This window comes from Photorhabdus sp. RM71S (assembly GCF_042879355.1).
Classification (GTDB): Bacteria; Pseudomonadota; Gammaproteobacteria; order Enterobacterales; family Enterobacteriaceae; genus Photorhabdus; species Photorhabdus kayaii.
On the sequence record NZ_JBHFKV010000010.1, the window covers coordinates 56948 to 111692 of the forward strand.

The 54745-nt window shown below is 44.4% G+C and carries 44 protein-coding genes, 1 tRNA gene and 3 pseudogenes (1 of these 48 only partly in view); 22 read left to right on the forward strand and 26 right to left on the reverse strand.

Features of this window, described 5'->3' with window-relative positions:
• A protein-coding gene (gene livH, locus ACGF5R_RS08110; protein ID WP_112878271.1) for a high-affinity branched-chain amino acid ABC transporter permease LivH crosses the window boundary here: on the reverse strand, window positions 1-572 show its 5' portion. Its footprint begins 355 nt before the window's first position; 572 of the gene's 927 nt are visible here — the first part of the coding sequence; it begins with the start codon at window positions 570-572; the stop codon falls past the left edge of the window.
• Between the two features lie 61 nt (window positions 573-633).
• On the reverse strand, window positions 634-1746 hold the full coding sequence (locus ACGF5R_RS08115; protein ID WP_112878270.1) for a branched-chain amino acid ABC transporter substrate-binding protein: 1113 nt from the start codon (window positions 1744-1746) through the stop codon (window positions 634-636).
• A 515-nt stretch (window positions 1747-2261) separates the two neighbouring features.
• Between ACGF5R_RS08115 and panM the strand changes: the two genes are divergently transcribed.
• Entirely contained in the window at window positions 2262-2660 is a 399-nt protein-coding gene (panM, locus tag ACGF5R_RS08120) for an aspartate 1-decarboxylase autocleavage activator PanM (RefSeq protein WP_387690413.1), read from the forward strand.
• Here panM and ACGF5R_RS08125 read toward each other — a convergent pair.
• From ACGF5R_RS08125 to ftsY, 5 genes are all read right to left on the reverse strand, one after another.
• Window positions 2648-3787: a glycerate kinase gene (locus ACGF5R_RS08125; RefSeq protein WP_387690415.1), complete on the reverse strand. Its 1140-nt coding sequence runs from the start codon at window positions 3785-3787 to the stop codon at window positions 2648-2650. The two genes, panM and ACGF5R_RS08125, sit on opposite strands and share 13 nt — an antisense overlap.
• Before the next feature lie 96 nt (window positions 3788-3883).
• Window positions 3884-4741 (reverse strand): RNA polymerase sigma factor RpoH, encoded by an 858-nt coding sequence (rpoH, locus tag ACGF5R_RS08130; protein WP_112878268.1) that lies wholly within the window; start codon window positions 4739-4741, stop codon window positions 3884-3886.
• Window positions 4742-5178: 437 nt separating this feature from the next.
• The gene (ftsX, locus tag ACGF5R_RS08135) at window positions 5179-6153 is read right to left on the reverse strand and encodes a permease-like cell division protein FtsX (RefSeq protein ID WP_112878267.1); all 975 of its coding nucleotides are present in this window, start codon (window positions 6151-6153) and stop codon (window positions 5179-5181) included.
• Window positions 6146-6811: a cell division ATP-binding protein FtsE gene (gene ftsE, locus ACGF5R_RS08140; RefSeq protein ID WP_036776029.1), complete on the reverse strand. Its 666-nt coding sequence runs from the start codon at window positions 6809-6811 to the stop codon at window positions 6146-6148. Before ftsE ends, ftsX begins: the two co-directional genes overlap by 8 nt.
• A gap of 6 nt (window positions 6812-6817) precedes the next feature.
• Window positions 6818-8092, reverse strand: a complete 1275-nt coding sequence (ftsY, locus tag ACGF5R_RS08145; protein ID WP_387690418.1) for a signal recognition particle-docking protein FtsY — start codon at window positions 8090-8092, stop codon at window positions 6818-6820.
• Window positions 8093-8250: 158 nt separating this feature from the next.
• Between ftsY and rsmD the strand changes: the two genes are divergently transcribed.
• The 4 genes from rsmD (at window position 8251) to ACGF5R_RS08165 (ending at window position 12579) form a co-directional block, all read left to right on the forward strand.
• Window positions 8251-8835 carry a 16S rRNA (guanine(966)-N(2))-methyltransferase gene (rsmD, locus tag ACGF5R_RS08150; RefSeq protein ID WP_262980432.1) on the forward strand — a complete coding sequence of 195 codons (585 nt, stop codon included), beginning with the start codon at window positions 8251-8253 and terminating at the stop codon, window positions 8833-8835.
• A 23-nt stretch (window positions 8836-8858) separates the two neighbouring features.
• Window positions 8859-9140 carry a DUF1145 family protein gene (locus tag ACGF5R_RS08155; RefSeq protein ID WP_112878263.1) on the forward strand — a complete coding sequence of 94 codons (282 nt, stop codon included), beginning with the start codon at window positions 8859-8861 and terminating at the stop codon, window positions 9138-9140.
• Between the two features lie 388 nt (window positions 9141-9528).
• Window positions 9529-10155, forward strand: coding sequence for a lysoplasmalogenase (locus ACGF5R_RS08160; RefSeq protein WP_262980433.1), 627 nt, complete (start codon window positions 9529-9531; stop codon window positions 10153-10155).
• A 144-nt stretch (window positions 10156-10299) separates the two neighbouring features.
• Window positions 10300-12579, forward strand: a complete 2280-nt coding sequence (locus ACGF5R_RS08165; protein ID WP_387690420.1) for a zinc/cadmium/mercury/lead-transporting ATPase — start codon at window positions 10300-10302, stop codon at window positions 12577-12579.
• A 274-nt stretch (window positions 12580-12853) separates the two neighbouring features.
• On the opposite strand, the gene tusA is transcribed toward ACGF5R_RS08165, so the two are convergent.
• A complete protein-coding gene (gene tusA, locus ACGF5R_RS08170) occupies window positions 12854-13108 on the reverse strand; it encodes a sulfurtransferase TusA (RefSeq protein WP_011148230.1) in 255 nt (84 codons plus the stop codon).
• A gap of 182 nt (window positions 13109-13290) precedes the next feature.
• On the opposite strand from tusA, the gene ACGF5R_RS08175 reads away from it, so the two are divergent.
• A complete protein-coding gene (locus ACGF5R_RS08175; RefSeq protein ID WP_387690422.1) occupies window positions 13291-13965 on the forward strand; it encodes a 7-cyano-7-deazaguanine/7-aminomethyl-7-deazaguanine transporter in 675 nt (224 codons plus the stop codon).
• Between the two features lie 123 nt (window positions 13966-14088).
• On the opposite strand, the pseudogene ACGF5R_RS08180 reads toward ACGF5R_RS08175, so the two are convergent.
• Window positions 14089-14444 (reverse strand): annotated as a pseudogene (locus ACGF5R_RS08180) (transcriptional regulator); the annotation flags it as partial.
• Here ACGF5R_RS08180 and ACGF5R_RS08185 point away from each other — a divergent pair.
• Window positions 14419-15081 (forward strand): annotated as a pseudogene (locus ACGF5R_RS08185) (L-fuculose-phosphate aldolase); the annotation flags it as partial. The pseudogenes ACGF5R_RS08180 and ACGF5R_RS08185 sit on opposite strands and share 26 nt — an antisense overlap.
• 460 nt (window positions 15082-15541) lie before the next feature.
• A complete protein-coding gene (locus tag ACGF5R_RS08190; protein ID WP_112878258.1) occupies window positions 15542-16642 on the forward strand; it encodes a glycerol dehydrogenase in 1101 nt (366 codons plus the stop codon).
• A gap of 198 nt (window positions 16643-16840) precedes the next feature.
• Here ACGF5R_RS08190 and ACGF5R_RS08195 read toward each other — a convergent pair whose 3' ends face one another.
• The 3 genes from ACGF5R_RS08195 to ACGF5R_RS08205 all read right to left on the reverse strand — a co-directional run bounded on the left by ACGF5R_RS08195 (window position 16841) and on the right by ACGF5R_RS08205 (window position 19428).
• On the reverse strand, window positions 16841-17341 hold the full coding sequence (locus ACGF5R_RS08195) for a tetratricopeptide repeat protein (RefSeq protein ID WP_387690424.1): 501 nt from the start codon (window positions 17339-17341) through the stop codon (window positions 16841-16843).
• A 77-nt stretch (window positions 17342-17418) separates the two neighbouring features.
• Window positions 17419-18546, reverse strand: coding sequence for a hypothetical protein (locus ACGF5R_RS08200; RefSeq protein ID WP_240000801.1), 1128 nt, complete (start codon window positions 18544-18546; stop codon window positions 17419-17421).
• Window positions 18547-18996: 450 nt separating this feature from the next.
• The gene (locus ACGF5R_RS08205) at window positions 18997-19428 is read right to left on the reverse strand and encodes a DUF29 domain-containing protein (RefSeq protein ID WP_387690427.1); all 432 of its coding nucleotides are present in this window, start codon (window positions 19426-19428) and stop codon (window positions 18997-18999) included.
• Window positions 19429-19933: 505 nt separating this feature from the next.
• Between ACGF5R_RS08205 and glpT the strand changes: the two genes are divergently transcribed.
• Window positions 19934-21286, forward strand: a complete 1353-nt coding sequence (gene glpT, locus ACGF5R_RS08210; RefSeq protein ID WP_112878254.1) for a glycerol-3-phosphate transporter — start codon at window positions 19934-19936, stop codon at window positions 21284-21286.
• Between the two features lie 179 nt (window positions 21287-21465).
• Window positions 21466-22542 (forward strand): glycerophosphodiester phosphodiesterase, encoded by a 1077-nt coding sequence (glpQ, locus tag ACGF5R_RS08215; protein ID WP_118985633.1) that lies wholly within the window; start codon window positions 21466-21468, stop codon window positions 22540-22542.
• Window positions 22543-22594: 52 nt separating this feature from the next.
• On the opposite strand, the gene epmA is transcribed toward glpQ, so the two are convergent.
• From epmA to ACGF5R_RS08230, 3 genes are all read right to left on the reverse strand, one after another.
• Window positions 22595-23572, reverse strand: a complete 978-nt coding sequence (gene epmA, locus ACGF5R_RS08220) for an elongation factor P--(R)-beta-lysine ligase (RefSeq protein WP_118985634.1) — start codon at window positions 23570-23572, stop codon at window positions 22595-22597.
• A 140-nt stretch (window positions 23573-23712) separates the two neighbouring features.
• On the reverse strand, window positions 23713-24126 hold the full coding sequence (locus tag ACGF5R_RS08225) for a hypothetical protein (RefSeq protein ID WP_118985635.1): 414 nt from the start codon (window positions 24124-24126) through the stop codon (window positions 23713-23715).
• Between the two features lie 564 nt (window positions 24127-24690).
• Window positions 24691-25104, reverse strand: a complete 414-nt coding sequence (locus tag ACGF5R_RS08230; RefSeq protein ID WP_387690430.1) for a hypothetical protein — start codon at window positions 25102-25104, stop codon at window positions 24691-24693.
• Window positions 25105-25782: 678 nt separating this feature from the next.
• Here ACGF5R_RS08230 and frdA point away from each other — a divergent pair.
• From frdA to frdD, 4 genes are read left to right on the forward strand one after another with little or no spacing between them, the layout of a single operon-like run.
• Window positions 25783-27579, forward strand: a complete 1797-nt coding sequence (gene frdA / locus ACGF5R_RS08235) for a fumarate reductase (quinol) flavoprotein subunit (protein WP_387690432.1) — start codon at window positions 25783-25785, stop codon at window positions 27577-27579.
• Window positions 27572-28306, forward strand: a complete 735-nt coding sequence (locus tag ACGF5R_RS08240; RefSeq protein ID WP_387690434.1) for a succinate dehydrogenase/fumarate reductase iron-sulfur subunit — start codon at window positions 27572-27574, stop codon at window positions 28304-28306. The genes frdA and ACGF5R_RS08240 overlap by 8 nt, the downstream gene beginning before the upstream one ends.
• A 16-nt stretch (window positions 28307-28322) precedes the next feature.
• Window positions 28323-28715, forward strand: a complete 393-nt coding sequence (gene frdC, locus ACGF5R_RS08245; protein WP_387690436.1) for a fumarate reductase subunit FrdC — start codon at window positions 28323-28325, stop codon at window positions 28713-28715.
• 16 nt (window positions 28716-28731) lie between these two features.
• Complete coding sequence (gene frdD, locus ACGF5R_RS08250; protein WP_118985640.1) at window positions 28732-29085, forward strand: fumarate reductase subunit FrdD; 354 nt, start codon at window positions 28732-28734, stop codon at window positions 29083-29085.
• A gap of 120 nt (window positions 29086-29205) precedes the next feature.
• Here frdD and sugE read toward each other — a convergent pair whose 3' ends face one another.
• Together sugE and efp are read right to left on the reverse strand one after the other, a co-directional pair.
• Window positions 29206-29520 (reverse strand): quaternary ammonium compound efflux SMR transporter SugE, encoded by a 315-nt coding sequence (sugE, locus tag ACGF5R_RS08255; RefSeq protein WP_118985641.1) that lies wholly within the window; start codon window positions 29518-29520, stop codon window positions 29206-29208.
• Window positions 29521-29719: 199 nt separating this feature from the next.
• On the reverse strand, window positions 29720-30286 hold the full coding sequence (efp, locus tag ACGF5R_RS08260) for an elongation factor P (protein ID WP_387690439.1): 567 nt from the start codon (window positions 30284-30286) through the stop codon (window positions 29720-29722).
• A gap of 37 nt (window positions 30287-30323) precedes the next feature.
• On the opposite strand from efp, the gene epmB reads away from it, so the two are divergent.
• A complete protein-coding gene (epmB, locus tag ACGF5R_RS08265) occupies window positions 30324-31352 on the forward strand; it encodes an EF-P beta-lysylation protein EpmB (protein ID WP_387690441.1) in 1029 nt (342 codons plus the stop codon).
• A gap of 62 nt (window positions 31353-31414) precedes the next feature.
• Here the strand turns inward: epmB and ACGF5R_RS08270 are convergent, their stop codons facing one another.
• From ACGF5R_RS08270 to ACGF5R_RS08290, 5 genes are all read right to left on the reverse strand, one after another.
• The gene (locus ACGF5R_RS08270; protein WP_157975304.1) at window positions 31415-31756 is read right to left on the reverse strand and encodes a DUF4156 domain-containing protein; all 342 of its coding nucleotides are present in this window, start codon (window positions 31754-31756) and stop codon (window positions 31415-31417) included.
• A 1008-nt stretch (window positions 31757-32764) separates the two neighbouring features.
• Window positions 32765-33673 carry a LysR family transcriptional regulator gene (locus tag ACGF5R_RS08275; protein WP_112878244.1) on the reverse strand — a complete coding sequence of 303 codons (909 nt, stop codon included), beginning with the start codon at window positions 33671-33673 and terminating at the stop codon, window positions 32765-32767.
• Between the two features lie 626 nt (window positions 33674-34299).
• On the reverse strand, window positions 34300-35946 hold the full coding sequence (groL, locus tag ACGF5R_RS08280; protein WP_112878243.1) for a chaperonin GroEL: 1647 nt from the start codon (window positions 35944-35946) through the stop codon (window positions 34300-34302).
• A gap of 49 nt (window positions 35947-35995) precedes the next feature.
• Entirely contained in the window at window positions 35996-36289 is a 294-nt protein-coding gene (locus ACGF5R_RS08285; RefSeq protein ID WP_036809429.1) for a co-chaperone GroES, read from the reverse strand.
• A 197-nt stretch (window positions 36290-36486) separates the two neighbouring features.
• On the reverse strand, window positions 36487-36975 hold the full coding sequence (locus ACGF5R_RS08290; protein WP_011148252.1) for an FxsA family protein: 489 nt from the start codon (window positions 36973-36975) through the stop codon (window positions 36487-36489).
• Window positions 36976-37352: 377 nt separating this feature from the next.
• Here ACGF5R_RS08290 and aspA point away from each other — a divergent pair, with 377 nt between their 5' ends.
• The 5 genes from aspA to ACGF5R_RS08315 all read left to right on the forward strand — a co-directional run bounded on the left by aspA (window position 37353) and on the right by ACGF5R_RS08315 (window position 42930).
• Window positions 37353-38777, forward strand: coding sequence for an aspartate ammonia-lyase (gene aspA / locus ACGF5R_RS08295; RefSeq protein WP_387690443.1), 1425 nt, complete (start codon window positions 37353-37355; stop codon window positions 38775-38777).
• A 140-nt stretch (window positions 38778-38917) separates the two neighbouring features.
• On the forward strand, window positions 38918-40219 hold the full coding sequence (locus tag ACGF5R_RS08300; RefSeq protein ID WP_387690445.1) for an anaerobic C4-dicarboxylate transporter: 1302 nt from the start codon (window positions 38918-38920) through the stop codon (window positions 40217-40219).
• A gap of 189 nt (window positions 40220-40408) precedes the next feature.
• A complete protein-coding gene (locus tag ACGF5R_RS08305; RefSeq protein ID WP_112878240.1) occupies window positions 40409-42136 on the forward strand; it encodes a protein-disulfide reductase DsbD in 1728 nt (575 codons plus the stop codon).
• A 17-nt stretch (window positions 42137-42153) separates the two neighbouring features.
• Window positions 42154-42726, forward strand: coding sequence for a transcriptional regulator (locus ACGF5R_RS08310; RefSeq protein WP_112878239.1), 573 nt, complete (start codon window positions 42154-42156; stop codon window positions 42724-42726).
• Window positions 42727-42854: 128 nt separating this feature from the next.
• Window positions 42855-42930, forward strand: a tRNA-Phe gene (locus ACGF5R_RS08315).
• A 396-nt stretch (window positions 42931-43326) separates the two neighbouring features.
• On the opposite strand, the gene ACGF5R_RS08320 is transcribed toward ACGF5R_RS08315, so the two are convergent.
• The 3 genes and pseudogenes from ACGF5R_RS08320 to ACGF5R_RS08330 all read right to left on the reverse strand — a co-directional run.
• Window positions 43327-43476, reverse strand: a complete 150-nt coding sequence (locus tag ACGF5R_RS08320) for a hypothetical protein (protein ID WP_238399278.1) — start codon at window positions 43474-43476, stop codon at window positions 43327-43329.
• A 181-nt stretch (window positions 43477-43657) separates the two neighbouring features.
• On the reverse strand, window positions 43658-52651 hold the full coding sequence (gene mcf / locus ACGF5R_RS08325) for an insecticidal toxin MCF (RefSeq protein ID WP_387690447.1): 8994 nt from the start codon (window positions 52649-52651) through the stop codon (window positions 43658-43660).
• Between the two features lie 633 nt (window positions 52652-53284).
• Window positions 53285-53607: pseudogene (locus ACGF5R_RS08330) on the reverse strand (transposase); the annotation flags it as partial.
• Window positions 53608-53632: 25 nt separating this feature from the next.
• On the opposite strand from ACGF5R_RS08330, the gene ACGF5R_RS08335 reads away from it, so the two are divergent.
• Together ACGF5R_RS08335 and ACGF5R_RS08340 are read left to right on the forward strand one after the other, a co-directional pair.
• Window positions 53633-53932, forward strand: coding sequence for a helix-turn-helix transcriptional regulator (locus tag ACGF5R_RS08335; protein ID WP_112878237.1), 300 nt, complete (start codon window positions 53633-53635; stop codon window positions 53930-53932).
• Window positions 53933-54034: 102 nt separating this feature from the next.
• The gene (locus ACGF5R_RS08340) at window positions 54035-54277 is read left to right on the forward strand and encodes a SymE family type I addiction module toxin (protein WP_387690449.1); all 243 of its coding nucleotides are present in this window, start codon (window positions 54035-54037) and stop codon (window positions 54275-54277) included.
• 72 nt (window positions 54278-54349) lie between these two features.
• On the opposite strand, the gene ACGF5R_RS08345 is transcribed toward ACGF5R_RS08340, so the two are convergent.
• Window positions 54350-54745: IS630 family transposase (locus ACGF5R_RS08345; RefSeq protein WP_387690451.1), on the reverse strand; the 396-nt coding region annotated here is incomplete at its 5' end.

Consider the following 54745-nt stretch of genomic DNA (forward strand, 5'->3'; position numbering starts at 1 on the left):
AGATCTTCCGCACAAGCACGGCAGGCACGTCCCATACGGGAGTAGCGAATGAATATTGTCAATATCAGCATGGTAAGAAATGTCACTACCCAGATGGTCAGTTGCATTGCGCTAATACTGGCAGAAAATCCATCACTTTCGCCTAATACCCACTGCCCGGTAATCAGGCTAGGCAATGCCAGATCGCGAGAACTTTGTGACAGACTGACATAGTTTTGCAAGAAAATAGACATCCCAATCGCCGAAATCAGCGCAATCAGACGTTTGGAATGACGAACTGGCCTGTAAGCCACTCGCTCAATACTCCAACCATAAGCAGCAGCAATGACAATTGATGTTAAAAAAGCAGCAGTAATCAGCAACCAGCCCAAATCAACGCCCATCATGATCAGAGCCGCAATCACAATAAAGGAGACATAGCTACCAATCATGTAAACTTCACCGTGAGCGAAGTTAATCATCCCGATAATGCCATAAACCATCGTATAACCAATGGCAATCAATGCATAAGTACTACCCAGAGTCACTCCATTTAACATCTGTTGTAAAAAATAGAGAAATTGCTCTGACATACGTTGTACCTCTGGAATAACAGCTCCTGACAAACAGAAGCTGACGACTGTTCTGATGACTTTACTTCACAGAAGTAGAAGAACCATCTGCATGCCATTCAAAAATACCGAATTCGAACCCTTTTAGATCGCCAACGGCATTCCAGCTTAGTGTCCCCATTACGGTATCTACTGGATTCGCTTTCAGGTCTTTCACCAAATCAATCGGTTCCATACTACCGGTACGGTTCATTGCCGCAGCCAGAGATTGCAGAGCAGCATAGGTTGTCCAGACGAACGGACCTGTCGGATCACCTTTCTTACCTTTGATCGCCTCAACAATAGCTTTGTTCACCGGCACCTGATCGTAACGCTTAGGGAGGGTGACTAACATTCCTTCAGAAGCAACTCCAGCGATATTGGATAGCGAGGAGTTACCTACACCTTCCGGCCCCATAAAACGAATATTCAGACCAGACTGTTTAGCTTGACGCAGAATTTGCCCCATTTCAGGGTAGTAGCCACCAAAATAGACAAAATCCACATTCTCTTTTTTCAGGCGGGCAACCAGAGCCGAAAAGTCTTTATCACCAGCAGTAACGCCTTCAAACAAGACAATATTGGCTCCCGCTTTTTTCAATTTATCGAGAACAGATCGAGCCAACCCTTCACCGTATTGCTGTTTATCATGAACAATAGCTATACGCTGAGGTTTAATCTTTTCAGCAATATATTTCGCTGCCGTTGGTCCCTGATCAGAATCCAACCCGGTAGTACGCATAATCATTTGGTAGCCACGAGTTGTCAGATCGGCATTGGTTGCCGCTGGTGTAATCATAATGACACCTTCATCTTCGTAGATGTCAGATGCCGGTTGAGTAGAGGAAGAGCATAAATGGCCGATAACATAGCGAATGTTGTCATTAATCACTTTATTCGCGACAGCAACAGCCTGTTTCGGGTCACACGCATCATCATATTCAACCCCCACCAGCTTATTACCATTAATACCACCATTAGCATTGATATCTGCAATCGCCTGACGTGCGCCAGTAAATTCCATATCACCATATTGCGCAACTGGACCAGACATTGCTCCTACAATCGCCACTTTGGTCTCTTGTGCCCACAGTGAGTGACTCATCATCATGACAATACAGCCTGCTAATAGTGTTTTACCTGTTATGATTTTCATTTTATTTATCCCCGTGTTGTTATTGGTCTAATTTATTGTGTTTACCTTTTATACCCGTTATCTTTCAAGTTGCCTCTTTGTTGGCTGCACTCACTCACCCCGGTCACATAGTTACCTATGCTCCCGGGGATTCGCTCCCTTGCCGTCGCGATGCATCTTAAAATCCATAGGGTATAGATCTCCGATTATCTAATGGGATAACCGTGATTTTTTGTGATCTCTGATTAGATAAAGTAATTTTTATGAATAAGATTTTATTTTTCATGCTATTAAAATAGCATTTCATGCTTAAAATCAAATTAACAAGGTAGATAAAAGCATTAATTACAGAATAAAATACCGCCAAAGTTGATTGGAATTTAGACAAAACATAGTGTGATATTCTGGTTAAATATTAGTAAAGCAATCTTTAACTCGAAATATCGATCATGTTAAAAACATTTTTCCAGCAACGTATAAAAGCGGTTACGCGACACTCTATCGATCTATGCAACTAAAATTGATATGGAAAAACCATGAAGTTAACTATTGAACAACTTACTGTTTTATCAGCACAAGATATAATTGATCTAAAGAAAATCTGGCCTCAACAGGCTCCAGAGCAATGGCAAAGTTGGTTAAAAAATGAAAATAAACTGTTCGCTGCTCGTTTTAATGATAGATTACTGGCCGCAGTAAAAGTGACTTTCAGTGATCAATCCGGCCTGCTTAAAGATTTATGTGTCCGTGAAATAACACGCCGCCGGGGAGTGGGTTTATATTTGATAAATGAAATAAAAGCTCAACATCCCACTGCTAACCAGTGGAAATTAAGCCTTGAAGGGTTCTCAGATGCTAACGAACCAGCATTAAAAGGTTTTATGAGTGCCTGTGGTTTTTACTACGATGCCAAGTCAAATTCTTATTTTAGCTGACCCATTTTCCAGACCGCAGCCACATTGCGGGCAGTCACCCTCAAATTCTCATGCCCGCAAGCAAGAGCGTCAGAAAGAGAACAAACGCCGGGCATAATTGAGAAAACGGCATCCAATCCGTGCTCATGAACGATGCTATAGTTCTGACTTATACTGCCAACCAATGCAATGGTTGAAATAGCATACTTTTTGGCGATACGAGCAACACCAATCGGCGTTTTACCGTAAATAGTCTGGCTGTCCATTCGTCCTTCACCAGTAATAACCAGATCAGCGCCTTGTACTGCCTTTTCCAATTCCAGCGTGGAGATAACAATATCAATTCCCGGTTGCAATTTAGCGTCCAACCAACCAAGTAAAGGAACGCCCATTCCCCCTGCTGCTCCTGCACCGGGTACGTCAATGACCTTAATGCCCGTCAGTAATTCAATTTTCTCACCATAATGGCGCAGGGCTGCATCCAACTTTTTCACCATCTCTGGTGTCGCCCCTTTCTGTGGCCCGAAAATAGCAGATGCACCAAACTCACCACATAACGGGTTAGTCACATCACAGGCGACGATAATTTCAGTCCGACTCAAACGAACGTCCAAACCGGAAAGATCAATTTTAGCAAGCCGATTTAACGCAGCCCCGCCAGCCTCCAACGTTTTACCATCAGAATCAAGCAAACAAGCCCCCAACGCCTGCATCATACCGGCACCGCCATCATTAGTCGCGCTACCACCAATGCCTAAAATTATCTTTCTGACACCTTGATCCAAAGCAGCCAACATCAACTCACCGGTACCATAAGTCGTGGTTATCAGCGGATTACGCTTTTCCATCGGCACCAAATGTAAGCCAGAAGCCGCCGCCATTTCAATAACAGCGGTTTCTCCATCACCTAGCACGCCGAAAAAACTATCCACCGGCTGATTTAACGGACCGGTGACCGACAGACATATAATCTTTCCACCAGTAGCTGCTACCATTGATTCAACTATACCTTCCCCCCCATCTGCCATCGGCAATTTAATGTATTCAGCTTGTGGATAGATTTCACGAAATCCCTGTTCTATCGCTTCAACGGCCTGTAAGGCGCTGAGACTTTCTTTAAATGAATCAGGTGCAATAACAATTTTCATAGGATTAGATGACAACAATGAAAAATAAAACAAAAAAGGCGATAAACCATTATCGCCTTTTTAATTATGAATATGTTAACGCAAAATCACCCTAATTTATGCCTCAATGGCTACACGCAATTTTTTCATGGCATTTTTTTCAAGCTGACGTACACGCTCCGCAGAAACACCATACTTATCCGCCAGTTCTTGCAGGGTAGATTTATTATCATCATCTAACCAGCGGCAACGGATAATATCCTGACTGCGCTCATCTAAGCTTTCTATCGCTACCGATAATTTATCAGCCGCATGGTTTTCCCAATTGTCCTCTTCAATGCCGTCTGCAAAATCAGATGCTTTATCCTGAAGATACAGCACTGGCGCAACCGGTTGACCTTCCTGACTATCATCATCGACAGACATATCAAACGCCATATCCTGCGCTGACATACGAGATTCCATCTCACGCACATCTTTACTGGTCACGCCAAGTTCTTTGGCGACCATTTCTACTTCGTCCTGATTGAACCACCCCAAGCGCTGTTTAGTTTTACGCAAATTAAAAAACAGCTTACGCTGTGCTTTAGTTGTTGCAACTTTAACAATACGCCAGTTACGCAGTACATATTCATGGATTTCAGCTTTAATCCAGTGGACGGCAAAAGAAACCAGACGCACCCCTACTTCCGGGTTAAAACGACGTACTGCTTTCATCAGGCCAATATTCCCTTCCTGAATTAAATCCGCCTGAGGTAGCCCATAACCAGCATAGCTACGAGCGACATGAACAACGAAGCGCAGATGAGACAGAATCAGCTTCTTAGCTGCATCCAGATCTCCCTGGTAATGCAGCCTTTCAGCCAGTTCCTTCTCTTCCTCTGCTGTCAGCATTGGATAAGTATTAGAGGCGCGGATATAGCCCTCTAGACTTCCTTGAGGAACTAACGCTAAGGTTTGCATTTCTTTGGCCATTCAAATCCTCTCAAATAAGGCTCAAATCGTTAGTATGGATTAGATTACACCAGTGTATATGAGAACCAACGTTCAACATACAGCGGTACAGTCTATCACCAGAATGTGCATATTCAAGTCACAGATCCATGGAAGAGTAATAATTTCAGCACCGACCATCCCGATAATGGGTTCACAGAACAAAAAATAACAGATAGTTTTATATTTATGCAACTACCTTTATTTGTACTATCCCCGACAAATATTAATTCCATTTCACAAAAGCGCCCGCCAGGTTCACCGGGAGAGTACAAGCACCTTTTTAATTAATTCTACACAGAAGAAAATCATGATTTTAGATTTAAATCAATGAATAAGAAATTCTTACCCTAGGAAAAAGGAGATGATTATTGCGTTGTCAGGCTGATTTCGCTCAGCCTGTTGAGAAAATTACCGTTTTATTCTGGCGTAAAATGACGCAAATGCTGAGTTGTCGCTAACCAAGCAGCGACCCAACCAATCATTGCGGAGAGCAAAACTAGCAGCAGGGACTCATCCCATGAAAGCCCATGTAAATTAAATGTCGTGCCAAATACACTGGCAACCTGTGTGACAACATCAGAAAGTTTCCACACCAACAGTGCAGACAAAATTAACGATAAAATTGCCCCCAAAGCCCCTAACAAAGCACCACCATTGAGGAACGGGCGCAAAATAAAGCCATCCGTTGCACCAATAAGCTTCATCACGTTAATCGTATCACGATGACTGAAGATACTGAGACGCACACTATTACCGATGACCAAAAACAGCGCAACGATCATCAGAATACCGATTACTGTCACAATCTGACCGATAAGACCTGTCAGCGCTGCCAGACGAGCAAACCAGCTATCATCCATCCGAACTTCTTCAATACCTTTAACCTGAGAAACTCTATCACGCAGCGTGGTCAGCGTCTGTGAACTCTGAAAATCGATTTTCGGTGTGATAATAGCCACCGCGGGCAACGGATTCTCTTCCAGCATATCCAGCGCACTACCAAAGCCAGACCAGGCGCGGAATTCTGTCATTGCTTCCTGACGTGAGAGATAGTTGACATTATCCACACCATCAAGTGCTTTCAGCTCACTTATTAATTTCTGAGCACTGCTATCATCCAGTGATTTATCGAGATATACCGTCAGTTGAGGGGAGGGATACCATGTCTCTGCAGCCTGGCTGACATTCTTCCATACAATGTAACAAACACTTGGCAATGTCAGGGAGATAGCAATCACCATCACGGTCAACAAAGTTGCCAACGGCTGACGCGACATATCTGTCAACGTATTCATCCAAGCATAGCGCCACTGCTCACGCCATCCTCCTTGTAAAACTTTACTTTTCGATCTTGTTACTTTCCCCGCTGCCTTACGCACATTTTTAACCATGATGCTCTCCCGCCATACGGCCCTGGCTCAGAGTCAGAATACGATATTTCCGTCTTTCAATCAGTGCCATATCATGGGTCGCCATCAGCACTGTCACCCCAACCCGATTAAATTCTTCAAACAGTCGTAAAATACCCTCTGACAACTCACCATCCAGATTACCGGTAGGTTCATCCGCCAACAAAACAGTCGGCTTATTCACAACCGCACGAGCAATGCCAACGCGTTGTTGTTCTCCCCCTGAAAGCTGAATTGGGAAATTTTTCGCTTTGTCCAGCAGACCAACCTTATCCAGAGCAGCAGAAGTCCGACGACGGATATCTTCAGAACTTGCACCTGAAATAATCAGCGGCATTGCCACATTATCGTATACTGTCCGATCCAACAGCAGATGATGATCTTGGAAAATCATACCAATCTGACGACGTAGAAAAGGTACCTCACGGCTTTTTAACCGGCTGATATCATGACCGGCAAACCAGATATGTCCGGCACTAGGCCGCTCAATGCCACAGATCAGTTTCAGCAAGGTACTTTTACCTGCCCCTGAGTGACCGATTAGAAATGCCATTTCCGCAGGGCGCAAATGAAAATCCACCCCTTGCAGGGCTTGCCGTCCCCCCAGATAAGCTTTACTGACCTGTTCAAAGCGAATCATAGGTAATTAATCCTCTCGGGCAAAAAGTGCCTCTATAAAGTCGTCTGCCTTAAATGGCCGTAGATCTTCAATTCCTTCACCAACCCCAATATAACGAATAGGAATTTCAAACTGATCAGCAATGGCGAAAATTACTCCACCTTTGGCAGTACCATCCAGTTTTGTCAATGAGATGCCTGTCAACCCAACAGCTTCATGGAATAGTTTAGCCTGATTTATCGCATTCTGACCGGTACTGGCATCCAATGTCAGCATAATTTCATGTGGAGCATTTTCATCCAGTTTTTTCATCACTCGGACAATCTTCTTCAATTCTTCCATCAGATGAGATTTATTTTGCAAACGACCTGCGGTATCTGCAATCAGGACATCGACACCTTTGGCTTTAGCTGACTGAATAGCATCGAAAATCACGGAAGCAGGATCTGCGCCAGTATGTTGCGCCACTACCGGAATATGGTTACGTTCCCCCCACACCTGTAACTGTTCAACGGCGGCTGCACGGAAAGTATCTCCGGCTGCCAGCATGACAGATTTACCTTGTGCCTGAAATTGACGAGCCAATTTACCAATTGTCGTGGTTTTTCCCACACCATTAACACCAACCATCAGAATGACGTACGGCGTTTTTCCTTCAATGTCCAGGGGTTTATTCACTTTAGTCAGAATACCAGACATCTCTTCTTTCAGTTTGGCATACAACGCTTCTGCATCTTTTAGCTCTTTACGGCTGGCATGCGTTGTCAAACTGCTAATGATTTTACGGGTAGTATCGACACCAACATCAGCAATCAATAACTGCTCTTCCAATTCATCAAATAGGTCATCATCGATCTTTTTACCACTGAATAGACTAAGAAAACCGGACCCTAAATTCTGACGAGTTTTAACCAAACTGCGTTTCAAGCGAGAGAAAAAGCCCTCTTTAGTCGGACGCTCTTGCTCTTTTGATATAACTGGCTGTTCGGTTTGTACTTGTTCCGCCTGCTCCGCCGCTAACCTTGCGGCTTCCTCTACAAGACGTTGCTGTTCCGCCTGCTCTGCCGCTAACCTTGCGGCTTCCTCTGCAAGACGTTGCTGTTCCGCCTGCTCTGCCGCAAATCTCGCAACTTCCTCAGCAAGGCGTTGCTGTTCTGCCTGCTCTGCCGCTAACCTTGCGGCTTCCTCTGCAACACGCTGTTGTTCCGCCTGCTCTGCCGCCAATTGTTCTTCTTTTTGCTGCTCTTCCTGACGGCCACGCCCGAACCAGGAGAAAAAGCCTCTTTTTTTCTCTTTTGCCATTAGCTACTGCACTCCTCAAGGTTAAATCATGGCGTTACAACAAGGAATAATAACGAAATTAGAAACAGTCTAACATTTTCGTAATAGCTCAACACATATCAATCATGAATTTCATGGTAAATTAATGCCTGTAAGTCTTAACAACTGTTACGCAAATTATGGCAAAGAAATCACAACGGCAATCAATGGGACAAATCCGCATTATTGGCGGAAAATGGCGAGGCCGAAAATTACCTGTACCGGATAGCCCTGGATTACGTCCAACGACAGATCGCGTCAGAGAGACGCTATTTAACTGGCTATCCCCAGTTATTCAGGAAGCACACTGCTTGGATTGCTATGCAGGAAGCGGAGCGCTTGGATTAGAAGCGCTTTCTCGTTATGCAGCCCAAGTTACCCTAATTGAATATGAACGTAATATAGCCAAACAGCTTTCCGCGAATTTGGATCTGCTCAGTACCCAAAACGCCGAGGTCATTAACGACAGTGCATTAACCTATTTATCCCAATCAGGAAAACCCTACGATGTCGTTTTCCTTGATCCTCCTTTTCGTAAAGGAATGCTTAGCGAAACCATAAAATTGTTGGAAGAGCAAAATTGGCTGGCAGATGAAAGCTGGATTTATGTTGAGGCTGAATCTGAATCAACGGCGATTGATGTGCCTGTTAACTGGCAACTTCATCGTGAAAAAGTCGCCGGACAAGTCGCATACCGGCTCTATATCCGTTACTTACCTGCATAACGCTTACTTTGGAGTACACACTGATGTTTATTCAATTGGGCAAACTGTTAATGATCTGTGTTTGGGGATTTCTGATCTTTAACCTGATCCATCCATTTCCAAAACCATTGAAGTATTTTATGGATGTCGCCATGATTTTCATGGTGGTCATGCATGCATTTCAAATGCTGCTTCTGAAAACCAGTCAGCCCAAAGACCAAAAACTCTCTAGCCTGATGCAAACCAAGATCTTCTTTTTTGGTGTCTTTGAACTACTGTCAATGCAGAAAAAACAACGGAAAGAGAAAAGCCATCACCTCAAATAGTAGACACACGCCCCAACACCCGGAAAGTATATATACCCGTCATCTTTCAAGTTGCCTCTTTGTTGGCTGCACTCGCTCACCCCGGTCACATAGTTACCTATGCTCCCGGGGATTCACTCCCTTGCCGTCGCGATCCATCTTGAAATCCATAGGGTATACAATTATGTGAGGAATGATTCATTTCATTCCCCTTTCCGGTTATGAGGAGGGTGTTTAGAATTCTGTCTCAACACAACTTATTGCCTGCTTTCTTTGCTGAACAGATAAATCATTTCTTAATTTATTGCCTATTTCCGCACAGATACTTAAACCAATCTCTATTATTTAAGTCTATATTTTGATAGTAAAAGAGTAGACCCCTTATCCATCACTTATTTAAGGAACAAAGATGAGCTGGCCATTTATTGCAGTATTTCTTTCTGGTTGGTTGTATGTTAATGCAGCTTACCGTGGTCCAAACTGGCAAAGATGGCTATTCAGGCCAGTCACTCTGCTATTGTTGTTATTGTGGGCATGGCAAGCGCCTGAGCTGCATATTTCAGGTTATTTAATCTGTCTTGGGTTATTTACTGCTTTAATATCAGATGCTCTGCGCATGCTCCCCAGTAAGTATTCACTACTCTCTCTAAGCACATTATTCCTCTGTTATCTGCTCTACACAATAAGCTTTGTAATGCAGATGAATTTCAGTTTCTTCTTCCCGCTGCCATTAATTTTACTGGTTCTGGGATCCGTTATTCTGCTGGTTATTTGGAATAAACTGGAGGAAATGCGCTGGCTAGTCGTTGCCTCAGTTGTCATGCTCCTGATAATGGTGTGGATGGCAGGTGAACAATATTTCTCCCTTAATACAGCGTATGGTTTCTCCCTGTTAACAGGCACTATCTTGTTGTTGCTGTCACATAGTGTCTGGTTGATTAACCATTACCGTTTCCAGTTCAAATCTTCTAAGGCGATTGTAGCAACCTGTTATTTTATCGGCCATTTTCTGATTATCCGTTCTATTTATCTTTAATAAAAAGATTAAGTTGAAAATAGATATCAGCACTCAGTCGTACAATTTGACAACTTTATTTTTTCTTTTTATTGACTCTGGAGTAGGCTCCAAAGTGTAGAGTTTAATCATTATCTTTGAGTTAACTCTATTCAGGGGGAGTCCATGTACTCAAATTCAAACAAAAATAGTGCTCATCAACATAACCACCAGCATGGAAGCTGCTGCGCGACTACTACTTGTTCAGATCAGGCTAAACAAGTTAGTGAGCATTTACATAATCATGAACATGGTAAGACTTGCTCACATAAGCATCACCCTTCCCATGATACACAAGAGACACAAGCACCTGAGCTTTTGGCAAACCAACGTTTCAGTTGGGTGGTTAATGGTATGGATTGTCCAAGTTGTGCCCGCAAAATTGAAACCGCAGTCAGCAAAATTCCAGAAGTGAAACAAGCCAAGGTTCTATTCGCAACAGAAAAACTAGTTGTGGATGCGGATACAGATATACGTTCAGCCGTTATTCAAGCCGTTAATCAGGCTGGATTTGCTCTACGCAATTCCGATTCAAGTCAGAAAGCAGAAAAAAGCAGCCGCTGGAAAGAACTTGCCCCGATCATCACTCTTTCACTGATGATGCTGATAAGTTGGGGAATCTCTCACATCAATCCCTCATTTGGCCGTATTGCCTTTATTATCACTACCGTGATTGGATTGGTGCCTATTGTTACCAAAGCCTGGCAGCTCATACTATCAGGCACGCCATTCGCCATTGAAACATTGATGAGTGTTGCCGCCATTGGCGCACTGTTTATTGACGCCACCGCTGAAGCAGCAATGGTACTACTGCTGTTTATGCTTGGCGAAATGCTGGAAGCTTATGCTGCCGGCCGTGCTCGTCGAGGAGTTAGCGCATTGATGGCACTGGTGCCGGAAGAGGCTCTACTGATAAAAAATGGTGAAAAAAGAACTGTCCCAGTTTCAGACCTTCGCCCTGGCGATATCATCGAGATTGCTCCAGGCGGACGTTTACCCACTGATGCTGAATTACTCAATTCATTCGCTAGCTTTGATGAAAGTGCACTGACAGGCGAATCTATTCCGGTTGAACGAATGCAGGGAGAAAAAGTTCCGGCAGGTTGTTTATCCGTGGATCGTGCAGTCCAAATGAAAGTGCTGTCCGAACAGGGCAACAATGCCATTGACCGTATTCTGCAACTGATTGAAGAAGCCGAAGAACGCCGCGCACCGATTGAGCGTTTCATTGACCGTTTTAGCCGGATTTACACTCCGCTGATTATGCTGTTTTCTGCGTTGGTTATCATCATTCCACCTACTGTATTCAGCCAACCTTGGGAAACATGGATCTACCGTGGTCTTACTTTGCTACTGATCGGTTGCCCTTGTGCTTTGGTGATTTCCACACCCGCCGCAATTACCTCTGCCCTTGCAGCAGCAACCCGCCGAGGTGCATTGATTAAAGGTGGCGCGGCGCTGGAACAACTGGGACTAATCACCACTATCGCTTTTGATAAAACCGGTACGCTGACCGCCGGTAAACCACAAGTCACAGATATAAAACCAGCAGAAAACATCAGCGAATTTCAGCTATTAACTCTGGCTTCCGCAGTAGAAAGTGGCTCCCACCACCCACTGGCTAAAGCCATTTTGCAATACGCAGAGAGTAAAAACGTTAGTATTACCGCAGCTGAACACCGTAAAGCGCTGGCGGGGGTTGGTGTTGAAGGTCAGTTGGACGGTAAACGTATTCTCGTCAGTGCGCCCGGAAAACTGCCAGCAAACACGTTATCTGAGCATTGGAAACAAAAAATTGTTCAGTTAGAGAATTGCGGTAAAACCGTTGTTGCCGTGATGCATGATGAACAATTTACTGGCCTTATCGCGATGCAAGATACGTTACGTCAAGATGCAATTGATGCTATCCGTTTACTGAAAGATCAAGGTATTAAATCGGTGATGTTGACAGGGGATAACCCACGTGCAGCAACTGCAATTGCCGGTCAGTTAGGAATAGATTTCCGCGCCGGGTTAATGCCAGAAGATAAAGTCAAAGCGGTCATTGCATTGAATAAAGATCACAGCACAATGATGGTCGGCGACGGCATCAATGACGCACCCGCAATGAAAGCTTCCAGTATCGGTGTAGCGATGGGAAGCGGTACCGATGTCGCTCTGGAAACCGCAGATGCAGCATTGACTCACAACCGTCTGACAGGTTTGTCGGAAATCATCACCCTTTCCCGCGCAACGCACAATAATATCCGCCAAAACATTGCTATTGCCTTGGGGCTAAAAGGGATCTTCCTTATCACTAGCCTATTGGGTATTACAGGCTTGTGGATGGCAGTACTGGCGGATTCTGGCGCAACCGCTCTTGTGACAGCAAACGCGGTCAGGTTATTGAGAATTAAACTGAAATAATGAAAATTGTCTAGCTATACCCTATGGATTGCAAGATGCATCGCGACAGCAAGGGAGCGAATCCCCGGGAGCATCGCGAACTATGTGACCGGGGTGAGTGAGTTGCAGCCAACAAAGAGGCAACTTGAAAGATAACGGGTATATTAAGGATATGAGTCTTATTCCCGGCTCATATCCTGTGCTATAGCAAGATGAATTCAGTGATAAAAGCTCATTGACGTTCGAAGGCATGGTAAAAAGCAAAAACGTTCATTCCTCAACTTGGCTGTTATATTCAGAGTTGACTCTCTTTTTTCCGCACCAGATAGCGATAAGGCATTTGTTCCGTTTCTTGCGCAACCAATTGGTGCTCCATAAAACGGCAGAAACTAGGAATATCCCGCGTAGTTGCCGGATCATCAGCAAGAATTAATAACATCTGCCCTGCTTCCATATGACGTACGGTTTTCCGTACCATCATTACCGGTTCAGGACAGCGAAGCCCTTGTGTATCAAGGGTTTTATCTGGATGAGTAAACACATCGGGCATAACTTATCTCTACTTCAGTCAGTCTATTAGACTGAATTATATTATAAAAAAGCTAGCAAAAATTAACTTTACGTACAGCATTTTGAATTCGTGCACAACCGACGTATCATGTGATGCGCCGTCAGTTAAAACGGCAGATCTTTCATTGGGTTCCCTCACCCCATATTCCAAAAAGGTACAATATGTTTTTATCAACTACAATTACACAACAGCGCACTACCGCTTTAATTTGGCTTTCGCTATTTCACATTCTGATTATTATTTCCAGTAATTATCTGGTGCAACTACCCGTTTCTATTTTCGGTTTTCATACCACCTGGGGAGCCTTTACTTTCCCATTTATTTTTCTTGCAACAGATTTGACGGTTCGTATCTACGGCGCACCACTGGCAAGGCGGATCATTACCACCGTTATGATCCCCGCATTGCTGATCTCTTATATAATTTCTGCCCTATTTTTCCAAGGAGAATGGCAAGAGTTTACCACGCTACTTGAATTCAATCTCTTTGTTGCCCGTATTGCCTGTGCCAGCTTTATGGCTTACTTCCTTGGGCAGATATTGGATGTATACGTCTTCAATCGTCTGCGCCGGAGACGCAATTGGTGGGTCGCTCCCGCAGCGGCGATGTTCTTCGGTAACTTACTTGATACCCTTGCCTTTTTCTCTATCGCATTCTATCGCAGTACCGATGCTTTTATGGCTGCTAACTGGATCGAGATTGGGTTAGTCGATTACTGTTTTAAACTATTAATCTGCTTACTCTTTTTCCTACCCGCTTACGGCATTTTGTTGAATCTAATTTTAAAGTACTTCTTTGCCTATCAAACTAACAATACCCACATTCAAGTTCGCTGATTTTTATACGCCAGACAAATACCAATCTCTTAATCAGATCGCCTGATTAAGAGATTGGGCAGAGCGATAGTCTTCCATTTTATTTTTCTATGCCAATGCACTTATTAACGTTAACAACTACACCTAACAATTCGATATTATATCATTGATATTACTACAATTTTCTATCTTAATTTCGCTTTTTCGGTTAATTTTACTCTTATCAATTAGCAAGATTGATTGCAATGATCGTTTTATAAGAATTTCTTTAAATTGTGCATTATCAACATTCGAATCCCATAAATCGCCATTTGCATCAATGCCGTCACAGGAAAAAATAAATAGATCGATCTCTAAATTTTTTAATTGTGCAATAAGTGATGAATTAATATAACAAGCATATTTACGATGTAAAACTCCCCCTGAACTGATTAATTGAATATTTTTTTCTTTGATAATTGATGACAAATACGAATGCTATTGGTAAAAATAGTAATATTAAATACATTATCTCGTGAAATTATTCATACATGCTTAGAAATGACTCGATTAGGATTAAATCAAGGCACTGCGGGTAATGTCAGTGTCTGTTATAATAATGGAATGTTAATTACGCCGACAGGAATCCCTTATGAACAATTGACTGAAACACATATTGTTTATGTAGATGAAAATGGTCAACCTGAGGATAATAAAATCCCCTCAAGTGAATGGCGTTTTCATCAGGCAGTCTATCATGCCAGACCCGATGCCAATGCCGTTGTCCATAATCATGCAATTCATTGCACAGCAGTTTCTATTTTAAATAAGCCAATCCCGGCCATTCATTACATGATTGCCGCAGCGGGAGGAGATTCAATTCCCTGTGTACCTTACGCAACATTTGGCACCAAACAACTCTCTGACTATGTATTTAATGGTTTTAAAAACAGAAAAGCTATTCTATTACAGCATCATGGGATGATTGTTTGCGAAGTTAATCTACAAAAAGCACTATGGCTCGTACATGAAGTTGAAGTGCTCGCTCATCTATATTTACAGACTCTAGCGATCCAAAATCCAGTTTCTATTCTGAGCCCAGAGGAAATAGCAATTGTACTTGAGAAATTTAAGACATATGGTTTAAAAATTGAAAAAATAGGATCACTTTGCCAAGCGGCCATTATATTAATGAAACAAGTTGGTTTGAACAAGGTGCAATTAATGAATTATTCCTCGCGTCAAAAGAAAAGAGTTGTCTCGTAGTCAGAACTGCTAATTAAGAGATTGGTAAAGCAATAGCCTGCCACTCTGTCCGCTTTTTACCTGTCCAACCCACTAGCTTCCCCAAACGCAGCTATGAAGAAAAAGGGCCTGTTCCAGTGCAGAGATCCGGGCATAGATCAAAAAAACACACATTTCCCACGACAAAATGGGCATAACAACTTTATTTATCCATAACCAACCATTAATTTTTATAGATGGTGTTAGTCTGTGAAGTAATTTAAGTACTTTTTTCATCCGAAAATAGTTTACCAGTCTGTCACATTTTGCTCCCTGTTTGTTAAAAAATTTATGCAGCAAACAGATACTGAGTTTCCACAAAAGGAATATTCTTATGCTGAAAATTATTCAATCCCCATCCAAATATATTCAAGGACCTGATGCTCTGCTCCATATTGGTAAATACACAAAAACCATCGCCGATCACGTTTTAGTTATCATCGGTAATTCAGCGATGAAATTAGTGGGAGATACCGTTCATAACAGTCTGGAACAGTATGAAATCACCCGCCATTTTGAAGTGTTTGGCGGCGAATGTAGTCGGAATGAGATTAGACGCCTGTCTGACATTCTTAAAAAACATGAATGCCAAGCCGTTATTGGTATCGGTGGTGGCAAAGTACAAGATACAGCAAAAGCAGTCGCTTACGAATCCAGATTACCTGTTCTGATTGCCCCCACTATCGCTTCCACTAATGCGCCAACCAGTGCTCTCTCTGTTATTTACAGCGATGATGGCAAATATGAAGACTATCTGTTTCTCCCAACAAACCCAGACATTGTCCTAATCGATACCAGCATTATCGCTAAAGCCCCAACCCGTTTTCTGATTGCCGGAATTGGCGATGCGCTGGCAACTTACTTCGAAACCCGCATTTGTGGAGCCGGCCATAAACCTCGAATGACAGATGGCGGGATATCCCGTACCGCAATAGCCCTCGCTCATCTCTGTTACGAAACTTTGTTAGAAGAAGGCTATAAAGCAAAATTGGCTGTTGAAACAGACGTCAGTACACCTGCGGTGGAAAATGTCATCGAAGCTATTACTTACTTAAGCGGCCTGGGCTTTGAAAATACGGGGGTAGCCGCCGCTCATTCCGTACACAATGGCTTTACCGTATTGGAAGAATGCCACCACATGTACCACGGCGAAAAAGTCGCCTTCGGGGTATTAGTTCAACTAATACTGGAAAATAGCCCAAATGAAGAATTAGATACTTTCCTTGATTTCTGTGTACAGATGGGACTACCGGTTACTCTGGATCAACTTGGAGTAAAAGATGGTGAAAAACTGAAAGAAAAAGTGATGGCAGTGGCGAAAGCGAGTTGTGCCGAGGATGAAACCATTCACAACATGCCTTTTGAAGTGACACCTGAAAAAGTGTACGCCGCTATTATGGCTGCTGACCGGATGGGACGCGACTGGCTGTATTAAGTTTGACAAGAGCGGGCAAATTGTCCGCTCAACTTGTTGACAAAGCACTGATTTTTTATCCAATCATTTGTTTTAATTTAATGAAGTCTCGTTCATCAAACAGAACCTGCCGCCATATTAAGAACTACGCCCCCCCAAATTTTTCTTCCTGGAAAGATCTCACTTAGTACTAGCAGGTTAACTCAAAATATAAATTTACTATTCTGATTTTTTCAATTTAATAACATCACTCCAATTATTAATAAGAAATGTGCATTCATGACACCCAATTTGGCTTCCTTTATTAAAATACTCTTTTGCCTTATTAAAATCTCGATTTACACCGATCCCATTTAAATAATTCGTTCCAATCGTGCGATAGCCTTCAAAATATCCACTTTTTCCAGCCAATTCGAAAAGTGCTCTCGCATCTGAGTATTTATTTTCATCTTCCAAAATAAACCCCAAATTAACCATAGATCTTAATTTATATTTATCATTTCTTGATATAGATAACTTATATCTTTCACTGGCTTCTTGACGATAACCTTCTGTTTGTTGTATTACAGCGAGCATCCAGTTTGCATCTACATTCCCATTATTTGTCCTCTTTATTAACTCGTAATATTCATTTTCATTTTTAGGCATTGGAATAGAAAATTCTGATAAAAAATCATCTGAATGATTGAAAACAATCGATGGGGTATCTTGTATGTTCATATCTGAACTCTGAGCAATAAAAGAAAAAAAGAACACTGAATAGAGAAAATATTTCTTATTTTTTACAAAAAAATCACTCATAAAATAATCTCGCTAAAAGTATCATTTACCCCTATTATGTCAATATTTGAATTTAGTGACGCCATCTGCATGTTTTGATCCACAGTAAAAAACACATCCACTATCTTAGTCGTATTCCCATTATTCCAGAGCACTGAGCTTTCCAATCCATGAATGTTACCATTGATATCCTTAAATCCATTTTCTTTATATGTAAGATTTATAGCAGAGATTCCTGACTCACTTAATTTATACAACTCTCCGTCATCAGTTATACCATCTTTATTGGCATCAATCCATAACTCTAATGAATTCCATAGACTATCATTTTGATCAAAAATACCATCACAATTATCGTCAAGATCTGCTAATGCGACAAACCCATTTTCTGATTTGTTTCCATTTTTTAATATAAAATTATTCCCGAACAACTCATTTCCATTATTTATTTTTCCATCTCCATTTTTATCCCATACCAGAAATGCATTATTGGCTTCTATCCATCCTGAACTTTCAACAATACCATCATTATCATGATCAAAATATATAGAACCATTTTCCGCGATGGTAATAATACCATCGCCAGTTAAATCAATAATAAGTGGTGTTTCTGTATTTTTCTGATCTTCAACAACTTCTTCAAGATTATCTAATACGGCATTTGGACTCATTCCTCGTAATTCCTGAATGAAATCTATACCATTCTTATCATTATCATAATGTGAAACTCGAAGAATTGAATTTACAAAATCTATACAGTTATTGGTAAGGAGATTGTAATTCGGTTTAAAATCATAGAAATTTCCATTTTTTAAGTCAGAGATGTAACTTTTCATATTATTAACCACACTCTCTGAATATATTGGATATGTAACACTGGAAATTTTTGATTTATCGTATGCTATTGAGTCTCTAAAAGAGATGTTCTCAACTCCTCCTACTTGCTTATTATCACCTAAGCATCCGATTGATTCACCCTGAAATTCAACCCATACATGTCCAAAAGTAGATTTACTAACGTCTCCTGTCGCATTAGTATATTTAGTACCTGAAGGTGCTATTTTTACTGTTATTGTTTCTACATGCATTTCTTTAAAATTTTCGTTAAAAATTTTATCAACTAACCCATAGTCTTTACTTGGCATAGTTATTTCCTTATTGAAAATTTCCATGATTTTCTTTGACAAATTAAAGGAAATACAATTTACTGCAAATAGAAATAATTATCAATATCACTACTGAAATTTTATAAATCTATATCAAAAAATCAAATTAATAGTTTACTAATATTTTATCTTATTATTACTTCATTATTATATTCTTCGATAAGAAATTAGAACTGTTGGCATTTTGCATCGCTATTTTGGATCCTACCGTTGTCTTGAATATAGCCACAGCGATGACAATGAATTTTTCTATAATCATTAATACTACAAAGGTCATGAAAATTAAAAAGGATAATCTTGGCTAACCCAATGAATATCCACCGAAAAGCAAATAATTTCTGTTAATACTGCTTGCAGTGAAGTGAAAATCGATCAACCGAGAAAACGCACTGTTCAAAATCAGTGCGTTAGGAAACAAATTTATCGAGCCTATTCAGGCCAAAAATTTTCATCCATTATTTGCTCAAATGTCCAAGGACAAGTTTCAGGAAATACACTACGCCTAATATTAGTTTCCCTCTCTGCTGCAATAATGGCATCACCATAAGCATCAGAGGAAATTTCGCTAAGTTCTGACTTTAAGCTGGGATTTTTTTTAAGACGACGGGCTATTTTTCTTCTCTGTTCTTCAATCGTAAGCTCCCAGCTCCGACCTTGCCGTTCAGATTGGAATTGCCATTTTAGGAGATGAAGAAACAGTACCTCAAGACGAGATTCCAGCTCGTTTCTTTGGCTATTTCCCATACTTTCTATTTCCTCCGAAAGGTTTTCCCTGTCCAATTGATTCAGATTGCCGGAACGAAGCAAACCTGCCTGCTCCTGCGTCCAACCATAAAAATCGCTGTCATAACGTGTCGTCATGGGTCCTCCACTGGGTATATCAGCTATACAACTGTATAAATTATGAGTCTGGCAGATTATTGGCATACCGTCAAAACAGTATGTTTATCATCAAAATCGATTAGCAGCCCATTCACCATAAATTGAGAAGATCCCTTCGTTTAGTAAGGATACATATAAAATAACAAATAGAAGATGTATGAAAACTGTGGTTTTTGTTTGATAAAGAACAAAAACGAACCAAAAACGCTCACCAACAATTAAGTAAAGCTCGTTATTGTGACAATAGTCACAATTTCATTGGTAAAGCACATTTCAAAAAGTTAACAAATCACTCAGAATTACCGCTAGGGCAAAACAACTTTAACAACTGAGTGTTGTTTCACAGACGAGGTTGAGTGATTTCGACTATCATAATTTTCGTTATGGAAAATAACCACTTACAAAACCTTTCATTTTCCCATCCGGTGGCATTAGTCAACCGGCAAGCTGTTTATAAAACCAAAAATGCCATCGGAGGCAAAATATGTTAAGTATTTTCAAGCCGGCACCTCATAGGTCCCGACTGTCAACAGAACAGATAGATCCAGTCTATCGTCGCTTACGTTGGCAAATTTTTATGGGGATCTTCTTTGGTTACGCGGCTTACTATCTGGTAAGGAAAAACTTTGCACTTGCAATGCCTTATCTGGTTGAGCAAGGTTTTTCCAAAGGTGAGCTCGGTTTCGCACTATCAGGGATCTCTATCGCATACGGCATCTCCAAATTCATCATGGGCTCCGTATCCGACCGTTCTAACCCACGATTCTTCTTACCTGCGGGTCTGATCCTCGCGGCTGTTGTTATGCTGTTTATGGGTTTCGTACCTTGGGCAACTTCCAGTATTACCATTATGTTTGTACTACTGTTCCTGTGCGGCTGGTTTCAAGGCATGGGTTGGCCTCCTTGTGGTCGTACTATGGTGCACTGGTGGTCACAGAAAGAACGTGGCGGTATCGTTTCTATCTGGAACTGCTCACATAATGTTGGCGGCGGCTTACCACCATTGCTATTCCTGTTAGGTATGGCGTGGTTCAATGACTGGAAAGCCGCACTTTATATGCCAGCTTTCGCCGCGATTCTCGTTGCATTGATTGCGTTCGCGCTGATGCGTGATACACCACAATCTTGTGGCTTGCCACCAATCGAAGAGTACAAAAACGACTATCCTTCTGATTACACAGAGAAAGATGAAAAAGAGTTAACAGCTAAACAGATTTTCATGCTGTACGTGTTACCTAACAAACTGCTGTGGATGGTTGCTATGGCTAACGTATTTGTTTATCTGCTACGTTACGGTGTTCTTGACTGGTCGCCAACCTATCTACGTGAAGCCAAGCATTTCGCACTGGATAAATCTTCATGGGCTTATTTCCTGTACGAATATGCCGGTATCCCAGGCACGCTACTCTGTGGTTGGATGTCAGACAAAGTATTTAAAGGCAACCGTGGTGCAACTGGGGTGTTCTTTATGACACTGGTTACTATCGCCACTATCGTATTCTGGTTGAACCCACCAGGTAATCCTACTGTAGATATGGCTTGCATGTTGATTATTGGCTTCCTTATCTACGGCCCAGTGATGCTGACGGGTCTACATGCCCTTGAGCTGGCGCCAAAAAAAGCCGCCGGTACAGCCGCTGGCTTCACCGGCTTATTTGGTTACTTAGGTGGCTCTGTTGCTGCAAGTGCTATCATCGGCTATACCGTTGAGTTTTTCGGTTGGGATAGCGGCTTTATGGTGATGATTGGTGGTAGTATCTTGTCCGTTATTCTATTGCTAATCGTCACGATTACCGAAAAAAAACATAAACAGGAAATAGCCCAACAATATGGCTAACCTCTGTCATTAAACTGTGATATATCGCTGATAATATTAATTAAGCCGCAGCATTATATATGCTGCGGCTTTTTTCAACCTCTAAACTAAGAGATTATGTCAGTGAGTATTATTAACACAGACAAACACACAGTTTAATGAGATAGATTTCATCTCATTGCTAAAACGGAGAAACACATATGCAAGCTCCAATCAAGACAATGATAATGGGTATTATTTTAACTTCATCGATGTCAGGCATCACTCAAGCGGCAGATAAGATTGTTATCGCCCATCGAGGCGCGAGTGGATATCTGCCTGAACATACTCTACCGGCTAAAGCCATGGCTTATGCCGAAGGTGCTGACTATCTGGAACAAGATCTGGTCATGACTAAAGATGATGAACTGATAGTCTTACATGACCATTACCTTGATCGTGTCACTGACGTTGCCAATAAATTCCCTGGCCGTGCTCGTCAAGATGGACGCTACTATGCTATCGACTTTACCTTATCCGAAATCAAGTCATTAAAATTCACGGAAGGCTTCGATATTAAAAATAATCAGCAGGTACAGAACTACGTCAATCGTTTCCCGATATGGAAATCTGATTTCCGAATCCACACTTTTCAGGAAGAAATTGAATTTGTTCAGGGATTGAACAAATCTACCGGCAAAAATATCGGTATTTACCCTGAAATCAAAGCACCGTGGTTCCACCAGAAGGAAGGAAAAGATATTTCTACTAAAGTGCTAACCGTGCTGAAAGCGTATGGTTACACCAAGAAAAGCGACAAAGTTTACCTGCAATGTTTTGATACCAACGAACTCAAACGCATCAAAAACGAACTGGAACCCAAGCTAGGCATGGATCTGAAACTGGTTCAACTTATCGCTTACACCGACTGGAATGAAACTTATGAAAAACAATCAGACGGCAAATGGACAAATTACAGCTATGACTGGATGTTCAAGCCAGGTGCAATGAGAGAAGTAGCGCAATATGCTGATGGCATCGGCCCTGATTACCATATGATCGTGGCGGAGTATTCCACACCAACCAATATTAAGTTAACTAGTCTGGTAAAAGAAGCTCACACCAATAATCTGGAAGTCCATCCATATTCGATTCGAGTTGATCAACTGCCTAAATACGTCACCAGCGGTGATCAACTTTTCGATATTATTTATAACCAAGCGGATGTAGACGGTGTATTCACCGATTTCCCTGACTTAGGCGTGAAATTCCTACAAAAACAGCATCAACATAAATAAGATGCAAACAGGGCGACTTTTAATCTAGTGCCCTGTTCCTGTTGCTTAACAATTACGCCTTACTTATCGAAAAGGCCATAACATCACTGAGCTTTTCAGCCCCCAAAGCCAACATCACCAAACGATCGACACCAAGCGCCACACCTGCACACTCAGGCATCCCTTGTTTCAGGGCGCCAACCAAATTTTCATCAATCGGTCGAACAGGTAAAACTAACTCTGCGCGTTTACGGTTATCCTGTTCAAAACGCTGACGCTGCTCATGACTATCAGTTAGCTCACGGAAGCCATTTGCCAATTCAACGCCTTTAAAATAGACTTCAAAACGCTCTGCCACCCGATGATCTTCTTTACTGATTTCCGCCAGAGAAGCCTGAGAAGCCGGAAAATGGTAGATAAAAGTTGGCTTTTCAGTACCGATATGCGGTTCAACCCCAACAGCAAACAAAAGTTGCAATAAAGTATCTCGATCTTCTTCTACATCAGCAATATTACTCAGATCCAATTTGGCGGCGACTTCACGCAACTTTTCTTTCTCTGCTGATAGCGGGTCAATATCCAAATAACGCAGGAAAGCCTGTTGATAAGAGAGTGATTCTGCATTTTCACAGTCAAGGATCTGTTGAAGTAAGTCATCAACTTCATTCATCAAACGATACATATCGTAGTGGGGCCGATACCATTCCAGCATGGTAAATTCAGGATTATGATAACGCCCCGCCTCTTCATTACGGAAGCAGCGACCGAGCTGATAAATAGGGCCGCTTCCTGCCGCCAGCAGGCGCTTCATGTGATATTCCGGGCTTGTCATCAGATAAAGAGTCATACCATCCGCAGCACCTGGACCAACAAACTCCGTCTGAAAAGGAAACAATTGAATATCAGTCACTGTAAACTGACCCATCGCAGGCGTTTCAACTTCCAATACCCCACGATCTGCGAAAAAGCGCCGTATTTCTGCTAAAATAGTCGCTCGTTTCAACAAGTTGGCGATAGGTGCGCTTGGCTGCCAGTTTGCTGTTTCGCTCATGTAAATGACTCCAAAATAAAACCAAACGTGCAGTCTACCTGCATCACACATATCAGACAAATTATTACCGTCAGATAAACAATAAAATAGTGATCGATTTTGCCTGACACAACAAAGCCAATACCAAACAAAATCACTATTTACTCTAACAGAGTTATCAATTTAAAGTGGCAAAATCCGTCCATATTGGTTTTATCAGGTTTAATATAATTAATACCTTTTATGCTAAGCCTAGTCAGATATTTTCCATTATCTGCCTTTAGCGCTATTACATTATCGTCAACATCTTCTACAGTAAACGTAGAAGAAGCATCAATATTCAATTTTGCAGCTTCAATATAATTACCACCAGGCCGTTCAACTCGACTCAAATAGAGCCCATTGTCTGCCCGAAGTGCCATCGTATAAGCATTAAATAGCGTCACTACATACCGTGAAGAAGTACCAAGTGTATATCTTCCAGCCTGGATGTAATTAACCTTTCCTTGACTGAATCGACTCAAATAAAGTCCATTATCTGCCATCAATGCGATAGTGTGCTCTGATAATGCCATCATACCCTCCGTTTAAATATAATTAATTACTTATAGAATACCATTTAAACCTCATATCAACTTTCTATGATCATAGAAATAAAACTCCCTTATTGAATATATACCCTTCATCTTTCAAGCTGCTGCTTTGTTGGCTGCTTTCACTCACCCCAGTCACATCGTTATCTATGCTCCTGGGGATTCGTTCACTTGCCGCCTCTCTGCAACTCGAAATCTATTAGGTATATACTACTACCGTTAAACAATAAAATATATTCTCTCTTTATTATAATTATATAAGACATAGCCAATTATCACTTATAATTATTAAATAACCAGAAGCAATTGTCATATTTAAATTAAAAGTAAGATATTATAAGGAAACTTAAAAGTAATTTAAGATGATAATTGTAATATAACCAGTAACACGAAGAATACATTAATAATCAAATCATTATGAAATATAATTAATATCTTATCCGGTGTATTAAGTGACTAACTCTATTGTTTTATCATTAAAATAATAGTGGTCAGTTTTACTTGACCACCACAATACTCTATAAACAAAAATCATCCATTACCCAATTACAATTTTATAACTCTAAACTGGCAATACAGATCTAAGTCGTACTTATCCGGTCTAATATAGTTAAAAATACCACCTGCATTGATCCGACTCAGATATTTACCATTATCTGCACACAAAGCTATTACATTATCGTCGATATATTCTAAAGTAAAATTAGAATAAATATCAATATCTGATTTTGTCGCCGCAATATAATCGCCACCCGCCAGAGAGACCCGACTTAAATAAAGGCCATTGCTTGCACGAAGTGCTATTTTATTGTAACTCAATTGTGTTGCGGAATATTTTGTATAAATATCAATAATAGATTTATTAGCTTCAATAAAATCAAGCCCTCCTCCTCGATCAATTCGGCTTAAATAGCATCCATTATCTGCCTGTAATGCAATAGGACTACTTGATAATCCCATAATATTCTCCTATTTAAATATATTATTTATAGCGCATTAATTTAAACACCTCATTTTACTATTCCTGTAAACATAAAATCTTTTCAATGAATATATACAACTAATACGATTATTAAATACCAAAATATATTTTAGTATTTATTTTGAACAATATAACCATTTAAGACTTAATTATAACATTCATTAAACATAAATAACTTTCACATTTAAATTATAAAACCATAAACTATAAATAAAAATTCATTTGAAATTATTAATTGCAATATTATAAAAATAAAATCCCCAAATCCTATTGTATTTAAGTAATTTCTGACATCAGCAAAAAACAACAGAAAAATCAAATTCACATTGTATAGCCTTGATGCTCAGTTCCATTATGAGCTCTCCTATTCTCCTTAGATAATAACGCTATCGATCAATGCCTAATAAAGTAACTAATTCTTGACTCAGATCAAATTTTAGTGATCAAATCCAACAAAATACCCTTTCATATCAAATTTCCTTTACTTGCAATTCGTTATAATTAATTTCATACAGAAAGTAATAAATAGTTACCCATTAACCACCGAATTTTACCTACAGAATTTTGCTATATAAGAAACAATAACAACAACATGGTAGGAAAGTTACGACGATTTTGCTGACTAATTAATTTCACTTAAACAATGGAGAAGCACAGTGCAAATCTTTAATGCCGATCTCGCTATTATCGGAGCCGGAGGCGCTGGTCTACGTGCCGCAATTGCCGCCGCTGAAGCTAATCCTCAGATGAAGATTGCTCTGATCTCAAAAGTTTACCCAATGCGTAGTCACACAGTGGCAGCAGAAGGTGGATCAGCAGCCGTCACCCAAGCTCACGACTCCTATGACTTCCATTTCAACGACACAGTATCCGGTGGTGACTGGTTATGCGAGCAAGATGTTGTTGAATATTTCGTCGAACATTGCCCAACAGAAATGATCCAACTAGAACAGTGGGGCTGTCCGTGGAGCCGTAAAGAAGATGGTTCCGTCAACGTGCGTCGTTTTGGTGGTATGAAGATAGAACGTACCTGGTTCGCTGCGGATAAGACAGGCTTCCACATGTTACATACGCTATTCCAAACCTCTCTTAAGTATCCTCAAATTCAACGCTTTGATGAACATTTTGTCCTCGATATTCTGGTGGATGAAGGACAAGCACGCGGCTTGGTTGCACTAAATATGATGGAAGGCACCAAAATTCAGATTAGGGCTAATGCCGTTATTATGGCAACCGGTGGCGCAGGCCGTGTATACCGTTACAATACCAACGGCGGTATCGTGACCGGTGATGGTATGGGCATGGCATTCCGTCACGGCGTACCACTGCGTGATATGGAATTTGTTCAATATCATCCAACCGGTCTGCCAGGTTCCGGTATCCTAATGACAGAAGGTTGTCGTGGTGAAGGCGGAATTCTGGTCAACAAAGATGGCTACCGCTATTTACAAGATTATGGCCTCGGCCCTGAGACTCCATTAGGCAAACCTGAAAACAAATATATGGAACTGGGTCCCCGTGACAAAGTCTCTCAGGCTTTCTGGCATGAATGGCGGGCCGGTCGTACTCTTTCAACTCCGCGTGGCAATGTGGTTTATCTGGATCTACGCCATTTGGGAGAGAAGAAATTACTTGAACGCCTACCCTTCATCTGTGAACTGGCAAAAGCGTATGCCGGTGTTGATCCCGTTAAAGAGCCCATTCCGGTCCGACCTACCGCACATTACACTATGGGCGGTATCGAAACTGACCAGAAATGTGAAACCCGTATTAAAGGGCTGTTCGCTGTTGGTGAATGTTCTTCTGTTGGCCTGCATGGTGCAAACCGCCTTGGTTCCAATTCTCTGGCTGAATTGGTGGTCTTTGGCCGTCTGGCTGGTGAAGAAGCAGTAAAACATGTTCAACAAACCAAACCCGTTAATGACCGCGCATTGGATGCCCAAGCACGTGATGTAGTCGCACGTTTGAACAACTTACTGAAACAGGAAGGGGCGGAAAGTTGGTCAAAAATCCGTGATGAAATGGGTATCTCAATGGAAGAAGGCTGCGGTATCTATCGTACTCCTGAACTCATGCTAAAAACGATCGATAAGATCACTGAACTAAAAGATCGCTTTAAGCGGGTGAAGATCACTGATAACACCAATGTGTTCAATACTGATCTACTGTACACCATTGAGCTAGGCTTTAGCCTGGATGTGGCTGAATGTATGATTCACTCTGCAATAAACCGTCAAGAGTCCCGTGGCGCTCATCAACGTTTAGATCAAGAGTGTACCGAACGTGACGATGAAAATTTCCTAAAACATACGCTTGCTTTCTATAAGCCTGGAGGTGTCCCTCACCTGGAATACAGCGATGTAAAAATCACCAAATCCACACCCGCAAAACGTGTATACGGCGGTGAAGCCGCGGCACAAGAGAAAAAATATAAGGAGCAGGAGAATGGTTGATATAAACACCCTGAGAATGGAGGTCATGCGCTATAACCCGGAAAGTGACCATAAACCCCATTTTGCAACCTATGAGATTCCTTATGATGAGCAGACTTCTCTACTTGATGCCCTAGGTTACATTAAAGACAATCTCGCTCCCGATCTCTCTTACCGCTGGTCTTGCCGTATGGCTATCTGTGGCTCTTGCGGCATGATGGTTAACCGCGTGCCCAAACTGGCCTGTAAAACCTTCCTGCGTGATTATCCTCAAGGAATGAAAGTTGAAGCGCTGGCTAACTTCCCCATTGAACGTGACCTGGTAGTAAACATGACCCACTTCATTGAAAGCCTAGAAGCTATCAAACCATACATCATCGGGAATGACCGTAGACCTTCTGAAGGTCCAAATATTCAAACTCCAGCACAGATGGCAAAATATCATCAATTTTCCGGCTGTATCAACTGTGGCTTATGTTATGCCGCTTGCCCTCAGTTTGGTCTGAACCCTGAATTTATCGGCCCGGCGGCGATCACGCTGGCTCACCGTTACAACCTCGACAACCGCGACCACGGTAAGAAGAAACGTATGCCCCAACTTAATAGCCAAAATGGGGTATGGAGCTGTACATTCGTTGGTTACTGTTCTGAGGTCTGTCCGAAACATGTCGATCCAGCAGCGGCTATCCAACAAGGCAAGATCGAAAGCGCGAAAGACTTCATGATCGCCATGCTAAAACCACAATAAGGGGAGAAAGAAAGTAATGACGACTAAACGCAAACCTTATATCCGCAGCATGGCTCCCAACTGGTGGCAGAAACTGGGCTTTTACCGCTTCTATATTCTGCGCGAAAGTACCGCAGTTACGACTATGTGGTTCAGTATCTTGCTGATATACGGTCTATTCGCTCTAAAAGGTGGCACCCAAAGCTGGGATGAATTTGTCACGTTCCTACAAAATCCCGTCATCCTGCTGATTAATATCACCACTCTGCTAGGTGCTCTGCTGCATACTAAAACCTGGTTCGAGCTGGCGCCGAAGGCAGCTAACGTAGTGATAAAAAGCGAAAAGATGGGACCTGAGCCAGTAATCAAACTGCTATGGGCCGTCACTATTATCGTCACCACGATTATCTTAGGTATAGCCTTACTTTAACTTCAAGGAGGATCTAATGAATCAAATACCTAAACGTTCCGATGAACCGATTTTTTGGGGATTATTTGGTGCCGGTGGTATGTGGGGCGCAATTGTGGCTCCAGCCATTATTTTACTGGTAGCCATCCTTTTACCATTGGGAGTAGCACCGGAAGCGTTAAGTTACGAGCGAATTCTGGCTTTCTGTCAGAGCCTTATTGGTCGTGCGTTCCTATTACTCATGATTATTCTACCGCTATGGTGCGGTGCACACCGTATCCACCACGGTATGCATGACCTGAAAATTCATATCCCTGCGAGTAAATGGATTTTCTACGGCCTGGCAGCGATTCTGAGTATTGTCGCTATCATCGGCGTTTTTACTCTGTAATCGAATAGCAACGAGCCGAAGTTATAAATACTTTCAGCGTAAAGATTTATGTGCGTAAATACATGAAACGTGTAGAAGCTGCACTGCCAAAATGCGAAACTTTTGGAGTGCAGTTCAATATTAACTGGACAATTTCAGCCCGATAATACCGGCGATAATCAGAGCAAAACTTAGAATCCTGGCAAAACTCGCAGATTCACCGAACACTATAATGCCAAAAATAGCAGTACCCACCGCACCTATTCCAGTCCACACCGCATAAGCTGTACCTATTGGTAAGCCTTTCATTGCATAAGCAAGCAACCCCATACTGAGCGCTACAGCACCAGCTGTAATAAGGCTCGGTATCAACCGGGTAAAACCATGAGTATATTTCAGGCCAATCGCCCAGACGACTTCGAATAAACCAGCAATAACAAGAATAAACCAGGACATATCAAAGCCCCATAATAATTGAGAGGTCGTCCCCAGAAAACGGCAGTATATCCAAGTCGTCCCGGATAACCATTAGAAAGAAATAGAGGCAAATTATAATCGCGAAAAGTTGCAGTATCAATAACACAGCATTATGTGTTCAGAAGAAAAACCACAGTCTGCTTCCAGAACTGCGGCTTTTATCGAATACAGTCGGTAATTATTTTACGCGAGAAACGTATTCACCAGAACGAGTATCCACTTTAATCACTTCACCGATTTGAACGAACAGAGGTACTTTAACTACAGCACCAGTGCTCAAGGTTGCTGGTTTGCCACCCGTACCTGCGGTATCACCTTTCAGACCTGGATCAGTATCAGTAATTTCTAATTCAACAAAGTTTGGTGGAGTCACAGAGATAGGCTGACCATTCCACAGCGTCAGGATACATTCAGCTTGTTCCACTAACCATTTCGCATTATCGCCAACTGCTTTTTCATCAGCCGCTAACTGTTCGAAGGTTTCGTTATTCATAAAGTGCCAAAACTCACCATCGTTATATAGGTAAGTCAGGTTCATATCTATCACGTCAGCAGATTCTACAGAGTCAGTAGATTTGAAGGTCTTTTCCAGCAGTTTACCGGAAATCAGCTTACGAATACGGACACGGGCAAACGCCTGACCTTTACCCGGCTTCACGAATTCACTTTCAAGAATAGCGCACGGCTCGCCATCTAACATGATTTTAAGACCTGAACGGAATTCATTGGTACTATAAGTAGCCATGGAGATCCTCTTTTAAACAAAATGGCTTAGCCAAAAAATGGCGCACATTATAACCCCAAAGATCATCATCAGAGAAGACTGGTTGAAACAACTGACAGATGTTATTACCGATCCTGATGAATTATTACAATTATTATCTTTAGATAAACACCCGACATTGAGTAAAGGTAGCGATGCACGTCGCCTGTTTCCATTACGGGTACCTAGAGCTTTCGCTGCCCGTATGCAGGCAAACGATCCTAATGATCCGCTATTACTTCAAGTTATAACGACACCAGAGGAATTCACGCTTACGCCGGGTTTTTCCACCGACCCTCTGGATGAACAACGCAGTGCTGTCCCCGGTCTATTACATAAATACCGTAATCGCGCACTGTTGCTAGTTAAAGGAGGATGTGCGGTTAACTGCCGTTATTGCTTCCGACGTCATTTCCCATACGAAGATAACAAAGGTAATAAACGCAATTGGCAACAAGCGTTAGATTACATTCAGCAACATCCTGAACTTGATGAGATTATCTTCTCTGGTGGCGATCCTTTAATGGCAAAAGATCACGAACTTGACTGGTTAATCAGCAATCTGGAAAAGATTTCCCATATCAAACGACTACGTATTCACACTCGTCTGCCTGTGGTTATTCCTGCCCGGATCACAACAACGCTTTGCGATCGACTGGCACAATCGAGATTACAGGTAATCATGGTGACACATATCAATCACGCTAATGAGATCGACCAATCCTTACGGAACAGTATGATGTTGCTGAAACAAGCAGGTATTACGTTACTAAATCAAAGTGTGCTGTTACGCGGTATCAATAATCATCCTGATACTCTGGCTGATTTGAGCAACGCTCTGTTTGATGCAGGTATTCTACCTTATTACATTCACGTGCTGGATAAAGTACAAGGAGCCGCTCATTTTGCGATCAGCGATGAAGAAGCCAAGAGGCTTATCCGGAAATTACTGACAAAAATTTCAGGTTATTTAGTACCACGTCTGGCAAGGGAAATCGGCGGAGAGCCGAGTAAGACACCTCTTGATTTGGGATTAAGACAAAAGTGACAAAAAATTCATGCCCGGATACTTTTCAGCCGGGCATACCATTCAAATTCTGAATGCTATTACTAGCATTTATAGACCTGACCAATCATCTTACTGTCCAATGGAGCAAAGCTCGATAACAGGCTTTCACTCGGACTGGTGACTCCATATATCACATTTCCCCCCATGACTGCGGCTTTATTGCGTAAATCATTGGCTGCCCCACGCATTGAGCTGCTTTCATTACTTACACCAGTCATCCAATTGCTTTGAGTACCTGTTACTTCACCTAATAACTGACACTCACTGCCGGGCTTAGTATCAACAAATCGAACCTGTGAACCACCAGAAGTTAATTGGTTAGTGGTTGTACACCCTGCCAATAGTAACAATACTGAAGCACTGAGCAAAACTTTAATTCGCATGTTTTTCCTCACTCATTGTTGGAAATTCGACAATTAATCATCAATATACCTTGTTGTACACCAATATCGCAAAAAATAATTTATAAAGTCATCCTTCAGTAAAGTGTTTAGGTCAAAAATATTTTATACCAAGGTGAATACAGTAAGAAAATAGAGGAAAATAATCGAATAAATAACATGAATAAGTTTGATAAATGCTTTATCTTCAAAAAACATCACTCATTAATCAATACATAAATTATCTATTAAAAAAGCCTTTTATCCATGATATTGACTACCAGATAGAACACTAAAAATATTATTATATGCAATACTAAAAGTCATAATGTAAATATTTAATTCATTAACCCTCTTACAGCAAGATCTTGAATAAACTTATAATAATCATCTGACATATATTTCCTGTTGGCATATTTATGTTTATTTTTCCATCTTATAAATTCAATTCCCATGTTGCGAATGATATTAAACTTAAACCATCTCACTCAAAACACTATTAAAACATCTATACCCGTTATCTTTCAAGTTGCCTCTTTGTTGGCTGTACTCACTCACCCCGGTCACATAGTTACCTATGCTCCCGGGGATTCGCTCCCTTGCCGTCGCGATGCATCTTGAAATCCATAGGGTATATCGACAGTTTTGATTTGATAATATCTCACGACAATTTTTTATTGAGCAATTATCTGACGTTATATCCCATAAAAACTCCACCGGTTAAAAGAGTTAAAAGGGTTAAAAGGGTTAAAAGGGTTAAAAGGGTTAAAAGGGTTAAAAGGGTTAAAAGGGTTAAAAGGGTTAAAAGGGTTAAAAGGGTTAAAAGGGTTAAAAGGGTTAAAAGGTTATACTTATATGAATTTCAGGTGAATCTTATTATGTGTAAATAATGATACTTTTTTAACATGGATTCAAGAAACTGAGTCCCATTTGGATAGAAATACCTCCATTGACACCACGATAATGCGCCATCAAACATTTTCGTGGCATCATAATCATATTTTTCGACTATCACCATCCATCACCAATGTGGATACGCTCTGTCAGATAGTCCAGAAATACCCGTATCCGTGATGGGAGTTGCCTACCTTGGCCGACAAAAACTGCATATATTTCTTCCTTATCGCCAGGATTATAGTTCTCAAGTACAGGTAGCAACAAACCGTTCCGAATATCAGCATCCACATGGAAACGAGCTAATCGTGCTAAGCCAAGTCCTGCTATTGCAGCTTTACGCATGGTTTCTCCATCACCAAGTAGCAAGTTCCCTGAAGGCAATTGTTGCCCCCACTCTTCCGAATCGATGAAAGGCCAAGCTTTCATATGACGGGTAAAGCCAAAACCAAGTCGATTGTAGCGCCCCAGATCGCTAGGCATAGAGGGTATTCCCATCCTTTCAAGGTACGAAGGAGATCCTACCACAACCATTCGACTTGCCCCCAACTTGCGTACCATGAAGCATGAATCGTCCAGAGGACCGGTGCGAATCGCCACATCGCTACGATCATCAAGTAAATCCACTATCAAGTCACATAATGAGATGTCGAGTGTGATCTCTGGGTAGCGTTGCAGGAAATCCGGTAGTAAAGGCATCAAGCAATGTTTTCCAAACGCAACATGACAATTCACACGTATCCGTCCACGTAGCGCGGTTCCCTGATTTGCTTCTTGTTCTGCGGCTATGATGTCCTCCAAAATTCTGACACTACGTTCATAGAAAACAGAACCCTCAGCCGTTAACTGAAGTTTACGTGTCGTTCTATTCAACAGCCGTACACCAAGTCGCATCTCCAGTCGATTAATAAGCTTACTGACTGCTGATGGCGTCATGTCGAGCTTGCGAGCAGCGGCAGAGAGACTCTCCGACTCAATGACCTGAACGAATACCGCCATTTCTGTAGATCGATTAAATTTGTGCATAGATATTTGAATTATTTTCCAAAGTCCTATGAATAAATGAATTTTAGTCTAATAAACTCATTTTTTCTAAGTTTAAGGAAATATTTTTTTCCTTAAGAATTTCCCCTATGCCAAATCATCTTTATTACTTACGCTTTTTAAGCTAATGAAGAGAGCAATCACTTTGTAAAGCCGTAGTTTCACATGGAGCAGGAGCAGTGTTGCACAAACTTTAATCACGAGTATAGCAGCACTACAGAAGGAAACAGGAGAAGAGAACGTTTAGCAAGAGCAGTCCCTTGTATCGTTCATTGGAACATCAGCAAAAATAAAGTTGACGGGAAAGCACTTCAGCTATCCTAGTAGACTTATCACTTAGTAAACACGATGCCGTTTCATCACAATATTGGAAACAACATCACTTCAACGTACGTTTTTCATGAATATTACGGAAATACAGGCTTTCACCCCTATCTGAAATCAGACCCGGAGACCGATATCCAGACTTGAACCTCAGCCCGGATATCGGATTTTTTTAAATGCTATTTTAGCGGGGTGGGAATATTCACCACGATATTAATCGGTGACCACTATTAATCGGTGACCACTATGGACGTAACCCGCTCGGCTAGCGACCTACGCGGCTATTACATCATGCCGCCCATACCGCCCATGCCACCCATACCGCCTGCTGCACCTAAATCAGCTTTATCATCTTTAGGCAGATCAGTGATCATACATTCAGTGGTGATCATCAGACCAGCGATAGATGCTGCAAATTGCAGTGCAGAACGGGTCACTTTGGTTGGATCCAAAATACCCATTGCGATCATATCGCCATACTGTTCAGTCGTTGCGTTATAACCGTAGTTGCCTTCACCTGCTTTCACGCTGTTTGCGATAACAGATGGCTCTTCACCTGAGTTATCAACGATCTGACGTAAAGGAGCTTCCATCGCACGCATTGCAACACGGATACCTACGTTTTGATCTTCGTTATCGCCTTTCAGACCAGCAATAGCCGCTGCAACGCGAACCAGTGCAACACCACCACCAGCTACTACGCCTTCTTCTACTGCTGCGCGAGTTGCATGCAGAGCATCGTCAACGCGAGCGCGTTTTTCTTTCATTTCAACTTCTGTTGCAGCACCAACTTTGATAACAGCAACACCACCAGCCAGTTTAGCTACGCGCTCTTGCAGTTTTTCACGGTCATAATCAGAAGTGGACTCTTTGATCTGCTGATTGATCTGATTAACACGGCCTGCAATTGCAACTTCTTCACCAACGCCATCAATGATGGTGGTGGTATCTTTGTTGATAACGATACGTTTTGCCTGACCCAGATCTTCCAGAGTTGCTTTTTCCAACTCCAAGCCAATCTCTTCAGAAATAACATTACCGTTAGTCAAGACAGCGATATCTTGCAGCATAGCTTTACGGCGGTCACCGAAGCCAGGCGCTTTAACCGCAGCAACTTTGACGATGCCACGCATGGTATTAACAACCAGAGTTGCCAGTGCTTCACCTTCAACATCTTCAGCAACAATCAGCAAAGGCTTGCTTGCCTTAGCTACACCTTCCAGAACGGGTAACAGTTCACGGATGTTGGAGATTTTTTTATCTACCAGAAGAATATATGGGTTTTCTAATTCAACAGAACCGTTTTCTGGTTTGTTGATAAAATAAGGAGAGAGGTAACCACGGTCGAACTGCATACCTTCAACGACATCCAGCTCGTCTTCCAAGCCAGTACCTTCTTCAACGGTGATTACACCTTCTTTACCAACTCTATCCATCGCTTCTGCGATCAATTTACCCACAGTTTCGTCGGAATTCGCGGAGATAGTACCTACCTGAGCAATAGAGGTGGAATCTGAGCAAGGTACGGACAGCTTTTTCAGCTCTGCAACTGCTGCAACTACGGCTTTATCGATGCCACGCTTCAGATCCATTGGGTTCATGCCAGCGGCTACGGCTTTCAGACCTTCAGTAACAATAGACTGAGCCAATACAGTTGCGGTCGTTGTACCGTCGCCCGCAGCATCATTCGCTTTAGAGGCAACTTCTTTCACCATCTGAGCACCCATGTTTTCGAACTTGTCTTCCAGTTCAATTTCACGAGCGACGGTAACACCGTCTTTGGTGATTGTAGGAGCACCGAAAGATTTATCCAGCACAACGTTACGGCCTTTAGGGCCAAGGGTTACTTTTACTGCATCAGCAAGAATATTCACACCACGTAGCATCTTAACGCGAGCGTCGCTACCAAATTTTACGTCTTTAGCTGCCATTGTTTCTTTCCTTTAAATTCGTTCAGTTAAGAAGATCTAAGCGCAACAATTACGCTTCAACAATTGCCAGAATGTCGCTTTCAGACATGATCAACACTTCTTCGTTGTCGATCTTCTCTGATTTAACACCGTAACCATCGTTAAAAATAACGATATCTCCAACTTTCACACACAGTGCTTTTACATCACCGTTTTCAAGGATGCGGCCATTGCCCACAGCCAAAACTTCGCCACGAGTGGATTTACCCGCAGCAGTGCCAGTCAGCACAATACCGCCAGCAGATTTTGATTCAACTTCTTTACGCTTGACGATTACACGATCATGCAATGGACGAATATTCATTGATAGCTCTCCTATAAGAAAGTCCATATCAGGTAAGAGGATTGATACCAGTACGCTTTCATTAAACCAGTATCATAATAAATTAAATGGGGACCTACTTATGATACTTCAAGGGCAGGCAAAAAAATATTTTACTTTTTTCTTGCCCACAGAAAAAAACCGATGATTAAACCAAACATTCAGAAAATAACCGCTTATCAATGAGGCTTATGCTCGTCGTCATCGGGTTTATGGTCTTTCAACGTTCGGGAGGGGTCATCCTGCTTACGCTCGTATTCCCCCTCAAAAGTATTACTATCCCGTCTAAATCCACCACTATTATGAGGACGATAGAAATTGATATGTGGCATCAGTTTCATCACTAATGTTTTTTGAACCGGTGGCAATAACAACAACAATCCAAGAAAATCCGTAAAAAAACCGGGGAGGAGTAACAGGAAACCCGCCAGTAAAAGAGAGACGCTTTTTATCATTTCCGCAGCCGGACTCTCCCCATTAATCAGCTTCTGCTGGATCTGGATAAAATTCTTTATGCCCTGACTGCGTACCAAAGAGATACCGATACAAGAAGTAAACAACACCAGTAACAGAGTCAACAATACACCTAGTTCAGAGGCAACACGCACAAATAAGGCTGACTCGATATAGACAAGCAAAAATATCAGGATAAATGGCAACCAACGCACTTGGTGCTCCTTCAATTGATTTGGATGAACAGGTTGTATCCTGAATAAATCATATCAACAAAATCCAAGGGACAACCAAATTAATATTTTTTCAGTTTATTAAAGATATAATTGGGGTCACAGCTATCGTTTTCAATCCGCTGAAAATCTTTCTAATTAGATACGAAATTGTGATAGATATCACATATATCAAATCAGACTAAACAAATACCACTATAAAGTGATCCAGATTCAATGCATTTATTGCTAACCAGCATATGATCACGCTGGCCATCCGGTGATAAAAAGTTCATATCATAACTATTGCAGTTGGCAACATAATGATTTAACGAACGCATAATTAGACAGTAAAAACGTCATCTAATAAGAAGGTTCTCATGTCAAACAACATTCGTATCGAAGAAGACCTGTTAGGTAAACGAGAAGTTCCTGCTGAAGCCTATTATGGTATTCACACCTTACGTGCGATTGAAAACTTCCATATCAGTAACAACACCATTAATGATGTACCCGAATTTATCCGTGGCATGGTGATGGTAAAAAAAGCCGCAGCCCTAGCTAACAAAGAACTGCAAACGATTCCTAAAAAAATTGCAGATATCATCATCAAAGCATGTGACGAAGTACTCTATACCGGCAAATGCATGGATCAGTTTCCAGTCGATGTATTTCAGGGTGGTGCCGGTACTTCACTCAACATGAATACCAACGAGGTTCTGGCAAACATTGGTCTGGAACTGTTAGGCCATAAAAAAGGCGAATATGAGTATCTGAATCCCAATGACCATCTGAATAAAAGCCAGTCAACTAACGACGCCTACCCAACCGGCTTCCGTATCGCAGTTTATAACGCCATCCTAAAACTGATCGAATCTATTGAACTGTTAATTGCGGGCTTCGATAAAAAAGCTAAAGAATTTAACGACATCCTAAAAATGGGTCGTACCCAATTACAGGATGCTGTTCCTATGACACTGGGGCAAGAATTCAACGCATTCTCTATCCTGCTGAAAGAAGAAGTTAAAAACCTAAACCGAACCTCTGAATTACTGCTGGAAGTTAACCTTGGTGCTACTGCTATCGGTACCGGCTTGAATACCGCGCCAGGTTATCAGAAGTTGGCGGTTGAAAAACTGGCTGAAGTTTCAGGTCTTCCTTGCATACCAGCCGAAGATCTAATTGAAGCAACCTCTGACTGTGGAGCTTATGTTATGGTCCACGGTGCTCTGAAGCGCCTGGCTGTCAAACTGTCTAAAATCTGCAATGACCTGCGTTTGCTTTCTTCTGGCCCTCGTACTGGCCTGAATGAAATCAACCTACCAGAATTACAGGCAGGCTCTTCTATTATGCCAGCAAAAGTGAACCCGGTTATTCCAGAAGTTGTGAATCAGGTTTGCTTCAAAGTTATTGGTAACGATATTTGTGTTACTATGGCATCCGAAGCAGGCCAGTTACAGCTCAATGTAATGGAACCTGCTATCGGTCAGGCCATGTTTGAATCTATCTCCCTGCTAAGCAACGCTTGCCGCAACCTGGTAGAAAAATGCGTTAATGGCATCACGGCTAACAAAGAAGTTTGCGAAAATTTCGTATTCAACTCGATCGGTATCGTGACATATCTGAACCCATTCATCGGTCACCACAATGGTGACATTGTTGGTAAAATTTGTGCTGAAACCGGTAAAAGTGTTCGTGAAGTCGTGCTGGAACGAGGTCTACTGACCGAAACTCAATTGGATGACATCTTCTCTGTAGAGAACCTAAAATGCCCATCTTACAAGGCAAAACGTTTTGACGATTAAGTTGTTGAATATAATAAAAAATAGCTCTTAGCAACAAGGCACGCAACTCCAACTGGATAGCGTGCCTTTTTACTTCCCTACATGCACAAAGTATTAACCTAAAATTTTCAAATTTTTAATTATTTCAAGGAGTCACTATTATGTTAGCCGTAGAATTGATTATCGTTCTGCTGGCCATCTTCCTGGGTGCAAGATTAGGGGGAATTGGCATTGGATTTGCCGGTGGTCTTGGCGTTCTGGTGCTGGCTGTAATTGGCGTTAAACCAGGGCATATCCCATTCGATGTTATTTCCATCATTATGGCCGTTATCGCCGCTATCTCTGCAATGCAGGTTGCCGGCGGTCTGGATTACTTGGTTCAGCAAACTGAAAAACTGCTGCGTAAAAATCCAAAATACATCACGATACTCGCACCTATCGTTACCTATTTCCTGACGCTGTTTGCAGGTACGGGCAACATCTCTCTGTCAGCTCTGCCTGTCATTACTGAAGTTGCGAAAGAACAAGGCATTAAGCCATGCCGTCCACTTTCCACTGCGGTTGTAGCGGCCCAAATTGGCATCACCGCCTCACCCATTTCCGCGGCGGTCGTTTATATGTCTTCTCTGATGGAAGGCCACGGCGTTAGCTATATCCATCTGTTAATGGTGCTATTACCATCCACTTTCTCCGCTATTGTTCTGATGTCTTTCATCATCGCCTGGATGTTCAATTCCAAACTATCTGATGACCCCATTTATCTGAAACGTCTGGAAGAAAACCTGGTAACTCTGCGTGGCAGCAAACAGATTGAGATCAAACCAAGGGCTAAAGCTTCTGTTCTGTTATTCCTGTCGGGTGTTATCAGTGTTGTTATTTACGCTATCGTCAACAGCCCAAGCATCGGCCTGATTGCAGAACCCCTGATGAACACTACTCACGCTATTCTGATCATTATGTTGAGTGTTGCAACTATCACCACCATGTTCTGTTCAGTTGATACTGACGCTATTCTGAACTCCAGTACCTTTAAAGCGGGTATGAGCGCATGTATCTGTATTCTGGGTGTTGCATGGCTAGGAGATACTTTTGTACAGGCGAACATGGATTGGATTAAAGGCACCGCTGGAGAGTTAATCCACTCTCAACCTTGGTTGCTAGCGATTATTTTCTTCTTCTGTTCCGCCCTACTCTATTCTCAGGCAGCTACCGCAAAAGCGTTGATGCCGATGGCTTTGGCTCTGAACGTCACTCCATTGACTGCCATTGCCTCTTTCTCCGCAGTTTCTGGATTGTTTATTCTACCTACTTATCCAACCTTAGTTGCCGCAGTTCAAATGGATGACACCGGCACGACCCGTATCGGCCGTTTTGTATTTAATCATCCATTCTTTATCCCTGGAACCATTGGGGTTGCTCTAGCTGTTGCCTTCGGTTTCCTATTCGGCAGTATGATCCTTTAATTCTCTGCCTGCCAATAACCGCTTAATATAGGGGCGTATACCGCCCCTATATACTCTCTTCTACCAAGCGATATATTTTCTCTGAAAACCTTCAATAACTGTCTTAATCTTAACCAGAACACTTTCTGGTCTGGCCGCCTTCGGTTATAGTGCTGAATCTGTTTCATTCGATTAGCGATCATTATCTTTATGATTAAACGTACTCTGATGCTATTTTTGCTGCTTTGCAGCCCCCTCCTTACCCCAACGGCAGCAAACGCGCTGTTTGAACAGCCGGGGCAAAACCCATATTTGCCAGTAGATCAGGCATTCATGTTTGATTTTCAGCAAAAAAACGACAAATTGACGTTAGACTGGCAGATCAAACCGGGTTATTACCTTTATCGCAAACAACTTCATATTGAGCCGCAACAGGCCACACTAGGTAAAATCACGTTGCCACAAGGTACAGCTCATCGAGATGAATTCTTTGGTGAAACTGAAGTTTATTTCCAACAACTCATCGTCAATGTTCCTGTTACAAAGGCGAACAACAATTCTAATATCGTTGTCACTTATCAAGGCTGTGCCGCCGCAGGATATTGCTATCCACCTGAAACCCGCCTTGTTCCATTGAGTGCAGTTATTCCATCAAAAACAACTGACGCCATACCTGCTGAACCTGTTCACAAAACGCCAGAAAGTGCATCGAATGACCAACAACATTTACCTTTCTCACCACTCTGGGCAATTTTGATTGGCATCGGTATCGCCTTTACACCTTGTGTACTACCGATGTATCCATTGATTTCCAGCATTATTCTTGGCAGCCAACGCCCTAAAAGCCTGAGACAGATATTTTGGTTAGCGCTAAGCTATGTTCAAGGCATGGCAGTCACCTATACGCTACTTGGATTGATTGTAGCGGCTGCCGGTCTACAATTTCAGGCCGCACTGCAACATCCGTATGTACTGATCGGCTTATCAGTATTGTTTATTCTGCTGGCACTGTCGATGTTCGGCCTCTATTCTCTGCAACTGCCTTCCGCTGTTCAGACGCGCTTAGTCAACTGGAGTAACCAGCAAAAAAACGGTTCACTTTTCGGTGTATTCGCTATGGGTGCGTTAGCGGGATTAATTTGCTCTCCTTGTACTACCGCGCCTTTAAGCGCGATTCTGCTCTACATTGCTCAAAGTGGTAATACCGTGGCAGGTGGCCTAACCCTTTATCTTTACGCTTTGGGAATGGGATTACCGCTCATTGCTGTCACCCTATTTGGTCACAAACTCCTGCCACGCAGTGGGCCTTGGATGCAGTATGTTAAAGAAGCTTTTGGCTTCATTATTCTTGCGCTACCCATTTTCCTGCTGGAAAGGGTTATCGGTGATGCATGGGGAATACGATTATGGAGCCTGCTAGCAGTCAGTTTCCTAGGATGGGGATTTGTTCTGACGATTAGAAGCCAAAACGGTTGGGTACGAGTCATACAACTGATATTGTTAATTTTGATGCTGATAGCTACCCGCCCATTGCAGGATTGGTTTTGGGGTACAACGGTCACACAACAGTCGCAACACAGTTTAAATTTCCGCCAGATAAATAACTGGCAGGAATTAGAACAGATAATGACACAAAACAGCCATAAAACCGTTATGCTTGATTTCTATGCTGACTGGTGTACCGCTTGTAAAGAATTTGAAAAATATACTTTCAGCGATCCACAAGTTCAGTCACAACTAGGTGATACCTTACTGTTACAGGCCAATGTCACGAACAACAGCCCGCAACAGAAGCAGCTTTTAGAAAAACTTAGCGTTCGGGGATTGCCGACTATTCTGTTTTTTGATTCTCAGGGGAAAGAGATCCCCGATTCACGGGTAAATGGTTTTATGGATGCAACCCACTTTAATGAGCATTTGCAACATCTGCCAAAATGATTCAGAAGGAGAACACCATGCAACGAGAACAAGTTCTTAGTCATGCCTTAAACTTACTGGAGCAACATGGCTTATCCATCACAACTGAGGTACTTTTTGGCTCGCTTAACATGGATATCGAATATCTCAAGCAGTTCTGGCCCGATCGGGAAGCTCTACTTTATGACTGTCTACGTTATCACGGCCAACAGATTGAAGTCTGGCAGCGACAGATATTACTGGATGAAACTCTGACACCAGAGCAGAAGCTACTGGCTCGTTACACAGCCCTTGATGAAAAAGTAAAGGAGAAACGCTACCCAGGCTGCCTATTTATCGCAGCCTGTAGCGCATTCCCTGAATCTGACCACCCTATCCATCAATTAGCTGAATTACAAAAACAGAGTTCTTCCCGTTACACCACCGAGCTATTACATCAACTGGATATTGAAGATTGCGAACTCGTTGCTAAACAGATGGAACTGATTCTGGAAGGTTGCCTGAGTAAGCTACTACTCAAACGGGATATTGGTGATATCACTACGGCAAAACTGCTGGCAGAAGATGTTTTAGCTATTGCCTTATGCCGCAAAAATGGTGCGTTAAGTTAACAAAAATCAGCCTAAGATGAACAACCACACAAATTCCGAGCAAAAAGAAAGCAATCAATCCGCTTTTATCATTTTTTATCAGAAAGGCATTGACGACTTAGGCTGAATACGGTTTAATGCGCCCCGTTGCCCGGATAGCTCAGTCGGTAGAGCAGAGGATTGAAAATCCTCGTGTCGGTGGTTCGATTCCGCCTCCGGGCACCAATTCAAGGTGCGTTGGTTAGGAGATAAAAACTCGACGGCCCACTCAATACAAGAACCCGGATGCATAACTGTAGTTGGTTTGGCTTTTCAGTACTTCGATACTGAATTGAACATAAGGGTTACCAAGCTAGGATACCTAAAAATTTAGGCGTCAATTTTTTCTTTGGCGAAAGACTTGCAAGTTCTATTGCACCTGTCAATCCATCCAAACTAAAATCAATGAATTCATTAACACGATATTGTTTATTATTGGTTGCTCAGCTTTCTTATTATTAATCAGAATAGGGTTAGTTATAAAAGATTGCCTCAGTTCAAAAAGATTCCCCATCTTGTAACAAGGAATTTATGTAGAAAAGACAGGTTCAGCCAGCAGCGAGAATATTCTGTTTTATCCTATTAACATTCTTCTCTCTGTGGCTCAACATCGATGTACAGCATCAACTCACACTCCAGCAAATGCGCAATCTTACTATTCCAAGTAACACCTTTCAGCCCGACCTGATGCAACACATATCCACGCAATGCTAGTACCTGCTGGCGGATCACTTAAGCAGGCCGATTGTTCACACCTGAAAACATCAGGAATGTATTCACCACCTTGCAATAACTTGACCGTAAGCCTTCGATGGGTTTGATCATGATCTGCTTCTACTACAGGAGGAATGATTCGACCGGAGCCCGGAGACAGGAAGGGCTTTGCGCCCCTCCTGTGGTTTCTCCTGCTAACTCAAGACAGCGGTGGCACCAGCGCCGCCTGCGTAGCCTGACGGTTTTGCGGCAGGTGCTCGCGGGCACCGCCGATATCAGGGAACGAGGCCATCGCCCCGCTCAGCTTCGCTAGGCTCGGCCCCTCCGTGTCCGGGACAGCAGCAACGGAATGAATCGCATGAGGCATGATGACGGGTTGTCTACTGGCCCAAGACAGCTCTACCAGCCCCCCTTTGGTGTAACTCCTCTGAGTAAAGTTCTTGACCAGATGGTCCACTCCCATCACCAGCGAAGAACCTTCCAGTTCGATTTGCAAATGCTGGTGCGTCACCGCCTGGCTACCGAACACCTTGCGCATCACCAAGGTCGTGCCATTGGTCGAGTCAGTCAGCATCAAGTTATCCTCATGGCGGCTCACGAGGATTTTTTCCGCATCAACCACCGGAATGATCAAGCGGTCCAGGGCCTGGCCCGGGTCATCGTTGTCAATGATAACCGTGCGGTAATACGACCACATCTCTTGGCTGAGGCGGTAGGTATCGTTATCGGCACCGCCATGCAACACCACACTGTCAACACCGGCGATCAGCGGTGGGGTCAAGTCGTCCCGGCGACCATCCGCGCCCCCGCTCCGAATTAACAACGACGAACCAATACGCTCGACACTAGTGTAATGATTCAGCTTCTGCACACCATCGTCCTTGACCCGGTATAGCGCCTGGTTCGTTGGGCTGTACACATATGCGCCCTTCTTCCCGGTAGCAATTCCGATGAAACGCAGATTGTCTTTAGCCTGGATGCTACCGCAGGAGAACACTTGACCGCTGCCGACATCGAACCAGCCTTGTGTGTCATCGCCTTGCAAGGTCAGCACGCCTTTGGCTCGCCACTGACCAGCGATCTTAGCAAGTGCCTGTGGCAGACGAGCGAAGTTGTCCTGTTGCCAGCCTTTGTCGACGGCGACCAACTGCAATTTACCGTCATTGGTTCGCAATAGGATCTCGCCTTTGACGGTGGTCAGGCGTAGCCCGGCATCGACTTGCTCCGCCGCCTTGAGGTGCAGTCCAGACGCCAGCTCACTGGCGGCGGGAAGCTGTGGCGAAACCTCAAGCACCTCGTCGGTACCGAACGCGGCAGCCAGCGCATCGGCAGTCATAGGCGGCTGACGATACAACTTGCCGCTGGCGGGTTCGAACAGTCGCGCACCGGAGCCATCCGCTTCAAAACCCAAGAACTGCAAACGCTTATCTTGCAGGGGGGCCGAAGCCACGACTACCTGACCGTTGTGGTACCACACTGGCAGCAGGCTCTTGCCGTCGGTACCCTTGACCCCGAACACTGCCAGAGTAGCTCTGCCGTCGGCGACGCTAGCCAGGTCCTGCCACCAGTGGGTACGTCCCTTGAGCCAATGCTCGTTGACCGCTTCGTAGCTAAGCTGCCCCAGTGCATCGAGCCGGGCCACACGCCCATCCTCAGTGATGACAAGCAAGCTGCCGTTCAGATTGACCAGGTTGGCTAACGCTGGAGTACTGATGCGTAATGCTGTGGGATGGCTGGCGTCGAGAACAGCCTGCCCGGGACCTTCCTGTCGGAACAGGGCCTTTTGCTCTTTACTGTAGAAGAAAAACACTTCCTTGTCGCCGGGCTGCAACATGCTCCCCGCTAACACCAGGTCGGCCGGGATCGGCCAGGCACTGCGGGTTTGTTCGTACTCTTTAAAGTGCGGGGACTGATCTGCCAGTGGCGCCAGATTCGGCTTGATCAGTGTCCCGTCGCCGGGACGTATCCAGTAGCGGTGCGCCACGCCAGCCGCATCCACGCCGAACACCGTGACTAGCTCCGCACTGGTCGGCTGGATCAACCGTGCGCCCAATATATACGTCGGAGTCTCACGCTGTATACTTTTGCTCTCGTAGTAGCCCTTGAGTATAGTCTTGAGCTCATCACTATGCCGGCTGGTACGTGCTAAAAGCTGGAGCAGCGCATCATCACCCACCGCACTGACCAACTCCATTCGATCATCGAGTATCCGATAGCACAGCTCAGCTTCCTTCTCTAGTTCAGCCTCCTTCTCTTTTAGTCGATAACGGCGTGCCAGGTAGACCGCATCTCCCTCCTGCCATAGCCGACTGATCTTACCCGCATTTTGATTAAACCATGGCTCAAACTGCACATCGACCTGTCCGGTGGCGATGTCTACCCGCCACGTCGCCGCATTGTCGGCGTCGTAGAAATAGGCATGGTCACCCATCACCGCACCCAATTGGGCATGTCTGGTCTGTTCGTGGGTGGCGTTGGTGAACAACATCCGCTCCTTGCCTACATCGTAAAACGCTCGACCAACATCTCGCCCGTTGTGGCTGTAGTTCTCCACCACTACGTACTGCCCGTGCAACTGATGCGCTTTGGCCAGATCACTCAGGTGCTGCTCAATTTGCTGGCCGGGCACCTGCCACTTACTCGCATCTTCGCTTACCACCTGAGTTGTCAGGCCAGCAAAGTCAACTTCGCGCACCTCTCCCTTGCCGTTGACCACCAATACCTGCCCGTTCTGGATCGGATCGCGTTCGACTACCACCCCGCCGACCACCAGTTGGTTCTTCGACACGCTGATGCTGTCACTGGCGAGCTGACTGCTATCGATGATCCAGCGCGATAATGCACTCGCACTATCGCTCGTGAGCTTAACTTGGGTGCCTTCGTTGAGGCCGATCAGGTACTCGCCACCCGCTCCCTTGATCTCGTAGCGCAAAAAGCCGTGTAGCTCTTTGGGTAGCTCGGGCACCACCAGTTGCCGGTTGCGCTGATCGAGTATCACCTCGATTGGGGTGTCGACGTACTCATGATGAATCCTGCGGATTGTCTCCTCACCCGGAAAGATATAAAAGTCGTAGTCAAACCGCTTGTCTTCCTCTAGCCTGCGTATCACGTCGAAACCAGCATCATGGCGTGTGGTGGTGCCAGGGAGCAGCATGTATTCGTAACTGATGTAAGACTTAGGTGTGCCCGGCAGGATCACGACATTGCTGTCGCCGTGTTCAAGAGGCCGGGAGATATCCTTGTAACCAATACCGCTACGCACTTCGATAGCCTGACCACGATCATGGACCATTCGCGGAAAGTCACCGACCCAGAAGAAGTAATTGATTTTCCCCGAACCGGTAGAGCCCGAATGGGTACGGTAGATGTACTGGCTGTCGAAGCTGATCTGGTTCCTGCGCAAGTCAAGGCTCTTGATCACCGCCCCGGCAAGAGGCACCAGCACCTTTTTCTCGTTGTCATATCGATAGCCGTTACCTTTGTACGCCTTGTCGACCGTATCAAAGTAACGGCCTACCGCCTTGGCATCCTCGGCGACCGCACCAAAGGCTTGAGCCAATGCCGTAAAGCCCACCGCGAGTCCGCCAAGGATCACGCTGGCTCCACCGAGTACCGCCCCGGCCGTCGAAGCACCGACCAAACCAGCCCCCACCCCGGCGGTACCAGTGACAAAGCTCGCCGAGTCGAACGCTAACTGGGTACCGAACACCGCCTTCTGCACATCGTTCTCAGCGTAGGCCAATTCATAAGCATCCAGACCGACCATAGCTCCGCCAAACAACACACCGGCACCTTCGTTGACGGTGTGGCCTAGGTTCGAAGCAAAGTCCTTTAACGAGGTTTCGGCGGCCACCACTTCACCGCGCAGCGCCGTACGCACCAACGCGGTGACCTTGGCTATATCCTGTACACCACCGTGAGCCATCTGGACCAAGTTGAGGTAGCTGTGAACCTTGAGCGCGGTGGCCAGATCAGGCGAAGTCACCCCGCTTGCCGCATCGTGGCGGTTCTTGTCGGCAAACCACTGGATTAGCGTCTGAACCGCAAACCCGGCGTTCAGCCCATCCACCGGAGCGGCCTCGCCAACTCCGCCGCGAGGCCGTATCCGGCCGTGCTCCAGGGTAAAGTGCTCGTTCAGTACACCCATGTGCTCATCGACGAAGCGCCGGAATTCAACAAAGGTGCTATCGTTGGTGATCAACCAGCGGGTCTGCTCGGGTTGGTCACGGTTAATGAACTGGACCCGGTAGCGACCTTCCCCCTGGTCTTCCGTCGTAGCGATAATCGGTAGCCAGAGGCTGTCCAGTTGGTGCTCTCGCGCCAGCCGGGTGCTGGCGACTTCGAACCGGGCGCCCCATTGCTCGGCATCAAAGGTCTTCAGTGCAGGGCTCAGTCGCAAGTCTTCCATGACCCGCTCTTGTACACTCACCACCTGCTCGACCTGGTGCCGTTGCCCGATGACACTGGACAGTTCCTCGAATCGGGTCAGGTCAGACACGTTTAGGCCATTACCCACTGGTACCTCAGCCATCTTGCCGGTATCGATCTCAATCAGGTTGAAGGCTGGCACCGATTTGCTGCCGAACGAGCCATAGTGCGCGGCCAGCCCGCGCACCACCAAGTGCTGCTCCATAGCCCTGGACAGACTCTTGGTGTTGTTGAAGGCAAAGATCCCAACATTCGGGTCATAGAAGTAGTAGCGACGGCCTTCGGCCGTGACAGTGCTCCCTACCATCATCGAGTGATTCTGGGTATTGAGTGCAAACATCGAGGTGCTGGTTGTTGCGGCCAGTCGCAACACCACCTCGGACAAATTGAACTGGCCCAGCTCCGTGGAAGCCTGAACGGCCTCAACATTGTAGTGCAGACTGATCAGGCTATTCTTGAGCAGCGTGGAGCTGCCCGCCTGCGGGTCAGCGGAGGCGAAGAACAGCTTTTGTACCAGGCTATTGATGCCAGCCTCTCCACCACCCGCCAATGCCACAGCCATGGTCCTGACCAAAGGGTAGCAACGGCCACCGGTTCGGTCACCGACCAGCGACAAATAAAAGTCCTGTGGTACTAAGCGGTCGAAGACACTGCCGGCGTCATGGAAGTCCTCACTGAACATTGCGGTCTGTCGCAGTACCTTGTCGATGTACTCGGCTTGGCTGATTTCGGTGATGCGACCGCTCAAGGCCCCCCGTTGCTCATGGGTAAGTTTTCCTTCAAGAAACAGGCGTTTCATCTCCAGAACCGACATTTTGTCATCCACTCCGGGGATCTTGATCTCCCGGAAGTTACGCAAACCATCATTGAACCCGCTATCCTGTGCCCCGCGCTGATAGGCCTCGGAGGCCGCGTAACGTTCTCCCACGCTGCTAGTGCGCTCCTCGCCTTGAATGGCCGTATCGTCAATCCGTACCACCGCAACGCTGCCGTCCTTAGCTTTGATCTGCTGCCAGAGCCAAGTCTTTTCGACAGAACTGGCTTCACGCAATACTGGATCGTACTGCGCTCTGTAGTAGTCCTGTGTAAGATTGAGTTGCTTGATCTGCTGGTCGATCAAGGCCGTATCACTTGAGGTACGTCGTGCTTCCTGGAGCTGGTAGCGTTTGTCCGCCACTTGGTCAATGTTGGCTTTGACCTTGGCCTGAACCGCTTCGCGCAACCGGGTCCATGCGGCAATCGCCGGATGCTCAGGAGAAAACGCCCCCTCTGTGTAGACGCCGTCGTTAACTCCTTCGACCGACACCCCAAACTGCGTCGCCACCGTCTTCAGTTGTTGGTGAACCTGCTCGCGGTAAGTGGCGAATTCGGCCTGGTTGCGCTCCGCCACCTGACTGCCGGCAACCTGAATCGAGAGTGGCTCCACACCACCGCGCAACTTCGGCCAGACCATCTGTCCATCTCGTTGATATTCCTGGCTCTGGAACACCAGTTGCCACTCGCCATTGACGTACTGCATGTACGCCGCAGCAAGGCCCTCAGTGGTACCGGATATCTGGTAATCCTTGTAGTCGACCGCCATCACCACATTGTCATACAGAAGCGAGCTGTTGAATCGGCCATCGTGGTAAACCCGGTAGGTATTGTCGTCGATGCTGGTCACCACTAGCGAGCCGCCCGATAGTGTCCCGGTGAACAGAAAGCTCCCTGCGGCCACATGCTTGGGAATGTCCACATAGGCGGGTACCGCATTGGCCTGGTTCGGGCCATTGTAGCCGAGGAAGTACGCCGACACGCTACTTGAAGATATGCTATTAGCATTTTGTTTAGTGTACTCAAGCTCGTATAAGCCTGACCTGACCTTCACCAACTGGGCGCTCCCCTCTGCCGGGAGGTGCCCTGACCTGACCAGCACCTCAGCACTGATGGTGCGGGTTTTGGCGAACAGTGCAGGATCAGTGGCAAACTGACGGATGTCAGCACTGCCTTGTCGGGGCTCAAATCCATCACCTACAGACACCAGCCCGACCTTGAGTTCGAGATCCTTCACCGCCTGCCCCAGCAGCGCCGGTCTTGGACCCATGTAGGTAAAACGCGGTGGATGGAATTCGTCAGCCGCTGGCAAGCCCTGATTAATGATTGGCAAGACCCGCGCTATCACTCCATCATACAGTTCACCCTGCAACTCTCTCTTGCTGCCTTCGGCGCGGTACTTGTCGAACATCTGCAACATATCCTTGCCGATACTGTCCGCACCCTCCGGTTCGTAACGCGCAGCGACATAGAGGGTTTCGAAGAACGAGTGATAGCCGTTACGGATCATGAATGCCGCATTGGCCATCTGGAATTGCCAATACTGCTTGACGCTCAACGCACCACCGAACAATTCCGGCAAGGCATTACTGACGGTCTGGGTGGTCCCGGAAATCCCCCCCACGAACGGGGTGTCCAGGTCATTCATGTAGCGTGTGGCGTCATTCTTCGGGTCCGGACGGAACTGGTTGTAGCTGCGGTACTTATCGTCCTTGATCAGGTACGAATCCTCGTGATACGTCTGCTCCTCAGGGCTGGTATTGAGGATCAGATACGGATCGGGCTGATTCAACCAGTTATTGATCATGACCTTGCCGTCACCCAGCGCAGCGTGAGGATTGACCGGGACCGCAGCCTTAGAAAAGCTATCGGCTACCGGACGCAAAGCATGGAACAAGACCTGTTTGCGCAAGCTCCTGCCCTCATTGCTCAACAGCGCCGCCTCAACCGCCGGGCGCAGTTGCGCATCGGCGTTCTCAAGGCCCTGGGGACCAGTCAGTAACAGGGTGAGCAGTTTGTCGTCCAGCGAGTGCTCAACCGCAGTTTGATCGAAAACATGTACTTTCGGATTGCCTGGATGCTGTGCCCCCTTCGCGCTAGCAACCCGCTGGATTTCCGCTTCGATGGCTCGAATGCGCCATTGTTCGTACAACGGCGCCAATAGCCCCCTGGCCTGGGCAATATCACTTTGCACATAGCCATTTTGCAAGACCTTAACCATAGCCGGGTTCTTCACCAGTCTCGTCGCCAGCCCGAACAGCAGCGGGTCATTATCGCTGCTTCGCCAGACCGAAGCGGCAAACGCCTGTTCCCACAGCGCTTTGTTTAGGTTATTACCCTTGATATCGCGCATGTTGTTACGGAAGTACTCCGGCGCCAACACCCCTGCGGGGGTGATGTGGTTACGCTCGAGCAAACGTACCAGCTGCTGCTCGAACGCCTTGCGATCTTCGCTGCCTTTAAACAGACGACTGGCCTTCGTACCGCCTTCACGCAGTTGCTCCAGCTTCTCGAAAAATGCGGCGTTGTATTGATACAGTATGTCGGTCTGCGCCTTGCTCAAGTGACTGCTGCTGACCTTGTTGTCGTCAACGCTCATCACCCCAAAGGGCGTCGCGGATAGGTAACCGTTGCCCTGGGGCATTTCCAACAAGTACTGACGACTGGCAAAACCGACCGAACGTTCCAGCTCATGGATATTAACGAAAAGCCCGTCACGGTCCGGGTGGTAACCGTTCTGGCGAAACCCCTCCAGGCCGATAGTCTGGAAGCTAGCGATATCAGCATTCTGGTTGATCAGGTCACTCAAGGCGCTTGCCAATGGTACCTCACGGGTGATGGTGGTATTCGAAACCTGGCCGGACACCTGAATCCCGACCTGGTTCGGCACCTTGCGGTCAACGCTGGTCAGTAGCATTTTGCGACCATTACCCAGCAACTGCGCCTTGAAGCCTTCACGCAAGGTGCTTTCCGAAACTAGGTAGTTGGCGAAGTACTTCTCGACGAATTCGGTTTTGACCAGCACCGAGCGAATTGGTGCATAGGTCGGCGAGCGAAAGGATGGCGGCTCACTCTTGAGCCGGTATTGTTGTTGCCAGGCTAGGGAGCGGGCTGCGGTACCGAAGGAGAAGTTGAATACCCTGTCCGCCGACACAACTAATCTGCCGTTCTCCAGGAAGAAATCTTTGAAGCGGCCATCGGTGCTGGCATTAACTAGTGCGACGTTCATGCGGATGTAGCCAGGGCGCTCCTCCATCATCAGCAACGAAATATTTACCGGCAGATCATCAGAGGCCGGAGGCACCGTGGTCAGCCCGCCGAAAGCTGCGGCCTCTTCCGTAGAGGATGCTTTGAGTAAGGCGTTGTAGCGGGCATTGACCTCCTTGTAGGCCTGTAATTTGGAAAACAGCGTCACGTATTTTGGGCTGAACGTGGAGGCAGCCACCTGTATAGTCAGTTGTTGTTCCAGACGTTTGATCTCGGTATCCAGCTTAGCCTGCTTGTCCGCCGCGTCCTCCCTCAGGGTCGTCGTCTTCAAGGTCTTAGAGCCGCCGGGATTGAGCATGGTCAAAGCTTTACGCCAAGTGCTGTCAAAGTGCGTTATGGCCATCTGCTGTCGGCTGTATAGCAGGATGTCGCGGTCCAGTTGCTGCTTATAGGCGTTGATCGCCGGTGTGCCGGGCACATCGTTCATCTGCTGCCGTCTTTGCTGCAATGTCTGCAACTGGTCGCCAACAGAAACGGGGTTGTCCTGCATCTGAAAATACTGGGCAGCCAGCACACTCAGCGTACTCTGCTGCATTTCCTGTAACCGCTCGTCTACCTGCCTGATGTAGCCGGCACGCTCATCAGGCCCCATGTTAAACCATTCGGTCTGACGACTTGCTGCCTTAATCTGTCCATCGATCAAGGTATTGAGCAGGTTCGTGAAGTCTTTGGATATATAAGCCATTGCAATGATCCTTGCCTGTTTTTAAGCGAAACCCTTCGCGCTGCGAAAAGCTGTTTGTCGTTTGTCGATACAGATTTGACATTCTCCCCGACCTAAAGACCATAACTGTAGGTACGAACGTATTCAGTTACCGCGGGGGTTCCCACACATACGATCGAGTCAAAGGCAGATGTCATTTTGCATTCCTTTATTTAGGTGATAGTTACATATTATTGTTATTTATATTAGTGAATATTAGATAGTCAACATTTATTTGCTCTGTAGTTGTAGTCATAATTATCTCCTTTATTTTTCGTTTATATTTCAGATCACATGAATGATAACATTGCAATATAATTAATTTTTTATATATTTAAATATATATTATTTGTAATTTTAATTATTTATCCAATGAAATTATTTACATGTAAAAGTATTTTTAAATTATATTGTTGCGTTTTTTATAAGACGTTGAATAAATAATAACGAATCTTAGGAAGGTTATTTATTAGTGAATTGTTGTATCTGATTTTTGAGTTAGAGCGCGATATTTAAAAGTTCTACTGCAACTGTCAAGCAACCCCAATTAATATAATGTTTTACTATTGTTCGATTAGGTATACCCGCTTAACTTGAAGATGCAGAATTCAGAACCTAGAAGTTGTCATTAATACGGTACGACAGGTTCCCGGCAAGTTCCGGTAATATTTCCGTAAAAAAACGATGTATTGCTTGCCTGAACAGGGTCGTCGAGGCGAAGTCATGATTATTTCTGACCTTTTCATTCATCACCTTCCACAACCTTTCTATCAGGTTCAGACTGTATGGCGGTAAGTAATGAAGGTCGATATATCACATAAGCCCACTCTTTCACCAACTCACTCCGAGGGTAACTGCTCCGTCAAGGATAATATGAACCTTCTGACTGGATAGGTTCCACGGATGGCAATAAAAAACCCTACGATGCGATAACTGTTAAAGGAAACCAGAGAAGCCCGCAAGATGACACAAGCAAGATTAGCTGAGCTGCTCAACGTTGATCGCCGGGTTTATAACCGCTGGGAGCGCGGTGCTTCTGTTCCTCAACTGGATGCTGTGGTCAGGATCGCTCAGGTATTACAAAGTAGTCTGGATTCACTTGTCGGATTGGAACCCATGACACCGCCACAGATACATAACCCGCGTTTACAGGCGCTTGTGATGCAGATGGATTCATTATCAGATGAAGATCAGCAGGCGCTGATTGTGTTGATGGACAGTTTGCTTAAACGTTCGAAGATGACGCAGTTACTGACATCGTAGAAAGGATTTGCTACAGGAAAGACGATTTTTATTTAGTGCAGCATTACCAGACGGCCATCCGGTAACGCTGCTAACCGTAGGCAACTAACAGGAGTAGTTACCATGGCTAACCGCGATTGTAATGCAGATTTGAAGATTTCAAAAGCCCGACGCAACTATAAGGTGGGCTATACCAACACCCGCCACGAAGACCGCAATACGGGGATGACCCGTTATTACAGCCAGCATCCCAGCCTGCACCTTAAAGGCAACTGGCTGGAAGAGTCCGGATTTGCCACCGGGCAGGCGGTGAACATCACCGTTGAACGCGGGCAGTTGATTATCCGGCTAGCTGAGAATGGCTGACGGCTAAAAGGAAGATCCCAGCGCTTGGGCTGGGATCTTAATGTTAACAAGGTAGTTGTTCTAAATAAGAATTCATAATGATGCTACACCGATTTTATTCATTGCTGGTTTTTGCTGTGCTGAAATCGACGCCAAGAAAGCATCAACATAACTTAGCAATCGCCACATAGATTGGCCGCTGTGGTTCCGGGTGACTGTCTCATGCAACGATTGCCAGAGCCGTTCTATTTTATTCAACCAGGGGGAATAACTCGGTAAAAATAAGAGGTTAAATTTCGGATGCTGGGCCAACCAATGTTTGACTTTCTGACTGCTATGGATGCAGTAATTATCTAAGATTAATGTGATCGTTTTCGTATCAGGATAGTGGGTATTAAGCTCATCTAACATCTTGATAAATAAATTAGAGTCCTTCTTTGTCCCTTTAACATAAGTCACTTTCCCTGTTTGGGCATTGAGGCAGCCGGC

Excerpts from the sequence above, each read along its gene's own strand:
- ACGF5R_RS08225 (WP_118985635.1), bottom strand. The coding sequence starts at position 24,126 with ATGGCATTATCAGAGCACACTATCGCATTGATGGCAGATAATGGACTT.
- glpQ (WP_118985633.1), top strand. The coding sequence starts at position 21,466 with ATGCAAGCTCCAATCAAGACAATGATAATGGGTATTATTTTAACTTCA.
- ACGF5R_RS08275 (WP_112878244.1), bottom strand. The coding sequence starts at position 33,673 with ATGCACAAATTTAATCGATCTACAGAAATGGCGGTATTCGTTCAGGTC.
- ACGF5R_RS08155 (WP_112878263.1), top strand. The coding sequence starts at position 8,859 with ATGTTTATTCAATTGGGCAAACTGTTAATGATCTGTGTTTGGGGATTT.
- ACGF5R_RS08205 (WP_387690427.1), bottom strand. The coding sequence starts at position 19,428 with ATGACGACACGTTATGACAGCGATTTTTATGGTTGGACGCAGGAGCAG.
- ACGF5R_RS08160 (WP_262980433.1), top strand. The coding sequence starts at position 9,529 with ATGAGCTGGCCATTTATTGCAGTATTTCTTTCTGGTTGGTTGTATGTT.
- efp (WP_387690439.1), bottom strand. The coding sequence starts at position 30,286 with ATGGCTACTTATAGTACCAATGAATTCCGTTCAGGTCTTAAAATCATG.
- rpoH (WP_112878268.1), bottom strand. The coding sequence starts at position 4,741 with ATGGCCAAAGAAATGCAAACCTTAGCGTTAGTTCCTCAAGGAAGTCTA.
- ACGF5R_RS08195 (WP_387690424.1), bottom strand. The coding sequence starts at position 17,341 with ATGAACATACAAGATACCCCATCGATTGTTTTCAATCATTCAGATGAT.
- ACGF5R_RS08310 (WP_112878239.1), top strand. The coding sequence starts at position 42,154 with ATGCAACGAGAACAAGTTCTTAGTCATGCCTTAAACTTACTGGAGCAA.
- ftsX (WP_112878267.1), bottom strand. The coding sequence starts at position 6,153 with ATGGTTAAAAATGTGCGTAAGGCAGCGGGGAAAGTAACAAGATCGAAA.
- ACGF5R_RS08190 (WP_112878258.1), top strand. The coding sequence starts at position 15,542 with ATGCTGAAAATTATTCAATCCCCATCCAAATATATTCAAGGACCTGAT.
- ACGF5R_RS08115 (WP_112878270.1), bottom strand. The coding sequence starts at position 1,746 with ATGAAAATCATAACAGGTAAAACACTATTAGCAGGCTGTATTGTCATG.
- ACGF5R_RS08165 (WP_387690420.1), top strand. The coding sequence starts at position 10,300 with ATGTACTCAAATTCAAACAAAAATAGTGCTCATCAACATAACCACCAG.
- ACGF5R_RS08340 (WP_387690449.1), top strand. The coding sequence starts at position 54,035 with ATGGCTAACCGCGATTGTAATGCAGATTTGAAGATTTCAAAAGCCCGA.
- ACGF5R_RS08300 (WP_387690445.1), top strand. The coding sequence starts at position 38,918 with ATGTTAGCCGTAGAATTGATTATCGTTCTGCTGGCCATCTTCCTGGGT.
- glpT (WP_112878254.1), top strand. The coding sequence starts at position 19,934 with ATGTTAAGTATTTTCAAGCCGGCACCTCATAGGTCCCGACTGTCAACA.
- frdD (WP_118985640.1), top strand. The coding sequence starts at position 28,732 with ATGAATCAAATACCTAAACGTTCCGATGAACCGATTTTTTGGGGATTA.
- ACGF5R_RS08240 (WP_387690434.1), top strand. The coding sequence starts at position 27,572 with ATGGTTGATATAAACACCCTGAGAATGGAGGTCATGCGCTATAACCCG.
- ACGF5R_RS08305 (WP_112878240.1), top strand. The coding sequence starts at position 40,409 with ATGATTAAACGTACTCTGATGCTATTTTTGCTGCTTTGCAGCCCCCTC.
- sugE (WP_118985641.1), bottom strand. The coding sequence starts at position 29,520 with ATGTCCTGGTTTATTCTTGTTATTGCTGGTTTATTCGAAGTCGTCTGG.
- groL (WP_112878243.1), bottom strand. The coding sequence starts at position 35,946 with ATGGCAGCTAAAGACGTAAAATTTGGTAGCGACGCTCGCGTTAAGATG.
- ACGF5R_RS08270 (WP_157975304.1), bottom strand. The coding sequence starts at position 31,756 with ATGCGAATTAAAGTTTTGCTCAGTGCTTCAGTATTGTTACTATTGGCA.
- rsmD (WP_262980432.1), top strand. The coding sequence starts at position 8,251 with ATGGCAAAGAAATCACAACGGCAATCAATGGGACAAATCCGCATTATT.
- ACGF5R_RS08125 (WP_387690415.1), bottom strand. The coding sequence starts at position 3,787 with ATGAAAATTGTTATTGCACCTGATTCATTTAAAGAAAGTCTCAGCGCC.
- epmB (WP_387690441.1), top strand. The coding sequence starts at position 30,324 with ATGGCGCACATTATAACCCCAAAGATCATCATCAGAGAAGACTGGTTG.
- ACGF5R_RS08230 (WP_387690430.1), bottom strand. The coding sequence starts at position 25,104 with ATGGGATTATCAAGTAGTCCTATTGCATTACAGGCAGATAATGGATGC.
- ftsY (WP_387690418.1), bottom strand. The coding sequence starts at position 8,092 with ATGGCAAAAGAGAAAAAAAGAGGCTTTTTCTCCTGGTTCGGGCGTGGC.
- epmA (WP_118985634.1), bottom strand. The coding sequence starts at position 23,572 with ATGAGCGAAACAGCAAACTGGCAGCCAAGCGCACCTATCGCCAACTTG.
- ACGF5R_RS08200 (WP_240000801.1), bottom strand. The coding sequence starts at position 18,546 with ATGCCAAGTAAAGACTATGGGTTAGTTGATAAAATTTTTAACGAAAAT.
- ACGF5R_RS08285 (WP_036809429.1), bottom strand. The coding sequence starts at position 36,289 with ATGAATATTCGTCCATTGCATGATCGTGTAATCGTCAAGCGTAAAGAA.
- frdC (WP_387690436.1), top strand. The coding sequence starts at position 28,323 with ATGACGACTAAACGCAAACCTTATATCCGCAGCATGGCTCCCAACTGG.
- ACGF5R_RS08175 (WP_387690422.1), top strand. The coding sequence starts at position 13,291 with ATGTTTTTATCAACTACAATTACACAACAGCGCACTACCGCTTTAATT.
- ACGF5R_RS08335 (WP_112878237.1), top strand. The coding sequence starts at position 53,633 with ATGACACAAGCAAGATTAGCTGAGCTGCTCAACGTTGATCGCCGGGTT.
- tusA (WP_011148230.1), bottom strand. The coding sequence starts at position 13,108 with ATGCCCGATGTGTTTACTCATCCAGATAAAACCCTTGATACACAAGGG.
- panM (WP_387690413.1), top strand. The coding sequence starts at position 2,262 with ATGAAGTTAACTATTGAACAACTTACTGTTTTATCAGCACAAGATATA.
- aspA (WP_387690443.1), top strand. The coding sequence starts at position 37,353 with ATGTCAAACAACATTCGTATCGAAGAAGACCTGTTAGGTAAACGAGAA.
- mcf (WP_387690447.1), bottom strand. The coding sequence starts at position 52,651 with ATGGCTTATATATCCAAAGACTTCACGAACCTGCTCAATACCTTGATC.
- ftsE (WP_036776029.1), bottom strand. The coding sequence starts at position 6,811 with ATGATTCGCTTTGAACAGGTCAGTAAAGCTTATCTGGGGGGACGGCAA.